A 46,715-nucleotide genomic window follows, 5' to 3' on the forward strand; every position below is an offset into this window, starting at 1 on the left:
CCGCGACCTCCACCGCACTCGCCGTCCGCGACGACAACGCCTACCGCCGCAGGCTCTCCCGCCTCGCCGACCGGCGCCGCCGTCGCAGCGGCGGTGACGGCGGCCGCAGCGGACCGCCGGGCACGGTCTTCATCCAGCTCGACGGCGTCGGCCACGATGTCCTCGCGCGGGCCGCCGCGGGCGGTCTGATGCCCACCGTCGCGCACTGGCTCGCCGATGGGTCGGGCCACCGGCTCACCCCGTGGCGCACCGACTGGTCCAGCCAGACCGGCGCCAGCCAGCTGGGCATCCTGCACGGCAGCAACTTCGACATCCCCGCCTTCCGCTGGTACGAGAAGGAGACCGGCGACGTCATGGTCTCCAGCAGACCCGCGAGCGCCCTCGAACTGCAGCGCCGCGCCATCGTGCGCACCCGTGACGGCGGGCTGCTCACCCTCGACGGCGCCAGCCGCGGAAACCTCTTCAGCGGTGGCGCCGACCAGCTCGCCCTCGTCCTGTCGATGGCTGCCCGGCGTGGCAAGGGGCGCCGCTCCCGGGCCGGTTACTTCGCGTACTTCTCCGACCCGGCCAACGCCGTCCGTACCGCCCTGTCGTTCGTCGCCGAGGTCGGCCGGGAGATCGGCCAGTCGACCCGGGCGTGGATCCGGAAGGACGGACCCCGGATCAAGCGCGGCGGGCTCTACCCCTTCATCCGTGCCTTCGCGACCGTCGTCGAGCGTGACGTGGTGGTCGCGGCGCTCATGGGGGACATGTTCGCCGGACGCACCGCCGTCTACGCCGACCTCGTCGCGTACGACGAAGTGGCGCACCACTCCGGGCCCCACAGCCGCGACGCGGACAAGGTCCTCGCGCGCCTGGACCGTTCCCTCGCCCTGATCGTCAAGGTCGCCGAACACACCCCTCGCCGTTACCGGATCGTGCTGCTCTCCGACCACGGACAGAGCCCGGGGGAGACCTTCGCCGGGGCGTACGGGCTGACGCTCAAGGACCTGGTGCGGGCGGGCTGCGGGCTGCCCGTGCCCCGGCGGGCGCAGCGTACGAAGAGCGGCTCGGAGGCGCGGGACGCGGTACGGATCGCCCTGCACCGGCCCGTCGAGGAAGGCGAGGCGGAACTCGCCGCGACCCCGTCCGACCCGGTCGTCCTCGCCTCCGGCAATCTCGGCCTGATCTCCTTCCCCGACATCGACGGGCGCGCGAGCCGCGAACAGCTCGACCGCCGCCATCCCGCGCTGCTGAGCACCCTCGCCAACCACCCCGGCATCGGCTTCCTGCTGGTCCGCAGCGAACTGCACGGATCGGTGGTGCTGGGGCGTGGCGGCGCACAGACACCGGTGTCGGAACTGGCGGACGGGGAAGGCGTGCTGGAGCCGTTCGGCCCGGGCGCGGCGGACGCGGTGCGGCGCACCGACACCTTCCCGCATGTCGCCGATGTGATGGTCAACTCGATGTACGACCCCACCACGGGCTGTGTGCACGCCTTCGAGGAACAGATCGGCTCCCACGGCGGGCTGGGAGGTGAGCAGTCCCGGCCGTTCCTGCTCCACCCGCGCACCATGTCGGAGCCGGTGACCTCCCGCATATCGGCGGGGCCGGGTGCGGACGGTGCGGAGCTGGTGGGGGCCGAGCAGGTGCACGAGGTGCTGCGGCGCTGGCTGCAGGAGTGTTCCGGACCGCAGGTACCACTGACTCCGGACGACGCCGCTGATTCCGGCGGGGCGGACGGGACGGCGGCGGCCGGCTGAGGAGCATTGTCAGTGGTGGGCGGCAGGATGGTGCCCATGACGAACTCAGCTGTTGTGCTCGCCGATGCCGCCTCCTACGCCGCCGCGGTCGAAGAAGCGTCGGCGGCCGCCGCCGCGTACTACGCCGCGGGCGAGAGCACGCTCGACGACGACGCGTACGACCGGCTGGTGCGCGGGATCGCCGTATATGAGGAGGAGCACCCGCAGGACGTGCTGGCCGCCTCGCCGACCGGCAAGGTGGCCGGCGGCGCCGCGGGCGGGGACGTGCCGCACACGGTGCCGATGCTCTCCCTGGACAACGTGTTCTCCGCCGAGCAGTTCGCCACCTGGACGGCGTCCCTGGAGCGCCGGATCGGCAGACCGGTCGCCGCGTGGAGCGTGGAGCCCAAGCTCGACGGGCTCGCGGTCGCCGCCCGCTACCGGTCGGGCCGCCTGGAGCGCCTGATCACCCGGGGTGACGGCACGGCGGGCGAGGACGTGTCGCATGCGGTCGGCACCGTCGTCGGGCTCCCGGAGCAGCTCGGCGAGCCGGTGACGATAGAGGTCCGCGGCGAGATCCTGATGACGAACGAACAGTTCGAGCAGGCCAACACGGCCCGCACCGAGCACGGCGGCGACCCTTTCGCCAACCCGAGGAACGGCGCGGCGGGCACCCTCCGCGCCAAGGACCGCCCCTACACGGTCGAGATGACGTTCTTCGCGTACGGCGCCCTGCCGCTGCCCGAGTCCGGCGAGCTGACCGACACGCTGGCCGGACTCCCGCACAGCGAAGTCCTCAGGTACGTCGCCGGGCTCGGCGTGCACACCGCGGCCGACTCGGACGTGGCGCCGCGCACCGTCACCACGGCCTGGGAGGTGCAGGCCCGGGTCGAGGAAATCGCCGCGCTGCGCGCCTCGTTGCCGTTCGGTATCGACGGCATCGTGATCAAGGCCGATCTCGCGGCCGACCAGCGCGAGGCCGGTTCGGGCACCCGGGCGCCGCGCTGGGCCATCGCGTACAAGCTCCCGGCCGTCGAGAAGGTCACCCGGCTCCTCGGCGTCGAGTGGAACGTCGGCAGGACCGGCATCATCGCCCCGCGCGCCGTGCTGGAACCCGTCGAGATCGACGGATCGACGGTCAGTTACGCCACACTGCACAACCCCGCCGACATCACCCGCCGCGATCTGCGCCTGGGCGACCGGGTGATGGTCTACAAGGCCGGCGACATCATCCCCCGCATCGAGGCGCCGGTCGCCCATCTGCGGACCGGCGACGAGCAGCCCATCGTCTTCCCCGCGACATGTCCGCAGTGCGGTTCCGAGATCGACACGAGCGAGCAGCGCTGGCGCTGTGTCCGGGGCCGCGACTGCCGCCTCGTCGCCTCCATCTCGTATGCGGCGGGCCGCGACCAGCTCGACATCGAGGGCCTCGGCTCGACCCGAGTCGTCCAGCTCGTCGATGCCGGGCTGGTCACCGACTTCGCCGATCTCTTCACGCTCGAACGCGAGCAGCTGCTCGGCCTGGAGCGGATGGGCGAGACGAGCACCGACAACCTCCTGGCCGCCATCGAGACGGCGCGTACCCGCCCGCTCTCCCGGGTCTTCTGCGCCCTGGGCGTACGGGGCACGGGGCGTTCCATGTCGCGGCGGATCGCCCGTTACTTCGCCAGCATGGACCGGATCCGCGCCGCCGACGTCGACACGCTGCAGCAGGTCGACGGCATCGGCAAGGAGAAGGCCGCCGGGGTGGTCGCGGAGCTGGTCGAGCTCGCCCCGCTGATCGAGAAGCTGGTCGCCGCCCGGGTCACCATGGTGGAGCCCGGCGCGACGCCGCCGCCGGAGCCGGGCGAGGAGCGCCCGGACGCTGCTGCCGCCGTCGCGGACGGCGAGACGGCTGCCGAACGGCCGCTGGACGGAATGACCGTGGTCGTCACCGGGGCCATGACCGGCGCGCTGGAGAAGCTCTCCCGGAATCAGATGAACGAGCTGATCGAGCGGGCCGGCGGGAAGTCCTCGTCCAGCGTCTCCAAGCGCACCACGCTGCTCGTCGCCGGCGAGAAGGCCGGGTCCAAGCGCACGAAGGCGGAGGACCTCGGCGTGCGGATCGCCGCGCCGGACGAGTTCGCCGAACTGATCGCCGAGTTCCTGCCGTCGGAGGTGTGAGGGGCGCCCCGAGCCCTTGGATTTTGCCTAAGAGTGGCTTTCTTTGCCTTCTTATTGCATAGTGAGGGCTCGGTCCTGCCTCGCTATCGGCGAGCCGATGAATGTGTGAACGGCTGCTGCGGCAGGCCGGGGGATGAGGGACGATGCATTCTCCGCACGACGGACGGCGACACGGCCGGTCCGTCCGCAACGGATACCGCGGTGTCACCCGCGGACTCGCCCTCGACCTCGGCAGTTCCCGCACCCGCGCCTGGATTCCCGGACTCGGCATCGTCACCGACGCCGCGACCACCGACGATACCGACGGTGGGCGCGGTCACGGCCGTCCGGTCCGGCGCGGGCGCATCGTCGACCCCGAGTCCTGCGGCCGGATGCTCAGCCGCATCGCCGACACGGCACTGGGCGCCGACCGCAGCGAGACCCTGATCGTCCTCAGCCACCCGGTCCTCGCCGGGCCCGAACACCGCGCCGAGGCGCGGGAGCTCCTCGCCGCACTCGGGCCGACGAGCATCATCGTGCTGAACAGCGCCAGGGCCGCCGCCGCATACGCCGGGCCGCAGGACGGCGGCCCGCTGCTCGTCGTCGACATCGGCGCCGAGCTGACCGAGGTCACCCTCCTGGTCGACGGAATGGTCCGGGACGCCCGTGAGGCCGAGACCGGACTCAGCGACCTCGGACCCGCCGAGCCGCCCACCGCCGTCGTCCGCACCGCACTGGACATGATCATGGAGATGTGGCAGCAGGACCGGCACGGCGCGGTCCTCGGAGCCCTGCGCAAGGGCCCGTTGCTCGCCGGAGGCGGTGCCCTGCGCCCCGACATCACCAACCGGATCGCGGTCCGCCTCGGGGTTCCGGTGCGGCTCGCCGATGACCCGGCCACCACGGTGGTCCGCGGCGCGGGGCTGATCCTCAGCTCCGCGCTCCGGCACGCCGCCGCGGCACCGGCCCTGCCCGGCCCGGCGAGGTGACCCCCTTCCCGGGGCCGCCCCCGGGGAACACACCCCCGAGAGGGCGCCCGGACAGCCCGGCACACCGTACGGCGCGCCGAGGGCGCGCGACAGCGGCCCGTCAGACCCTGGTCGTGTTTCTCCTCGTCGTGCTCACCGTCGTCGGCGGCGCGTCCGCGGCCGTCGCGGCCGCCGGAGCCGTAACCCCGCCACGCTCCCTGTCCGGTCCGTCGCCCGCCGCCGCGCACACGGCCGTCGTTCCGCCGTCCGCCCAGCACACCGATCGGACCGCCCGCCCCGGCCACCCGCACGACACCCGGCGGACCCGCACGGCGACCGGCCACGTCCGCACAGTTCTCCCGGCCGTTCCCCGCCCCTGGGTCGCCACCGACCACATCCGCATCCAGCACCAGCTCCCGCCGCCCGGCCCCGGCGGCGCCCTGCTGCCGGGGACTCCCGGCATCCTCGTACCGCTTCCGGCTCGGCAACGGGCCCCGGACACCCCCTCCTTCGCAGCCGATTCCCTCCGCGTGGCGCTCCCCGGCGTACGCGGCCCTCCGAGGACGGACCGTTCCCCCGGCCACCGTTCTGCTCGACAGACCTGACGCCGCGCCCTCGCCGAGGCGAGTGCGGCCGGCGTCCCTCTCGGAGGATTTCCATGACTCGCGCCACCACGGTGCGAGCGGTTCTGGCTGCGGCCGTGCTGCTCGTCTCCGTGCTCATCACGCTGACCATGTCGCCCAGACTCGGCCTCGATCTTCAGGGCGGCACCAGGATGGTGCTCCAGGCCAAGGACTCCGCCACCACGAAGGCGGACCGGGAGAGCACCGACCGAACCCTTGAGGTGCTCCGCCAGCGCATCGACTCGCTCGGCGTCGCCGAACCGACCCTGACCCGGTCCGGAGAGGACCGGATCATCGTCGAACTGCCCGACGTCCAGGACCCGCGAAAGGCCGCCGAAGTCATCGGCAGGACCGCCCAGCTCAGCTTCCACGCCGTCCAGGGCCCCGGCACGGAACAGGAGAACGGGAAGTCCGCCGGGCTGACGCTGCCCGACGAGAAGGGCCGCCCTCTCGCCCTCGGCCCGGCCCGGCTGACCGGCGCGGGTGTCAAGGACGCCGGGGCCTCCTTCGACGCCCAGCAGGGCGCCGGCTGGACCGTTGCTCTCGACTTCCACAAGGGTGCGGGCCGGGACTGGACCCGGCTGACCGGCGAAGCCGCCTGTCATCCCGTTCAGGACGATCGGCGGCGGGTCGCGATCGTCCTCGACGACCAGGTGATCTCCTCGCCCCAGGTCGCCCCGTCCGTCGGCTGCAACATCGGCCTTCCGTCCGGCTCCACACAGATCACCGGCTCCTTCGGCGCCGACGAGGCCCGCGATCTCGCGCTGCTCATCAAGGGCGGCGCGCTGCCCCTTCCCGTCGAGATCGTCGAACAGCGGACCGTCGGTCCGACGCTCGGCGCCGCCGCCATCGACGCCAGCGCCCAAGCCGCCCTCATCGGCGCCGCCGCCACCGCCCTCTTCATCACGTTCGTCTACCGGCTCTTCGGCGCCCTCGCCGCGGTGGCCCTGGCCGCGTACGGAGTCATCTCGTACGCCGCGCTGGTCGCTCTCGGCGTCACCCTCACCCTCCCCGGACTCGCCGGATTCGTCCTCGCCATCGGGATGGCGGTCGACGCGAACGTGCTGGTCTTCGAACGCGCCAGGGAGGAGTACGCGGAACGTCCCGGCCGCTCCCTGCGCTCCGCGATGACCGCCGGCTTCCGTAACGCCTGGAGCGCGGTCGCCGACTCCAACGTGACCACCCTGATCGCGGCCGGTCTGCTCTTCTTCCTCGGCTCGGGACCGGTCAAGGGCTTCGGAGTCACGCTCGCCATCGGTGTTCTCGCGTCGATGTTCTCGGCGCTCGTCATCGCTCGCGCCCTCACCGAGATCGCGTCCCGCTCGCGGTTCGTCAGCGACTACCGGGGCGTCAACGGCATCGCCCGCCCCGGCCGTGTACGGACCTGGCTGACCCGCCGTGATCCGCAGCTGTTCCGGTCCCCCCGCCGCTGGCTGCTGATCTCCACGGCGCTGATCGCCGTCGCGGTCCTCGGTATCGTCGTACGGGGTGTCAATCTGGGCGTGGAGTTCACCGGAGGCCGGCTCGTCGAGTACTCCACCAGCCGGCCCGTCGACGTGGAGACCGCCCGCACTGCCCTGGCCGGCGCGGGGTTCGGCGACGCCGAGGTCACCACAGCAGGCGCGGGCGACCTCTCCGTACGTACCGGGGACCTCAGCAACGACGAGGAGCACACCCTGCGTGCCGCCCTTGCCGAAGAGGGCGGCGACACCACCAAGGTCCGCGACGAACTCATCGGCCCCAGCCTCGGCGACGAACTGCGGCGCAACGCGCTGATCGCGCTCGCCATCGCCGTCCTCGTGCAACTCGCGTATCTGGCGGTCCGGTTCCGCTGGACGTTCGCCCTGGCATCGGTCGCCGCGCTCGTCCACGACGTCATCGTTCTGGTCGGCGCGTTCGCCTGGCTCGGCCGCACCGTCGACGGCATCTTCCTGGCCGCACTCCTCACCGTCATCGGCTACTCCGTCAATGACTCGGTGGTCGTCTTCGACCGGGTTCGCGAACTGTGGGCGAAGGCGCGCCGGGTACCCGTGGCGACCGTCGCCAACCGCGCCGTCCTGCAGACCGTTCCCAGAACCGTCAACACCGGCATGGGCGCCCTCTTCATCCTGGCCGCCCTCGCCGTGCTGGGCGGCGACTCCCTCGCGGACTTCGCGCTCGCCCTGCTCATCGGTATCTGCGTCGGCACGTACTCCTCGGTCATGACCGCCGTACCGGTCGCACTCACCCTGGAGAAGAGCAGCAAGGCCCCGCCGCCCGCCCGCAAGCGGGCCCCGGGGCGCACGTCCGACGCGAGGACGAAACGCCGGGACCCGCTCGACAACGGGGCGCGCGTGTAACCGCTTCGCGCTCCCGCAGCATGTGCCGCCCCCGCCCCGCCCACCGGGGCGGGGGCGGCACATGTCGCGGCTCCCTCGCCAAGGGGTGACGCACCGGACGCGGGCCGTCAGGACGGGAGCGACCTCAGATACGCGGCGGTCTCCTGATCGGCGGGCAGAAACGTCTCGATCGCCAATTCGGCGACCGTCACATCCATCGGCGTATTGAATGTCGCGATGGAGGCGACGAACGAGAGCACCCGCCCGTCGTGCTCGATCACCATCGGCAGCGCGAACGACAGTGCCGACGGCGGTTCCGCCGGCTCGTCCTGCCCATCGGCGCTCTCCGGCAGGGGGTAGGCGGCGACCTCCTCGTACAGCTCACGCAGCTCCGCCGAACGGGCCAGCGCGATCTGACGTTCCATCTGCGCCAGTAGGTCGGCCCGCCACTCCCGAAGATTACGGATCCTCGGAGCCAGACCCTCCGGGTGGAGGGTGAGCCGCATGGCGTTGAGCGGAGGTGCGAGCAGGTGCTCCGCCACCCCCTCCAGCATCATGGCGATACCCCGATTGGCGGCCACCACGTTATACGTCCCGTCGACGACGAGCGCCGGATACGGGTCGTAGCCCCGCAACAGCTGTTCCATGCCCTCGCGCAGCGCGCCCATCGCGGGATCGTCGAGAGCGGTCTCCGCGTAACGGGGCGCATAACCGGCCACCACCAGCAGGGCATTGCGTTCCCTGACCGGCACATCGAGATGCTCGGCCAGCCGAAGGATCATCTCCTCGCTGGGACGGGAACGGCCCGTCTCGATGAAGGAGATGTGGCGGGCCGAGGAGTCCGCGCGCAGCGCCAGCTCCAGCTGGCTCAGTCGGCGCTGCTCCCGCCAGCTGCGCAGCAGTGGCCCTACCCCCGTGTCAAGCGCGACAGTTGTCATACGGAGACCGTAACGTCACCGGCACCGCCCATCGACAACCGACCTTGTGAGGGAGCCGCACCATGGCCGCCGAACCGCTGTCGCAGAAAGAGATCGAGGACCGGCTGCGCGAGCTGCCCGGCTGGGCGCTGGAGGGAGACCGGATCACCCGCAGTTACCGGTTCCGCTCGCACTTCGCCGCCGCCGGACTCACCATCCATGTCGCGCAGATCCAGGAGGAGCTGAACCACCACTCCGATCTGACGCTCGGCTACAACACCGTCTCCCTGTCGGTGAACACGCACGACGCGGGCGGGGTGGTCACCGAGAACGACATGGAACTTGCCGCGCGCGTGGAGGCGATCGCCGCGGGGCACGGCGCGGCGTGACGGAGCGGGGGCGCCGCGGCGGGCTGGGCGACCCCGACGCGGCGGCCGCCTTGGTGAGGCTACCGGTGTCGGCGATGGCACGTACGGTCCGCAGCCGACGTAACTCCAGCTTCATGAAGGCAAGTTATGTGGCCTGGGCGAACCGGCAATACACCGCTGTCCTCATCTGTTCAGCGGGGCGGTTGCCCTACGATCGCCCTCATGCTGGATTACAACGCTGAGGCAGCTGCATACGACGCGACGCGCGGCGGCGTGCCCCGGGCCGAGGCCGCGGCCCGCGCGCTGCTCGGGCTGGTCCCGGAGTCCGCCCGCACGCTGCTGGACATCGGCTGCGGTACGGGACTGGTCACCGAGCGGATGGCGCTGGCCCGGCCCGCACTGCGGGTGCTGGGCACCGATGCCTCGTACGGCATGGCGCGGTTCGCGCGGCGACGGATCGGCGCCGTGGCGCTGGCCGACGCACGGCGGCTGCCGCTGCCCGCCGCCGCGGTCGACGCCGTGGGCACCGTCTGGCTGCTGCATCTGCTGCGGGGGGCGGGTGACGTGCGGGCGGTGGTGTCCGAGGCGGCACGGGTGCTGCGGCCCGGCGGTGTGTTCGTCACCACGGTCGACAAGGACGCGGCGCACGACGTGGGCAGCGACATCGACGAGCTGTTCGTCCCGTACCTGCGCCCGAGCCCATCCGACCCCGAGGAACTGGTCGTCGCGTACGGCGCGGAGGCCGGGCTCGATGTGGTGGGGGAGAACCGATTCCTCGGACACGGACAGGGGCGGACGCCGCGGAGTGCCGCGCGTGCTGTGCGTGCCGGCTACTTCGTCTCGCGTCTGGAGCTGCCGGGGGCGGCGGCGGACGAGCTGGCGGCGGCGCTCCTGGCGCTGCCCGAGCCGGACCGGCCGCGCCCCGAGCCGGAGTACCGGCTGCTGGCGTTCCGGCGCAGGGGTTGGGGAGTAATTGCCCAACTTTAACAGGTTCAGGCAACCCTCTGCGGGCGGGCTGCCTGAACCTGCCCGACAGGGGTTCGCCCGTATCCCGCGCGTCATCGGGGCGCGCAGGCCGCATCGGGTCGCCCGCGTCAGCCGGGGATCCAGCAGATGACCTCCTTACGTCGCCGTCCAGGACCCGTCCTCCGCGGCCTCCCGCGCGAACGTGCCGAAGTCCTTCGGAGCCCGTCCCAGCACGCGCTCCACCCCATCCGTCGTCCTCGCGTTGTGACCGTCCAGCAGTGTCGTGAACAGCTCGGCCAGGAAGCCCGCTTCAGGGGCCGGCATGCCGAACTCCTCCAGAGCCGCCGCGTACTGAGGCTCCGTCACCGAGACGTACCGCACCTCGCGCCCCACGGCCAGCGTGATCTCCGACGCCACCTCGTCGAAGGTCAGCAGCCGAGGTCCGGTCAGTTCGTGCACCAGGCCCCCATGACCCTCCTCGGTGAGCGCGGCGACCACCACATCGGCCAGATCGTCGGCGTCGACGAACGGCTCAGCGGTCCCGCCCGCCGGGAACACCACCTCACCGCCGAACACCCCGTCCAGCAGCACGCCCTCGCTGAAGTTCTGCGCGAAGAACGCCGACCGTACGACGGTGAGCGTTGCCCCGGCCGCCGCCCCCCGCAGCTTCTCCTCCGCCACCACCGCCTGTGGTTCACCCCGCCCGGAGAGCAGCACCAGCCGGTGCACCCCGTTCTCCACCGCGATCCGCCCGAAGGCCGCCATCGCCTCCGGGGCACCGGGCGCCGCCAGATCGGGGTAGTACGCGACGTACGCGGCATCCACGCCCCGCAGGGCGGGCGCCCAGCTCGACTCGTCCGCCCAGTCGAAGCGGACCTCGCCACCGCGCGAGCCGGCCCGTACCGGCACTCCGCGGGCGGCGAGCCGCTCCACCACCCGGCGGCCCGTCTTTCCCGTACCGCTCGTCACCAACACTGTCTCGCGCTTCACGTTCTCCGTGTTCCGTGTCATGACTCAATCGTCGCGGGGAGGCTCCGCCCGGACCATGCGCGAACCGCTCAACCCCCTACGCGTACGTCTACGCTGCTGACCATGGACGCACTCGCCGGACTGCTCGACGGACCACGTGCCAGGGGCGCCTTCCTGCTGCGCATGGTGATGGAACCGCCCTGGTCCGTACGGATCGAGGACCGGGCACCGCTCTGTCTGATGTCCATGACCCACGGCGAGGCCTGGATCGTCCCCGCAGGCGCGACGGACCCGGTGCTGCTGCGGCCCGGTGACATCGCCATCGCCCGCGGCCCGGAGCCGTACACCGTCGCCGACATCCCCGGCACCGCGCCGCACGCCCGGATCGGCCCCGGCGGCGCCTGTAGCACCCTGCGCGGCGAGCCGCTCTCGGAGTCCATGCAGCTGGGGGTACGCACCTGGGGCAACGCGGCCGACGGCGCGGCGAACATGCTCATTGGCACCTACCTGCTGGAGGGCGAGATCAGCAGGCGGCTCCTCGACGCCCTTCCCCCGCTGCTCCTCCTGCCCTCCGACACCCGAAGCGACCCCCTGCTGACGCTGCTCGACGCCGAGATATCCCGGGACGAGCCGGGCCAGAGCGTGGTCCTCGACCGGCTGCTCGATCTGCTGCTCATCGCCGTACTGCGCAGCTGGTTCTCCCGGCCCGGGGCCGAGGGACCGGCCTGGTACCGGGCGATGGGCGACCCGGTCGTCGGACAGGCGCTACGGCTGCTGCAGAACGAACCGGCGCACCCCTGGACAGTCGCCGCACTGGCCGCCCGGACCGGAGTCTCGCGGGCCGGACTCGCCCGCCGCTTCACCGAACTGGTGGGGGAGCCACCGATGGCGTACCTGACCGGCTGGCGCCTGGCCGTCGCCGCGGATCTGCTGCGGGAGACGGACGCCACCGTGGAGGCGGTGGCCCGGAAGGTCGGCTACAGCGGGTCGTTCGCCTTCAGCACCGCCTTCAAACGCGGCCGCGGCGTCAGCCCCCAGGAGTACCGGAGAGGCCACGGCTTGCCGAACCGGCAACAAAGTTCGCCACCTGCGTGAGGTCCGGCGAGGCTTGGCCGCATGACGAAGCACGCCGATCACGGCCCTCATCACGGCAGCACCCACGGCCGGCACGACCGTACCGGGCACGGCCACCACGACGACATCACCGACCCCGACTGGGACGTCATGGGTCCGCAGCTGGAGCGGAACGGCGAGCTCAGCAGCCCCCAGTACGCGGCGGCGGCCCACTGGATCGCCGGACTGTCCACCGCCCCGCAGGTACGCAGGGTCCTCGACATCGGCAGCGGACCCGGCGTGATCTCCTGCCTGCTCGCCGAGGAGTTCCCCGAGGCCGAAGTCGTCGCCGTGGACGGCACTCCGGCGCTCCTGGAGCGCACCCGGGCCCGCGCCCAACGCCTCGGACTCGGCGATCGCGTCCGTACCCTGCACGCCGAAATCCCCGACGAGCTGGCCAAGTTGGGAGAGGCTGACCTGATCTGGGCGGGCAACGCCCTGCATCACATGGGAGACCAGCGCGCCGTCCTCGCCGGCTTCGCCGGACTGCTGCGCCCCGGCGGAACCGTCGCCCTCGTCGAGGGCGGACTGGCGCCCCGTCAGCTTCCGCGCGACATCGGCATCGGCCGGCCCGGCCTGGAGGCCAGGCTTGACGCGATCACCGCGGAGTGGTTCGAGGAGATGCGGGCGGCACTCCCGGACACCACGCGGGAGATCGAGGACTGGAGCGCCCTGTTCACCGCGGTGGGGCTGGCCCCACAGGGTACTCGCAGTTTCCTGCTCGACCTGCCCGCACCTGTCTCCGGCCAGGCGCGTGACCATGTCATCGCCGAATTCGCCCGCCGCCGCGAGATGTTCGCCGGGGAGCTCGCCGCCGACGACCTCGCCACACTCGACCGGCTGCTCGACCCCGAGGACCCGGCCGGACTGCACCACCGCCCCGACGTCTTCCTGCTGACTGCGCGCACGGTCCACCTGGCCCGACGCGCCTAGCCTCCGCGTTCACCGGCGGCGGCGTCCGGATCTTGAGCGGAAAGGTGAAGGTGCCTTCTGAGCTGGGACGACAGGGCTTGCCCAAGGCTTCTGTCGTTCCAGCAGGAAGGCACTTTCTGCGTGCACACTGCCGGGTGGCGTCCCAAGCTCGTCGTTTCGGCCGATGGTCGCGGGGTGGTCAGTCAGGCCGCGTTGCGCGCAGCCCGGGCCACGGCCCCGGATGCCGCTCGGCTTCAGGCTGTCAGGACCCGGACGGGGATACCGGCCTCGCGGGCCGGCGGGCGCGATCTGCCTGACCAGGTCCTGGACATCGACGCCAGACGGGGCTACTTCTGGACGCTGAGTCTCAGCCCCTGCTGATACGGCACACCGGCTTCCGGGCCCTTCTCGTCGGGCCGGAAGCCCTGTCGTCAGAACAAGGAACTCCATTGATCAGCGCGTCTGTCCGGGCACTGCCAGGTGTCGTGTCCCTTTTCCTGGTATTCGCAGTGCTGCTCACCACGCCTGCCGTGCTCATGGCGCGGGCGAAAAAAGCCCCTGTGTTGCACAGCGTGGCAGCAGCAGTCCTCTTCGCGGGTGCGTTCGCAGTGACGTTGACGCCGGGCAGCGTCGGGGACGCGGCCACGAGCATGACGTGCGTCACGGGAACATCCCTGCGCGATGCCTTGCACACCACGCCCGGGCAGCTCAACCTGTTGCTGTTCGCCCCGGGCTGCTTCTTCCTCGTGACAGCGACCCGTCGGCCGATGTCCTCGTTGGCGATCGCCAGTGTCGCCGTCCCCGGAGTGGAGCTCGCGCAGGCGGCTTTCCCGCTGGGCAGGACCTGCACCTACTCCGACATCACTCTCAACTGCACGGGAGCCGCGCTCGGTTTCTCTGCGGGGTTGGTCGTATGGGGGTTCATGGCACGCAGGCCCCCCTTCTCATGGCGTGACTTCGTCCGTGGTGGCAGCGCCGTGGCGGGCTGCCTTCTCGCCATGTTCGCCCTCTTCGGCGCGGTCGCCCCCGTCGAGGGCGCCTCCGAGGGGCTGGGAGTCTCCGTCGCTCAGGACCGCTGGGCGCGCTCAGCTGCCGCCGGCGTGTTCGGGGACCAGGCAAAGGTAGTGCAGGTCCAGCTGCGCCCAAGTGCCCCCAGCGAACCGGCGAAGATCGACGTCACTACCGACCAAGGCGTCCTCAACCTCTCGTGGACCGACCGGAAGATACTCGCCGCAGAGGCGGACGACCACCAGGACGACGGTGGGACTCTGAGCTCTGCGCAGGCCAAGGCCGTTGGCCAGCGCTTCGCATCGCGTTGGTTTCCCGAAGAGGTGAAGGACAGTGTGGTTACCTGGGACCTCCTCGGTGAGGGTATCGGCCCATATACGCTCAGCTACCGCCGGTATCACGACCATGTCCTCATGCCCATGCGGCTGGATATCACTGTTGCCTCTTCGGGCCGGATCATGGCGATCACGGTAAGACCGGCAGAAGACCCCACCGTGCCGAAGCCGGTACTGGACCGTGCTGAGGCCCAGCATCGCGCAGAGGGCTTGACGAACATGGAGAGTGTTGGGGAAACCTTCCTGCTGGCCGAACAGGTCAACGGGACCTGGCGACCCCTCTGGCTGGTGAACGTCGGCAGGAACGGTGAGGCGCACGCAGCTCTCCGAATCGATGCGATCACCGGCCAGCAGGTGCAGCCCGACCCCATCCCTGGCCAGGAAGCTCCCGCTGAGTCGTAAGCACCGACGCCATGCAAACCCTACTGGGGGGTGCCCGGCACCGGCTCCAACTGCCACCACTGGCCGGGGGAGTCGGTGTCCTCCCACTGCTGCACATTGGCGCCGTCCGCCGTGGAGCCGTCGGCCACTTCCAGGACGAGTCCGCTGATGAAACTGACCAGCGTCACGGTGCCCGGCGCATCCAGATGCTGTTCGATCAGCCACTCCTGGGCGCCGTAGTTGTTGGCCTTCCACTGCTGGACGTTGGCGCCGTTCTCCGTGGAGGCGTTGGCGACGTCCAGCCGCTTGCCGCTGTGCGCATTGGTCAGGTGGTACAGCGCGGCACCCTCGTGCACGGGGGAGAGCTGCCAGTGCCGCCCGCCCGCCCCGTCCTGCTTGTCCGCGCCCTGCTGCACATTGGCGCCGCTGCCCTTGGCGGAGCCGTCAACCTCCAGCAGCAGTCCGCTGCCCACATTGCGCAGCCGGTACAGACCCGGTGCGACAACGGGTGCGGTGTCCGCGCTCATGATGGTGTCTCCTCCGGGTTCACCCGCATGCAGACCGCCGCCCGGCGGGGGAGCCGGACGGCGGTCGTGCGTGATTCGGTCGTGCAACGGTCGGGCTCAGGCACCCAGGTTGAACTCGCCCGGGTTCGGGCCGAGGCGCTTGCCCTCGTCGAGCGCGGCGAACGCGGCCAGGTCGTCGGCGTCCAGCTCGAAGCCGAACACATCGATGTTCTCCGCGATCCGCGACGGCGTCACGGACTTCGGGATCACCACGTTGCCCGTCTGGAGGTGCCAGCGGAGCACCGCCTGCGCGGGTGTGCGGCCGTGCTTCCGGGCGATCGCGACGACCGTCGGGACCTCCAGGAGGCCCTTGCCCTGACCCAGCGGGGACCAGGCCTCGGTGGCGATGCCGTGCCGCGCGTGGAAGGCGCGCGACTCGGCCTGCTGGAGCTGCGGGTGCAGCTCGATCTGGTTGATCACCGGGACCACGGAGGTCTCGCCGAGCAGGCGCTCCAGGTGCTCCGGAAGGAAGTTGGAGACACCGATGGCCTTCGCGCGACCGTCGGCGTAGATCTTCTCGAACGCCTTGTACGTGTCGATGTACGCGTCCTTGGCAGGCGTCGGCCAGTGGATCAGGTACAGGTCGACGTGGTCGAGGCCCAGCTTGTCCAGTGACGCGTCGAAGGCACGCATCGTCGACTCGTAGCCCTGGTCGACGTTCCACAGCTTGGTGGTGACGAAGAGCTCCTCGCGGGGGACACCGGAGGCGGCGACGGCCTTGCCGGTGCCCTCCTCGTTCCCGTAGATCGCGGCGGTGTCGATGCTCCGGTACCCGGACTCGATGGCCGTCGCGACCGCCTTCGCGGCCTCGTCGTCCGGCACCTGCCAGACACCGAAACCGAGCTGCGGCATCTCGACGCCGTTGTTGAGGGTGAGGGAGGGGACCTGGCTCACGAGCGGTCGATCCTTTACGTCGTCGGTTGGTTTTCCCAGTGGTCAACGATCAGGAGGCGCCATGCATTCCCTGCCGACCGGCCGTTCAGCACCGCTGAAGGGTGGCTGCTCTCGCGGTCATGCTCACCGGCGTCTCGACCATGTAGCGGGTTTTGTTTCATGTGCCGTCCTGCCGGGGCGAGTGCACCTCCGGCGGGGCGGCACGGCCCTGTCTCAGCGGTACAGCGCGTCCACCTCGACCGCGTACGCCGTCTCGATCGCCTTCCGCTTCAGCTTCAGCGACGGGGTCAGCAGACCGTGCTCCTCGGTGAACTGATGCGCAAGGATCCGGAAGGTACGGATCGACTCGGCCTGCGACACCGCCGTGTTGGCGGCCACCACCGCCCGCCTGACCTCCATCTCCAGATCCGGGTCCCGCACCAGGTCCGCCGCGTTCATCGGCGGCCGCCCCTGCATGGTGAGCCAGTGGTCCACGGACTCCTGGTCCACGGTCACCAGCGCCGCGATGTACGGCCGGTCGTTGCCGACCACGATGCACTGCGCCACCAGCGGATGGGCCCGCACCCGCTCCTCCAGACCGGCCGGCGACACGCTCTTGCCGCCCGATGTCACCAGGATCTCCTTCTTCCGCCCGGTGATCGTCAGATAGCCGTCCTCGTCGAGCGCACCCAGGTCGCCGGTGGCCAGCCAGCCGTCGTGCAGCACCGCGGCGGTGGCCTTCGGGTTGCCCAGATAGCTGCCGAAGACGTTGGCGCCGTGCACCCACACCTCGCCGTCGTCGGCGATGTGCACGGTGGTGCCGGGGATAGGCTGCCCGACCGTGCCGTACCGGGTGCGCTCCGGCGGATTGGCGGTGGCCGCCGCCGTGGACTCGGTCAGTCCGTACCCCTCGTACACCGTGACGCCCGCGCCCTCGAAGAACAGACCGAGCCGCCGGTCCATCCCCGAACCGCCGGACATGGCGTGCCGGATCCGGCCGCCCATCGCGTCGCGGACCTTCCTGTACACGACCTTGTCGAAGAACTGGTGCTGCATCCGCAGCCCCGCGGAAGGGCCGGGGCCGGTCCCGAACGCCCGGTGCTCCATCGCCTCCGCGTACTTCACCGCTACGTCCACGGCCTTGTCGAAGGGCCCGATCCTTCCCTCCGCCTCGGCCTTGCGCCGGGCGCCGTTGAAGACCTTCTCGAAGATGTACGGAACCGCCAGGATGAATGTCGGCCGGAACGACACCAGGTCCGGCATGAGCGCCTTCGCCGACAGCTCCGGCTGATGGCCCAGCTTCGCCCGGCCGCGGACCGCCGTGATCTCGATGATCCGGCCGAAGACGTGCGCCAGCGGCAGGAAGAGGAGCGTGGCGGCCTCGTCGCCCGGCTTGGAGTGGAAGACCGATTCCCAGCGCGACGCCATCGTGTCCGCCTCGAACATGAAGTTGGCGTGCGTGATCACGCAGCCCTTGGGGCGGCCCGTGGTGCCGGACGTGTAGATGACGGTCGCCACCGTATCGGGCGTCACCGCCCGCCGGTGCCGGTGCACCACCTCGTCCTCGACACCCACGCCCGCCTCGACCAGCTCGGTCACCGCGTCCGAGTCCAACTGCCAGAGCCGCTTCAGCAGGGGCAGCCGGTCGATCACCGAGGCGATCGTCATCGCGTGGTCCTCGTGCTCGACCATGATCGCGGACACCTCGGCGTCGTGCAGCATCCAGAGGACCTGCTCGGCGGAGGACGTCGGATAGACCGGCACGGACAGGGCGCCGACCGTCCACAGCGCGAAGTCGAAGAGCGTCCACTCGTAACGGGTACGCGCCATCAGGGCGACCCGGTCGCCGAATCGGACACCGTGGGCGATCAACCCCTTGGCGAGCGCGAGCACTTCGTCGCGGAACGTCGCCGCGGTGACATCACGCCAGCGTCCGTCCGGGTCCTTCCGGCCCAGCGAGACGCGGTGCGGATCCTCCTCCGCATAGTCGAAGACGGCATCGGCCAGCCCGCCTACCTGGGGCGCGACCGCCATGGGGGGGACAGTGAACTCGCGCAATGACCTGCTCCTTGTGGCGCTCGGCACAGCGCCGTGACGCTACCCCACCGGGTGGCGCGGCGGGAGGGCCCGGAACGACCGGAGAGCGTGCCACCTGCACAGATCAGCCACAGATATCCGGCCAGATGGGCAAGGCTCGGGCGCGCTTCTGACGGTGGAGTAAGTAGCTCGCGCCGCAATCTCCACCGAATCTGTACGTCTCGGCCACTCCCGTCATGACGGCCAGGGGTATTCCGTACCTGCTGCCCCCTCTCTCCCCGCGCACGCGTGCGGTCATGCGCCGTCGCGGCCGCTGATCGCGTTGATCCCGCCGACGCCACGGATCAGCCGGTCCCCGCCCGCCAGGATCGCCGCCGCGAGCGCGTCCGCCGCCTCCTGCGCCGCGTCCCGGCGGCGGCCGTGCAGCAGGACGAAATCCACGTCGCCGAGTTCCGGCAGCCCCGCCCTGGCCGGTACGGGAGTCAGTCCCGGCGGGATGAGACCGCGGGTGTGCGCCATCACGCCGAGACCGGCGTGGGCCGCCGCGACGAGTCCGCTGAGGCTCGTACTCGTACAGGCGATCCGCCAGGACCGGCCGTGCTCCTCCAGCACCTCCAGGGCGCGGGCCCGGGTGAGACCCGGCGGCGGGAAGAGGATCAGTGGCACCGGGCGGTCCGGGTCGATCCGCAGGTGCGGTGCGCCGATCCAGGCCAGTGCGTCCCGCCAGACCAGTTCGCCGTGCGTGTCACCGGTCCGCCGCTTGGCGAGGACGAGATCGAGCCGTCCCGCCGCCAGCTGCCGGTGCAGCGTCCCGGACAGCTCCACCGTCAGCTCCAGCTCGACCTCCGGATGGTCGCGGCGGAACGACTCCAGGATCTCCGGCAGCCGGGTCTGCACGAAGTCCTCGGACGCCCCGAACCGCAGCCGCCCGCGCAGCCGCGTTCCGGTGAAGAACGCCGCGGCCCGCTCGTGGGCCTGCAGGATCGTCCGCGCGAAGCCGAGCATCGCCTCACCGTCCACGGTGAGATCGACCCGGTGCGTGTCCCGGGTGAACAGCGGGCGCCCCGTCGCGTCCTCCAGCCGCCGCACATGCTGACTCACCGTGGACTGCCGCACGCCCAGCCGGCGGGCGGCCTGGGTGAAGCTCAGCGTCTGGGCGACGGCAAGAAAGGTACGGAGCTGTGCAGGATCGTACACAGCGCCCAGGCTATCGCGAACCATGATGACAGTGAGAGTGGTATGCCGGATTCCCGTTCGCTGTGACCAAGAGCAGGATGGTGAGGGCACGACCTGAACGAGAGACGCGTGGAGCACATGAGCCGCCGCACCATCAAGCTGCCGTCCTGGCTGCCGATCGACCCGTACATCCTGGCGTTGATCGGCACGGTCGCGCTCGCGGCGCTGTTGCCCGCATCGGGGACCGCCGCGGAGGTCGCCGACGGTGCGTCGACCGGAGCGGTCGCCCTCCTCTTCTTCCTGTACGGTGCCCGCCTCTCGACCTCCGAGGCGCTCGACGGCCTCAGGCACTGGCGGCTCCACCTCACCGTCCTGATCTGTACCTTCGTCGCGTTCCCGCTGCTGGGACTGGCGGGCAAGGGGCTGGTTCCGTACGCCCTGACCCCGCAGCTCTACACCGGCTTCCTCTTCCTCTGCCTCGTCCCGTCGACCGTCCAGTCGTCGATCGCCTTCACCTCGATCGCCCGCGGCAACGTGCCGGCGGCGATCTGCGCCGGCTCCTTCTCCTCGATCGCCGGGATCTTCCTCACCCCGCTGCTCGCCGCAGCGCTGCTCGGCAACAGCGGCGGCGGATTCTCGGCCGACGCGCTGCTGAGGATCGGGGTCCAGCTGCTGCTCCCGTTCGTCACCGGCCAGCTGTTGCGCCGCTGGATCGGCGGCTTCCTCACCCGCCACAAGAGGGTCCTCGGCCATGTCGACCGGGGCTCGATCCTGCTGGTCGTCTATGCGGCGTTCAGCGAGGGCATGGTCGCCGGCATCTGGCACCAGGTCACCCCGGCGAGGCTCGGTGCGCTGCTGGCCGCCGAAGCGGTGCTGCTCGCGCTGATGCTCACGCTGACCTGGTACGGGGCGAAGCGGCTCGGCTTCGACCGAGGAGACCGGATCGCCATCCAGTTCGCCGGTTCGAAGAAGAGCCTGGCCTCCGGGCTTCCGATGGCCAGCGTGCTCTTCGGAGCACACACCGGCCTCGCCGTGCTGCCCCTGATGCTCTTCCACCAGATGCAGCTGATGGTGTGCGCGGTGATCGCGAAGCGGCGCTCGCGCGATCCGCAGGACGGACTCCGGGAGCGCCCGGGGATTTTGGCGAGCGGTGCGGTGGCGGAGGAGCCCCTTTCGGTGGGCTGACGCGCTCGCCCGAACCCGAAGGCGCCGATGACGGACGCCACGGGGGCCGGACCCGCCTGCGCCGGGGGCGCTCCCCGTCGGCCGGACCCCTGACCCGTGTCACGGGCCGGGCACCTCAGCCCTGGCCGACCGTCGCCTCCAGGGCGATGCGGTGCTCACCCGCGTACACGTTCATGGACGGACCCCGCAGGAATCCGACCAGGGTCAGTCCGGTCTCCGCCGCCAGATCCACGGCGAGCGACGACGGCGCCGAGACCGCAGCGAGCACCGGGATCCCGGCCATCACCGCCTTCTGCGCCAGCTCGAAGGAGGCCCGCCCCGACACCAGCAGAATCGCCCGGGACAGCGGCAGCCGGTCGTCGGTCAGGGCCCGGCCGACAAGCTTGTCGACCGCGTTGTGCCGACCGACGTCCTCCCGGATGTCGAGCAGTTCCCCGGTCTCGGAGAACAGCGCCGCCGCATGCAGGCCCCCGGTCCGGTCGAAGACCCGCTGCGACTCGCGGAGCCGGTCGGGGAGGGCCGAGAGCAGCGCGGGCTCGACCCGGACCGGGGGAGTGTCGGCGACCGGGTGCCGGGTGGTGGTGCGGACCGCGTCGAGGCTCGCCTTGCCGCACAGCCCGCAGGAGGAGGTCGTGTAGACGTTGCGTTCGAGTGTGATGACGGGGACCTGCACGCCGGGTGCGAGCTTCACATCCACCACGTTGTAGGTGTTCACACCGTCGGCCGTCGCTCCCGCGCAGTACACGATCGACTGCACCTCGGAGCCGTCACCGATCACGCCCTCGCTGACCAGGAAGCCCGCCGCCAGCGCGAAGTCGTCGCCCGGCGTGCGCATCGTGATGGCGAGCGGTCTGCCGTTCAGCCGGATCTCCAGGGGCTCCTCGGCGACGAGGGTGTCGGGGCGCGTGGAGACCGCCCCGTCCCGGATGCGGATGGTGCGGCGGCGCTCGGTGACCCGTCCCATGGCGGTTGAACCCGATTCTGTACGTGTTGGAAGCCGAAGCGGCCCTTGATGCTGAGGTTGCCGTGGGTCACCCGGTTGTCCTGCGGAGAGGTGACCTTGACGAGCTCATTGTCCTGCACATGGAGGGTGACGTACACGACACCCGATGGCGCGCTCGGGCGACAGTATGGCGCTGACCGCGCCCGCCGGGTCGACGCTGTCCGGCCGGTCGCACCGGCGCCCACAACTGCGACTTTCGCGGGGCTCTCCGTTCGGCACGGGACCGGGCGAGGGAACAGGAGATGATGTCAAGTCGACAGAATATTGTCTACAGTACGCGTTCGGGCGGGTCATGGGTGTTGTCAAGCCTCCAAGCCTCGGCCGGTAATCCTGTGGGAACACGTGCCCCCGTACCGGGCGGTAGCCACCAAGACTGGATAGTTCCTGCCATACGTAGCGAGGGGAACCTCTACATGACCGGCTCACGTGTCGTGGCGCTCGGCCACTATCAGCCCGCCAAGGTGCTCACCAATGACGACCTGGCGGCCATGGTCGACACCAGCGACGAGTGGATCACCAGTCGCGTCGGGATCAAGACCCGCCATGTGGGAGGCCCTGACGAGCCGGTGGACGAGATGGCCGGGCACGCGGCGGCCAAGGCGCTCGCCACGGCCGGACTCGACCCCGCCGACATCGATCTGGTCCTTGTCGCGACCTCCACCGCGATCGACCGTTCGCCCAGCATGTCCGCGCGCGTGGCCGCCCGCCTCGGCATGGCTTCGCCGGCCGTCATGGACATCAACGTGGTCTGCTCCGGCTTCACCCACGCCCTCGCCACCGCCGACCATGCGATCCGGGCGGGCGCCGCGACCCGTGCGCTGGTGATCGGCGCCGACAAAATGGCCGACATCGCCGACTGGACCGACCGCTCCACCTGCGTCCTGCTCGGCGACGGTGCGGGCGCCGCGGTCGTGGTCGCGGACCCGCAGGCCGGTGCGGAAGCTGCACCCGGAATCGGCCCCGTGCTCTGGGGTTCGGTGCCGGAGATGGGCCGCGCGGTCCGGATCGAGGGGACGCCGCCGCGCTTCGCCCAGGAGGGGCAGTCCGTCTACCGCTGGGCCACCACCCAACTGCCGCCCATCGCGCGCAAAGTGTGCGAAAAGGCAGGGGTCGCCCCCGAGGATCTCGCCGCGGTGGTACTGCATCAGGCCAATCTGCGGATCATCGAACCGGTCGCCAGGAAGATCGGTGCGGTCAACGCGGTCATCGCCCGGGATGTCGTGGATTCCGGCAATACGTCCGCCGCTTCGATCCCCATGGCCCTGTCGAAACTGGTGGAACGCGGCGAGGTCGACAGCGGCGCTCCGGCACTGCTTTTCGGGTTCGGCGGGAACCTCTCGTACGCGGGTCAGGTGATCCGTTGCCCCTGACTCCCATGGCGCTCGTAGACTGTAGACGATAAGCAATTGCTGTCGCCCGGAGAGGGACCGCGACGTTGTCCACAGGACTGCCGCAGGGGGCCCTGCCGAAGCTGGAACGGCCCGGTCCGCTGCGCGAGCGCGTCTATGAGGCGCTGCTCGAACTGATCACCACGCGTGCGCTCCGCCCCGGCCGGCATCTGGTCGAGAGTGAGCTGGCGGGGCACCTCGGTGTGTCCCGGCAGCCGGTGCGCGAGGCCTTGCAGCGACTGAACACCGAGGGCTGGGTCGATCTGCGTCCCGCCCAGGGCGCGTTCGTCCATGAACCCACCGAGGAGGAGGCGGACCAGTTGCTCTCGGTCCGCACCCTGCTGGAGGCCGAGGCCGCCCGGCTGGCCGCGGCCAACTCCGGCACGGCCGGCATCGCCGCCCTCGAAGAGCTCTGCGCCAAGGGCGAGCAGGCGGTTGCCGACGACGATGTGGATCTCGCCGTCGCCACCAACGCCGCCTTCCATGCCAAGGTCATGGAGCTGGCGGGCAATGTGGTGCTCGCCCAGCTCGCCGGACAGGTCGACCGCCGGGTCCGCTGGTACTACACACCGGTGGCCCGCCGGCGCGGCACCCGGTCCTGGATCGAACACCGCTCGCTGACCGCGGCGATCTCCTCGCGGGACGAGCAGCGTGCCACCGAGATCATGCGGGCGCACACGGAGCAGACGCGCAAGACGTATCACCAGCGCGAAGAGAGCTGATGCCCGTCGGTGTTCAGCGCGGCGGCGTGGGCTGTACGAGGCCGGACTGGTAGGCGATGACGACCAGTTGGGCGCGGTCCCGGGCATGGAGCTTGGCCATGGCGCGCTGGACATGGGTGCGTACGGTCAGCGGGCTGAGGACGAGCATGCCGGCGATCTCGGCGTTGGACTTTCCCTCGGCGGCCAGAGCCATCACCTCTCGCTCGCGGGCCGTGAGAACGGCGAGGCGTTCGGGCGGCACCAGGTGGCTTCCGGGTTCGGGCGTGGCGAGGAAGCGGGTGATGAGGGAGCGCGTGGCCAGCGGGGAGAGCAGGGAGTCGCCGGAGGCCACGGTGCGGATGCCGCTGCAACACCACGGCGGCGATGGCGATGCCAATCCCCTCGGCCCCTCCGCCTGCCGCCGGCTGGGTCGCCAGCGCGGTTCCGCCGACCTCGACGGTCAGGCCCGCGTCCCGGGTCTCCTGTACGGCGTCCTTCAGCGTCTGCTTGCTCGCGTCGGTGAGGTCGTCGGCCTTCACCTTGTAGGTGACGGTCGCGTACGCCGTGGAGGCGTCCTTGCTCACCGAATGCGCTTGGAAGGGGCTCACCGCACTGGCGACCTGAGCCCCGTCGGCCGTCTCGACCACGGTCTTCTCGATGGCCGACCGGTTCCCGGCCGCGGTGACCTTCTGCCCGTCGGGAGCGACGAAGACGATCCGGGTGCTCGCCCCGTCGGCCATGGACCCGGGGAAGCGCTGTTCCATCAGGTCGAATGCCTTCTGGGACTCGATGCCGGGCATGGAGGACCCCTCATCGGGGGCGGCGGGAGCTGTGACGGCGCTGAAGCCGACAGCGCCCAGCACCGCCGCCCACGGCAGGGCGACGTACCAGCGCCGCCGGAAGGCCAGACGGCCCAGTCGATATCCTGGCGACGCGGCATTCCAGGAGATCTTCCACCCCATCGCCGAACTGCTGCTGGCGCGCTGCGACGCGGTGTTGCGCATCGGCGGCCCCTCGGACGGCGCGGACCGGATGGTCGCGAGGGCCCGGGATCAGGGGCTGGACGTCTACACCCGTATCGACGACGTCCCATCCGCCCGGTGACGGCCGGCCTGGACACCCCCGACCGCCGTGGCCGTACCGGCCTGGACCGGCACGGCCGCGACCTGACCGGCAACCCGCGGTGCGAATCGAAGACGTGGAAGTGCTTTCCTGCGACTGGTACGTCCTGCGCCGGACGACCTTCGACTACCGGCACAGCGACGGCCACTGGAGCCGGGAGCAGCGGGAGACCTACGACCGGGGCGACGGCGCCACGATCTTGCTCTGCAACACCGATCACCGCACTGTTCTGCTGACTCGCCAGTTCCGTCTGCCCGCCTATGTCAACGGGCACCCCGACGGCATGCTGATCGAGACCGCCGCCGGGCTCCTCGACGGCGACAGCCCCGAGGAAGCCATCCGCAGGGAAGCCGTCGAGGAGACCGGACATATCATCGGCACCCCCGAGCGTGTCTTCGGGGTGTACATGAGCCCCGGCTCGGTCACCGAACGCCTGCACTTCTTCGCTGCCCCCTGCCGTCCGCGGGCCTCCGCCGCCGACGGGCACGGGATCGCGGCCGAGGGTGAGGACATCGCGACGGTGGAACTCCCCTTCGCAGAGGCGCTCGCGATGGTCCGCACCGGCGCCATCGCCAATGCCAAGACCATCATGCTGCTGCGATGGGCGGCCCTGGACGGCCCGTACCGGCACTCCTGATTGCCCGCCCGGCCACGGCGCGGGCCTCGAAATGCCTCCGCGCCGACGGCAGACCCACGACTCGACCGCACGGCTTTGTCCTCAGTGTGGAGAAAGTTGTGGCGGATTCCTGCGCAACTTCTTCCCAGTACCGGCAACCGCTGCTACGTTCCACTCGAAAGCCCGACGGACAGGCCGATGTGGCGGGGAGGGGCGCGTGAGACGTATGACGGCACGACCCGCGAATGCGCATCAGGCGCGACTGCTCCGGCTGTTGCGTGACGGAGGGCCCAACTCCCGGGCACAGCTGGGGGATCAGGTCGAGCTCTCCCGCTCCAAGCTCGCCGTAGAGGTGGACCGGCTGCTGGAGACCGGACTCGTCGTGGCCGACGGACTCGCCGCCTCCCGCGGCGGGCGTCGCTCGCACAACATCCGGCTCGCTCCCGCACTGCGCTTCCTCGGCGTCGACATCGGTGCCACATCGATCGATGTGGCGGTCACCAACGCGGAGTTGGAGGTTCTGGGCCACCTCAACCACCCCATGGACGTACGCGAAGGACCTGTCGCGATCTTCGAACAGGTGCTGTCCATGGCGGCCAAGCTCCGGGCCTCCGGACTCGCCGAAGGCTTCGACGGCGCGGGCATCGGCGTACCCGGACCGGTCCGCTTCCCCGAAGGCGTACCGGTCGCACCCCCGATCATGCCCGGCTGGGACGGCTTCCCGGTCCGCGAGGCACTCAGCCAGGACCTGGGCTGCCCCGTCATGGTCGACAACGACGTGAATCTGATGGCGATGGGGGAACAGCACGCGGGCGTCGCACGCTCCGTGGGCGACTTCCTCTGCGTCAAGATCGGTACCGGTATCGGCTGCGGCATCGTCGTCGGCGGCGACGTCTACCGCGGAACGACGGGCAGCGCCGGCGACATCGGCCACATCCAGGTCGAACCCGACGGCCGCGCCTGCGCCTGCGGCAACCGGGGCTGCCTGGAAGCCCACTTCAGCGGCGCCGCGCTGGCCCGCGACGCCGAGGACGCGGCGCGCGCGGGACAGTCGCAGGAGCTCGCCGCCCGACTGGAGGCGGCCGGGAAACTCACCGCCGCCGATGTGGCCGCCGCCGCGGCCGCCGGTGACGCCACCTCGCTCGACCTGATCCGCGAAGGCGGAAACCGGGTCGGCCAGGTCATCGCCGGACTCGTCAGCTTCTTCAACCCCGGACTGGTGGTGATCGGCGGCGGTGTGACCGGCCTCGGCCACACACTCCTCGCCAGCGTCCGGACCCAGGTCTACCGGCAGTCCCTGCCGCTGGCCACCGGCAATCTCCCCATCGTGCTGGGTGAGTTGGGGCCGGCCGCCGGAGTGATCGGCGCCGCCCGGCTCATCAGCGACCACCTGTTCTCACCGGCCTGATCCTCGACCGGTACGCACCACCGAACCGCCTCCCGCCCCTTGTGGCCGGGGGTCCGGGGGGTGACCCCCGGAACAGTACTGCGCCCTGCCCGCTCACCGGCCCCGCACCCGCCGAGGGGATTTGTCATGGCTCCAGAACCACCCCTGCTCACCATGTCCGGCATCACCAAGTCGTTCCCCGGTGTGCGCGCCCTCGACGGCGTGGACCTGGAGGTCCAGGCCGGTGAAGTCCACTGTCTGCTCGGGCAGAACGGCGCCGGCAAGTCCACCCTCATCAAGGTGCTCGCCGGGGCCCACCAGCCCGACGGCGGCGAGATCACCTGGCGCGGCGCACCCGTCTCGCTCAAGTCGCCGATCGCCGCCATGCGTCTCGGCATCGCCACCATCTACCAGGAACTCGACCTGGTCGAAGGCCTCTCGGTCGCCGAGAACATCTTCCTCGGCCACGAACCCACCGCCGCCCGCTTCGTCGTCCGCACCCGCGAAGGACGCGCGGCCGCCGCCGCACTGCTGAAGCGCCTCGGCCACCCCGAGATCGATCCCGCCCGTCCCGTCGGCGCGCTCTCCGCCGCCCAGCAGCAGATCGTCTCCATGGCGCGGGCGCTCTCCCATGACGTACGGCTCATCGTCATGGACGAGCCGTCCGCCGCCCTCGACCCCGACGAGGTCGCCAACCTGTTCCGTATCGTCGCCGGGCTCACCGCCGACGGGGTCGCCGTCGTCTACATCTCCCACCGCCTGGAGGAGATCCGCCGGATCGGCGACCGGGTGACCGTGCTCAAGGACGGGCGGGCCGTCGCCGTCGGGCTGCCCGCCGAGTCCACCCCTACGCGCGACATCGTTGCCATGATGACCGGCCGCAATGTCGAGTACGTCTTCCCGCAGCGCCCCGGGGCGCCCGCGGAGGACACCCGGCAGGACCCCGTGCTCACCATTGAAGGACTCGCCAGAGAAGGCGAGTTCGCCCCCGTCGACCTGGAACTGCGGCCCGGCGAGATCGTCGGGCTCGCCGGACTCGTCGGATCCGGGCGCTCCGAGATCCTGGAGACGATCTACGGAGCCCGCCGGCCGAGCACGGGCCGGGTCCTGGTCGGCGGGCGGCCGCTGCGCCCCGGCAGCGTCCGCGCCGCCGTCGCCGCGGGCATCGGACTCGCCCCCGAGGAACGCAAGGCGCAGGCCCTGCTGATGCTCGAATCCGTCACCCGTAACGTGTCGGTCTCCTCCATGTCCCGTTTCTCCCGGGCCGGTTGGCTCGACCGCGGAGCCGAGCGCCGGGCGGCCCGCGCCGCCACCCGCGAACTCTCGCTGCGCCCCGACAACCCGGACACCCCCGTCCGCACACTCTCCGGCGGCAATCAGCAGAAGGCCGTCCTGGCCCGCTGGCTGCTGCGCGGCTGCCGGGTGCTGCTGCTCGACGAACCGACCCGCGGTGTCGACGTCGGCGCCCGCGCCGAACTCTACGCCGTGATCCGCCGGCTGGCCGACGAAGGCCTCGCCGTTCTGCTGGTCTCCAGCGAAGTGCCCGAAGTGCTGGGCCTCGCCGACCGGGTGCTGGTGCTCCGCGAGGGCCGCGTCGTGCATGCGGCGGACGCCCGGGAGCTCGACGAGCACCGCGTACTCGACCTCGTGATGGAAGGGAGCCCGACGTCATGACTCAGCCCGTCTCCTCGGCGCAGCACGGTGGGCCGGACAAGGCGGCCCCGCCCGCCCCCGCCGCGCTGCCGCCCTCGAAGGGCGGCGGACTGCGCGCCCTCGGGGTGCGTGCGGACGTCCGTAACCTGTCGCTGCTCGGCGTCCTCGCCGTACTGATCGCCGTCGGCGGGTTCACCGAACCCGACGCGTTCCTGGACACCGGGAACCTGCAGCTGATCCTGACCCAGTCGTCCGTCATCGGCGTCGTCACCGTCGGCATGACGTTCGTCATCACCAGCGGCGGCATCGATCTGTCGGTCGGCGCGATGGTTGCGCTCGCATCGGTCTGGGCGACCACGCTCGCCACCCAGGAGTTCGGCTTCGCGGGGATCCTCTTCACCGCCGTGCTCGTCGGCCTCGGCGCCGGACTCGTCAACGGGCTGCTCATCGCGTACGGGAGGCTGGTGCCGTTCATCGCGACGCTGGCCATGCTCGCCTCGGCCCGCGGTCTCGCCCTGCAGATCACCGACGGCAAGACACAGATCGTCACCGTCCAGTCCGTCCTCGACCTGGGGCTGCCCGACTCTTACGTCCTCGGCATCCCGCCGCTGGTCATGGTCTTCGCCGCGGTCACCGTCATCGGCTGGCTGGTGCTGAACCGGACGACGTTCGGACGCCGCACGGTCGCGGTCGGCGGCAACGCGGAAGCGGCCCGCCTCGCCGGCATCGATGTACGGCGGCAGCGGCTCTATCTGTATCTGCTCTCCGGGCTCTGCTGCGGCATTGCCGCCTTCATGCTGATCATCCTGTCCGGCTCGGGACAGAACACCAACGGCAACCTGTACGAGCTCGACGCCATCGCCGCCGCGATCATCGGCGGCACCCTGCTCAGCGGCGGACGCGGCACGATCGTCGGCTCCGTCCTCGGTGTCCTCGTCTTCACCACCATCACCAATATCTTCGCGCTCAACAATCTGCAGACCGATGTCCAGCAGATCGCCAAGGGCGCGATCATCGTTGCCGCCGTCCTGGTCCAGCGCCGAACCTCGGCCCACGGGGAGACCTAGGAGCTGCCCGGCGGATCACGGCCGGGCCCTGATCCGCCGCACACCCCCAGCCCCCGGGCTCTCCCCACTCCACCTCACGCCATCTCACCCCATCTCCCCCGCAGTTCCGCATGCCACCCACGCACCGGATGAAGGGTTCGACAGCCATGCCAGAAACCAGCCGCAGAGGACTGCTCTTCGGCACCGCGGCCGTCTCCGCGGGCGCTCTCCTCACCGCTTGCACCAGCAATGAGCCCAAGAAGTCGCAGACCGCGCAGAGCAATCAGCCGGCTGCCGACGACAAGCCGGGCAAGCCCGTCACCATCGGCTTCGCCGGACCACAGGCCGACCACGGATGGCTCAACGCCATCAACGAGAACGCCAAGTCGCGGGCGGAGAAGTACTCCGAGGTGACCCTGGAGATCACCGAGGGTTCCAACGACACCGCCGCCCAGATCGGCCAGGTCAAGACCCTCATCAACAAGAAGGTCGACGTCCTCGTCATCCTCCCTGCCGACGGCAAGGCGCTCACCCAGGTCGGTCTGGAGGCGATGAAGGCGGGCATCCCCGTCATCAACCTGGACCGCATCTTCGCCTCACCGCAGGCCTACCGCTGCTGGGTCGGCGGCGACAACTACGGCATGGGTCTCAATGCCGGCACGTACATCGGCGAACAGCTCAAGGACAAGCCGAACGCCAAGGTGGTCGAGCTCGCGGGCATCGACAACCTGGAGCTCACCAAGCAGCGCAGCCAGGGCTTCGCCGACGCCCTCAAGAATTACTCCAACATCAAGCTGGTGGCCCGTCAGTCCGCGGATTTCACCGTCGAGTCGGGCCAGGCGAAAATGGCTCAACTCCTGCAGGCGCAGAAGAAGTTCGACGCGCTGTGGAACCACGACGACGACCAGGGAGTCGGCGCGCTGCGCGCCATCCAGCAGGCCGGCCGGGACGAGTTCCTGATGGTCGGAGGCGCGGGCGCGAAGTCCGCGATGGACGCCATCAAGGCCGACAACAGCGTCCTGAAGGCCACGGTTCTCTACCCGCCGACGATGGCCGCGTCCGCCATCGACCTGGCGCGTGCCCTGGGGCAGGGCAAGGGCATCGGCGGGCTCTCCGAACTGGAGATCCCGACCAGCCTCACCCTCTACTCGGCCGTCGTCACCAAGGACAACGTCGACCAGTACCTGCCGACGGGCTTCAGCTGATCCGCCGTCCAGGAGGGTGCTGACCCTCCTGCTGTGCGCCCACCGAACGACTGACGAGGAGGAAGTCCGTATGGCCCGTAGGGAAGAGACGGAGCAGGAGGCCGCAGCGCCGCCGACGACCGTGCCGAAGGCGACGCTCGGGGTCGGCATGGTCGGATACGCGTTCATGGGCGCCGCCCACTCACAGGGGTGGCGCACCGCCGGACACGCTTTCGACCTGCCGATGCAGCCGGCTCTCGCCGCGATCTGCGGACGCGACCGTACGGCGGTCTCCGCCGCCGCCGAACGGCACGGCTGGGCGGCGGCGGAGACCGACTGGCGTGCCCTGATCGCCCGGGACGACGTCCAGCTCGTCGACATCTGCACGCCCGGAGACAGCCATGCGGAGATCGCCATCGCCGCCCTGGAGGCCGGCAAGCACGTGCTGTGCGAGAAGCCGCTCGCCAACACGGTCGCCGAGGCGGAGGCCATGACGGAGGCCGCGGAACGGGCCAGGGTTCGCGGCCAGGTGGCGATGGTCGGCTTCAACTACCGCAAGGTGCCGGCGATCGCGTACGCACGGAAGCTGATCGCCGACGGCAGGCTCGGCACCCTGCGGCACGTACGGGCCACCTACCTCCAGGACTGGCTGGTCGACCCCGACTCACCGCTCACCTGGCGGCTCAAGCGCGAGCACGCGGGATCCGGTGCGCTCGGCGACCTCGGGGCGCACATCGTCGACCTTGCCCAGTATCTGGCGGGGGAGCTCCTGGTGGGGGTGTCGGCGGTCGCCGAGACCTTCGTACGGGAACGACCGCTGCTCGCCGGAGCGTCGGCCGGGCTCTCGGGCACCGCGGACAGCGGAGCACGCGGGGCGGTCACCGTCGACGACGCCGCCCTGTTCACCGGCAGGCTCGCCTCCGGAGCACTGGCCTCGTTCGAGGCGACCCGGATGGCGGCGGGCCGCAAGAACGCCTTAGGGCTGGAGATCAACGGCGAACGCGGCTCGCTCGCCTTCGATCTGGAACGCCTCAACGAACTGTCCTTCCACGACCACACCGAGCAGGCCACCACCGCCGGGTTCCGCCGCATCCTCGTCACCGAGCCCGCGCACCCGTACCTGGAGGCGTGGTGGCCGCCGGGCCACGCACTCGGCTACGAGCACACCTTCATCCACCAGGCCCGCGACCTGGTCCTGACGATCGCCGAAGGGGCGGACCCCGTTCCCTCGTTCGCCGACGGACTTCAGGTGCAACGGGTGCTCGCGGCGGTGGAGGAAAGCGCCGAGAAGAGCTCCGTACACACCCCCGTACCGTCCTAGGAGGTTCCGCGCATGCCCCGTCCCTTCACGCTCTTCACCGGTCAGTGGGCCGACCTGCCGCTGGAGGAGGTCTGCCGGCTTGCCCGGGACTTCGGTTATGACGGGCTCGAACTCGCCTGCTGGGGTGATCACTTCGGGGTCGACAAGGCTCTCGCCGACCCCGGCTATCTCGACGGGCGGCGGCAGCTGCTCGACAAGTACGGCCTGAAGTGCTGGGCGATCTCCAACCACCTCGTCGGCCAGGCGGTCTGCGACAACCCGATCGACGAACGGCATCAGGGCATCCTGCCCGCCCGGATCTGGGGCGACGGCGAGCCCGAAGGGGTACGGCAACGCGCCGCCGAGGAGATCAAGAACACCGCCCGCGCGGCCGCCGCCTTCGGGGTCCGTACCGTCATCGGCTTCACCGGCTCGTCGATCTGGCACCTGGTGGCGATGTTCCCGCCGGTGCCGCCGCGGATGATCGAGCGCGGTTACGAGGACTTCGCCGAGCGCTGGAACCCGATCCTCGACGTGTTCGACGCGGAGGGCGTGCGGTTCGCCCACGAGGTGCACCCCAGTGAGATCGCGTACGACTACTGGACCACGCACCGGGCCCTGGAGGCCGTCGGCCACCGGGCCGCGTTCGGGCTGAACTTCGACCCGAGCCATTTCGTCTGGCAGGACCTCGATCCGGTGGGCTTCCTCTACGACTTCCGGGACCGGATCTACCACGTGGACTGCAAGGAGGCCCGCAAGCGTCTCGACGGGCGCAACGGCCGTCTCGGCTCGCACCTGCCCTGGGGCGATCCGCGGCGCGGCTGGGACTTCGTCTCCGCCGGGCACGGTGACGTGCCGTGGGAGGACGTGTTCCGGATGCTCCGCTCGATCGACTACGAAGGTCCGATCTCGGTGGAGTGGGAGGACGCCGGGATGGACCGGCTGGCGGGCGCACCGGAAGCGCTTGCCAGGCTGAAGCGGTACGACTTCGACCCGCCGGCTGCGTCGTTCGACGCGGCATTCGGGGGCGGCGACTGACGGCTTCCCCCCGGGGCTCCATCCCCGGACTTCCGCTCCTCGATCGCGCCCTTTGAGCACGTCCGGCGTGTGAGGGCCGGGGTCCGGGGCCGGAGCCCCGGCGGGGCGGGGCGGGTGGCGGACAGGTCTGCGCTGCCCGGCGGCACGCGCGCCGCCGGGACGGTCCAGGCTGCCCAAAACCTCCTTTGTCCTGATCCAGGAAAAAGTTCAACTTATCTCCTGCGCAAGGGCTTTCCACCTCGGACGAACCCGTCTACCGTCCCCTTGGTGTACACGACATGACTCGCGTCACCGGAGCCCCGCCAGGCCCTCGGTGACCTGCGCGGCAGTCCCCGCGCGGAACGGCACGGCAGCACTCGCCCGTACAACCGGCACTCTCCGGAGGACAACTCGTGCACAGAACCAGAACCCGGCCCCGATTCCGTACATCCCTCGCCCTGCTCACCGGCGGCCTGCTTACCGCGGCCACCCTCGCCCTGGGCGCCCCGCCCGGTGCGGCCGCGTCGGGCCCGACCTCGCCGGCCGCGTCCGATGCGGCGGCGACCGAGGACTTCCAGCAGGTCACCCTCGCCAAGGGCGCCGCCGAGACCGGCGAACCCATGTCCCTGGCCGTGCTCCCCGACCGCAGTGTCCTGCACACCTCGCGCAACGGCGAGCTGCGGATCACCGACAGCGCGGGCAACACCAAGATCTCCGGCGTCATCCCCGTCTACTCGCACGACGAGGAAGGCCTCCAGGGCGTCGGCATCGACCCGGACTTCGACAGGAACCGGGCGATCTACCTCTACTACGCGCCCCCGCTGGACACCCCCGCGGGCGACGCCCCGGAGAACGGAACCGCCGCCGACTTCGCCAAGTTCGACGGCGTCAACCGGCTCTCCCGCTTCGTCCTCAAGGAGGACGGCACCCTCGACCTGAGCAGCGAGAAGAAGGTTCTCGACGTCAAGACGTCCCGCGGCATCTGCTGCCACGTCGGCGGCGACATCGACTTCGACGCACAGGGCAACCTGTATCTGTCGACCGGCGACGACTCCAACCCGTTCGCCTCCGACGGCTACACGCCCATCGACGAACGCCCGGACCGCAACCCGGCGTTCGACGCCCGGCGCACCTCGGGCAACACCAACGACCTGCGCGGCAAGATCCTGCGGATCAAGGTCGCCGACGACGGCTCGTACACCATTCCGGACGGCAACCTCTTCGCGCCGGGCACCGACAAGACGCGCCCTGAGATCTACGCGATGGGCTTCCGCAACCCGTTCCGCTTCAGCGTCGACAAGGCCACCGGCATTGTCTACGTCGGCGACTACGGGCCCGACGCGGGCGCGGCCGACCCCAAGCGCGGACCGGCCGGAACGGTCGAGTTCGCCCGGGTGACCGAGCCGGGCAACTTCGGCTGGCCGTTCTGCACCGGGAAGAACGACGCGTTCGTCGACTACGACTTCGCGACGAAGACGTCCGGCGCCGCCTTCGACTGCGACGCCCCGAAGAACACCTCGCCGCACAACACCGGTCTGGTCGACCTGCCCCCGGCGCAGCCCGCCTGGATCCCGTACGACGGCGGTTCCGTGCCCGAGTTCGGCACCGGCTCCGAGTCGCCGATGGGCGGCCCCGTCTACCACTACGACCCGAACCTCGACTCGCCCGTGAAGTTCCCCGAGGCGTACGACGGTGACTTCTTCGCCGGCGAGTTCGGCCGGCGCTGGATCAAGCGCATCGAGCAGGACGGCGACGGCAACGTCCAGTCCATCAACAACTTCCCGTGGTCCGGGACCCAGGTGATGGACATGGCCTTCGGCCCGGACGGGGCGCTGTACGTCCTGGACTACGGCCTGTCCTGGTTCGGCGGCGATGAGCACTCCGCGCTCTACCGCATCGAGAACGCCACCGGCGGCCACTCGCCCGTAGCCGAAGCCGCCTCCAACAAGACGTCCGGCGCCGCACCGCTGAAGGTGCAGTTCTCCTCGGCCGGCACCACGGACTCCGACGGCGACGCACTCACGTACGCCTGGGACTTCGGCGACGGCGGCACGTCGACCGCCGCGAACCCCACGTACACGTACCGGAAGAACGGCACCTACACCGCGACCGTCACCGCCAAGGACCCCACGGGACGCACCGGACTGGCGAGCGTCCATGTGACCGTCGGCAACACGGCACCCACGGTGAAGCTGGAACTCCCCGGTGACGGGCAGCTGTTCAGCTTCGGGGACAAGATCCCGTTCAAGGTGACCGTCACCGACCCCGAGGACGGCACGATCGACTGCTCTAAGGTCGAGGTCCGCTTCGTGCTCGGCCATGACAGCCACGGCCACCCGATCACCACGACCAACGGCTGCACCGGCACCATCAGCACCCAGGTCGACGGCGGACACGACCCGAACGCCAACATCTTCGGAGTCATCGACGCCTCGTACACCGACGGCGGGGGCGGCGGCCAGGCCGCGCTCTCCGGCCACGCCCAGTCGCAGCTTCAGCCCCGCCACCGGCAGGCCGAGCACTTCACCGCGTCGTCCGGCATCAGGACGTACGACAAGGCGGCCGCGCACGGCGGCAAGACGGTCGGCGACATCGACAACGGCGACTGGATCGCCTTCAAGCCGTACATCCTCGGTGACTCCACCAAGCTCACCGCCCGGATCTCGTCCGGCGGCGCGGGAGGCTTCCTCGAAGTACGGTCCGGCTCCGCGACCGGTAAGCTCCTCGGCTCCGCACCGGTGCCGGTGACCGGTGGCTGGGAGAACTTCCAGGACATCGACGTACCGCTGCGCGGCGTTCCGGGGAAGGCCACCGAACTCTTCCTGGTCTTCAAGGGCGGCGCCGGGGCGCTCTTCGACGTCGACGACTTCGAGCTCTCCAACAGCGCCCCCGACCGGACCGCCAGGCGGGTCCTGGTCTTCTCGAAGACGGCCGGCTTCCGCCACGACGCGATTCCCGAAGGCATCGCGGCGCTGAAGGAACTCGGCGCGACCAGCAACATCACCGTCGACTCCACGGAGGAGGCGGGCCAGTTCACCACCAGCAACCTGGCCCGCTACGACGCCGTCGTCTTCCTCTCCACGACCGGTGACGTGCTCAATGCCGACCAGCAGAAGGCGTTCGAGAACTACATCGCCACCGGCGGCGGCTACATGGGCGTGCACGCCGCCGCGGACACCGAGTACGACTGGTCGTTCTACGGCGGACTCGTCGGCGCGTACTTCGCCGGACACCCCGCGATCCAGCCCGTCACCGTCCGCGTCGAGGACCACAAGCACCCGGCGACCGCCCACCTCGACGACGCCTGGAACCGGACCGACGAGCTGTACAACTACCGCACCAACCCGCGCGACAAGGTGAAGGTCCTCGCCACGCTCGACGAGACGACCTACACCGGCGGCACCATGAAGGGCGACCACCCGATCACCTGGTGCCAGACCTACCAGGGCGGCCGCTCCTTCTACACGGGCCTCGGCCACACCAAGGAGTCGTACGCCGAACCTGCCTTCCGCCAGCTCCTCCTCGGCGGAGTCCGCTACGCGGCCGGACAGGTGAAGGCCGACTGCAAGCCGGACACCGGCTACCGGTCGATCTTCAACGGCAAGACGATCGAGGGCTGGAAGCAGGCGGGCCCCGGGAAGTTCAACGTCGTCGACGGTGAACTCCGCTCCGAGGGCGGCATGGGTCTCCTCACCTACCAGGCCAAGGAGCTGGGGGGGTACTCGCTGAAGCTCGACTGGAAGCTGGCGGGCGACGACAACTCCGGTGTCTTCGTCGGATTCCCGGAGTCCGACGACCCCTGGTCCGCGGTGAACAACGGCTACGAGGTCCAGATCGACGCCACCGACGCCCCCGACCGCACCACGGGCTCCATCTACGGCTTCAAGGCGGCGGACATCAAGGCCCGTGACCAGGTCCTGCGGCCGCCCGGCCAGTGGAACAGCTACGAGATCAAGGTCCAGGGCGAACGGCTCCAGGTCTTCCTCAACGGAGTCAAGATCAACGACTTCACCAACACCGATCCCGTCCGCAGCCTGAAGAGCGGCTACATCGGCCTCCAGAACCACGGAGCCGACGACCATGTGTCCTTCCGCAACATCGAGTTGAAGGAGCTGCCCGCCGCCTAGGCGACAGCCGCAGTCCGACGGCGGGCGGGGCAAAGGCCCTACCTCGCCCGCCGTCACCCTCCACCCTTGTCCGCCTCGATTCGATCAGCGCCCCGCTCTGTGCACTGCCCAGCGAGGATCCCCAGCCAGGGAGGCAGCCCGTGTCAGCACATGCCGTTCGTACCGGAGTCTGGTTCATCGGAGCACGCGGCTCCGTCGCCACCACCGCCATGGCGGGCTGCGCGGCCGTCGCGGCGGGGCTCCACCCGGCGGCAGGCATGGTCACCGAGACCGCGCCGTTCGCCGGCAGCGGGCTGCCGGCGCTGACCTCCCTGGTCTTCGGTGGACACGACACCGTCGGCTGTCCGCTCCCCAAACGGGCGGAGGCCCTGGCCGCCGGGGGAGTGCTCCCGCACGGGCTGCCCTCCGCCGTACGGACCGAACTCGCGGCCGCCGACGCCGAGATACGCCCGGGTGGCCCGCTGCCCGGCGACACCCGCACCGACGAGGAACTCATCGCCGCGTTCGCCGCGGACCTCACCGACTTCGGCCGCCGGGGCGACCTGACCCGCACGGTCGTCGTCAACGTCGCGTCGACGGAACCCGTCCCGGAGCCCGGTGAGAACCGGCTCCCCGCCAGCTCGCTCTATGCCGCAGCCGCGCTCCGGGCCGGCTGCCCCTACATCAACTTCACCCCCTCCACCGGACTGCGCGCTCCCGCGCTCCAGGACGCCGTCGCGGCCTGCGGACTTCCTCACGCGGGCCGCGACGGCAAGACGGGCCAGACGCTGCTCCGCTCCGTACTCGCCCCGATGTTCGTGCAACGCGCCCTGCCCGTACGGGCCTGGTCCGGCACGAACCTGCTGGGTGGCGGGGACGGAGCGGCGCTGGCCGACCCCGGCGCGGCAGCGGCCAAGAACGCGGGCAAGGAGCGCGTCCTCGCCGACACGCTCGGCGCGACGCCCGAGGGGGAGGTGCACATCGATGACGTGCCTGCGCTCGGCGACTGGAAGACGGCCTGGGACCACATCGCGTTCGACGGGTTCCTCGGCGCCCGCATGGTCCTCCAGACGACCTGGCAGGGCTGCGACTCGGCGCTGGCCGCCCCCCTGGTCCTCGACCTGGCGCGGCTGCTCGCCCGCGCCCAGGAGGTGGGCCTGACCGGCCCGCGGCCCGAACTCGGCTTCTACTTCAAGGACCCGGACGGCGGCCCCGCCGCACTGTCCGAGCAGTACATCGCGCTGCTGGCCTTCGCCGAACGGCTGCGGGGGGAGAAGTGACAGCTACCGTACGGGCCTGGGCCGAGCTGCTGCGGATCTCGGCGCTGTTCACCGTCCCCGGGGACGCACTCGCCGGGGCGGCGGCCATCGGACTGCGTCCCGGCCGCGGCACCGCGCTGGCCGTCGGCGCCTCCCTCTGCCTCTACGAGGCGGGCATGGCCCTCAACGACTGGGCCGACCGCGACGAGGACGCCGTCGACCGTCCGCACCGCCCGATCCCCTCGGGCCGGATCACCCCGGGCGCGGCCCTCACGGCAGCGGGCGCGCTGACGGCCGCGGGTCTGACCCTCGCCGCCCGCGCCGGACGCCCGGCCCTGACGGTGGCAACCGGCCTGGCCGCAACGGTCTGGGCCTACGACCTCCACCTGAAACACACCCAGGCGGGCCCGGCCGCGATGGCCACGGCGCGCGCCCTCGACCTCCTGCTGGGCGCCACCGCGACATGCGGGGCAGGCGCGAATCCGGAGCACTCCGGCACGCGCACGGTCACCGCGCCCGGCCCGGCGACAGGCCTCGTCCGGGCACCCGCGCCCACCCCGGGACCCGCAGGGAAGCCGCGCCGCGGACCGATCGCCCGGCTCGTCGGCAGGGGCGGCCGCGCCATGGCGAAAGCAGCCGCGGATGCGCAGCCGCGCCAAGGGGAGCGGTCCCGGCAAGCAGCCCTCCCGCTGCGCGCCGCACTCCCCGCCGCCGCCCTGCTCGGAGCGCACACCTACGCCGTCACCGCCGTCTCGCGCCACGAGGCGCAGGGCGGTTCCACCGTCGCACCCCTCTCCGCGCTCGCGGCGGTCATCGCGCTCGGCGCCACCGCGGCGCGCGAGCAGCGGGGGTACCGGGACGTGCCCCCGGCCCTGGGAGGCGGCGCGGCGGGGGACAACCACCGCCTCGTACCCGGAGCACCCGCACCCGCGAACACCCCCACCGGCCCCTCGCCCCGCCTCCTCGTCACCGCACTCACCGGTGCCTACCTCCGGACCGTCACCGAGCCGCTCCTCCACGCCACCTTGAACCCGTCCCCGCCGCTGACCCAGCGCGCTGTCGGCAGCGGCATCCGGGCGATGATCCCGCTCCAGGCCGCGCTCGCCGCCCGTGCCGGAGCGGCCGGCACCGGGCTCGCCGTCATGGGGCTCGTCCCTCTCGCCCGCACACTCGCCCGGAAGGTGAGCCCCACATGACCATCCGCCTCGGCTACGGCACCAACGGGCTCACCGACCTCCGCCTCGACGACGCCCTCGCGCTCCTCGCGGGCCTCGGGTACGACGGCGTCGGCCTCACCCTCGACCACATGCACCTCGACCCCCTCGCCCCGGACCTCGCCGCCCGCACCCGCCGCGTGGCGCACAGACTCGAACAGCTCGGGCTGGGTGTCACCGTCGAGACCGGTGCCCGCTATGTCCTCGACCCGCGCCGCAAGCACGGCCCGTCCCTCCTCGACGCGGACCCGGAGGCCCGCGCCGCCCGCACCCGGCTCCTGGTCCGGGCCGTCGAAGTCGCCGCCGACCTGGGCGCCCACGCCGTGCACTGCTTCAGCGGCATCACCCCACCCCACACCACACCCGATACGGCCTGGCAGCGGCTGACCGACGCCCTGGCCCCGGTGCTCGAAGCCGCCGACCGCACCGGCATCCCGCTCGCCATCGAGCCCGAACCCGGACATCTCCTCGCCGATCTCTCCGACTTCCACCACCTGCGCATCCTCAGCGGCGACCCCGAAGCACTCGGGCTCACCCTCGACATCGGCCACTGCCAGTGCCTGGAGTCCTCCTCACCGGCGGACTGCGTCCGGGACGCCGCACCCTGGCTGCGCCACGTCCAGATCGAGGACATGCGCCGGGGCATCCACGAGCATCTGCCGTTCGGCGACGGCGAGATCGACTTCCCGCCCGTACTCGAAGCGCTCGACACACTCGGCGACACCGGATACCGCGGCCTCACCGTGGTCGAACTGCCCCGCCACTCCCACGCCGGCCCCGAACTCGCTCGCACGTCCCTCGACTTCCTTCGCTCCCGCATCCCGTCGAAAGTCCCGAACGACTCCCCGAAGGGAGCAACGTCATGCCGATGACCCCGCAGACGCCCCCGCTGCAGACCCGCGGGCAACTCGACGGCCGGCTGAGCGGCGCCGCACGTGCCTGGCTCGACGAGGCGCTCGCCGAGGCTGCGGACGCCGCCGTCCACGAGGACACCGCACCCCGCGGCCCGTACGCCGCACCCCCGTGGGAGCTGCGGTTCGCCGCCGCGGGCCGGCACTGCGGACCGGAGCACGCCGACTCCGTACGCGCCCTGCTGCTCCTCGAAGCCCGAGCCACCCTCCCCGCCGTGACCAGGCTCTACGAACAGGGCACCGCCGCCGAGCGGCGCGCCGTCCTCCTCACCCTCCACCGGCTGGACCTCGGCCCCACCGCCCTCCACCTCGTCGAGGACGCCCTGCGCACCAACGACACCCGGCTGGTCGCCGCCGCCGTCGGTCCGTACGCCGCCGCCCACCTCGACACGCACCAATGGCGCCACGCCATCCTCAAGTGCCTCTTCACCGGAGTCCCCGTCGCGGCTGTCGACGCACTGGCCCACCGCGCCCACGGAGACGCGGAACTCGCCCGCATGCTGGGCGACTTCGCAGCCGAACGCACCGCCGCCGGCCGCACCGTTCCCGGCGACCTGCGCCGCGTCCTCACCCTCACGGCCGCCGCCCCCACGGAGGAGTCCTGATGCGCATCTTCGACCCCCACATCCACATGACCTCCCGCACCACGGACGACTACCAGGCGATGTACGACGCAGGCGTCCGCGCCCTCGTCGAACCCTCCTTCTGGCTCGGCCAGCCCCGCACCTCGCCCGCGAGCTTCTTCGACTACTTCGACGCCCTGCTCGGCTGGGAACCCTTCCGGGCGGCCCAATACGGCATCGCCCACCACTGCACGCTCGCCCTCAACCCCAAAGAGGCGAACGACCCCCGCTGTACCCCCGTCCTGGACGCCCTGCCCCGCTATCTCGTCAAGGACTCCGTCGTCGCCGTCGGCGAGATCGGCTACGACTCCATGACCCCCGCCGAGGACATCGCCCTCGCCGCCCAGCTGCAGCTCGCCGCCGACCACGGGCTGCCCGCCCTCGTCCACACCCCGCACCGGGACAAGCTCGCCGGTCTGCGCCGCACCATCGACGTGATCCGCGAATCCCACCTCCCCCCGGAGCGGGTCCTGCTCGATCACCTCAACGAGACGACCGTGAAGGACGCCGCGGACAGCGGCTGCTGGGCCGGTTTCTCCGTCTACCCGGACACCAAGATGGACGAGGACCGCATGATCGCGATCCTCAAGACCCACGGCACCGAGAAGATCCTGGTCAACTCGGCCGCCGACTGGGGCAGGAGCGACCCCCTCAAGACCCGGAAGGTCGGCGATGCCATGCTCGCCGCCGGGTTCAGCGACGACGACGTCGACCAGGTGCTCTGGCGCAACCCCGTCGCCTTCTACGGCCAGAGCGGCCGCCTGCAACTCGATCTCGCCACCCCCGATCCACTCCACGAGGGGAACTCCATCCTCCGTGGCGGGGAGTGACCCGATGCGCTTCCGCCACCCCGACGGATCCACCGTTCACCTCGCCTACTGCACCAACGTCCACCCCGCCGAGACCCTGGACGGTGTCCGCGCCCAACTGCGCGACCACTGCGAACCCGTCCGCAAACGCCTCGGCCGCGACCGCCTCGGTATTGGCCTCTGGCTCGCCGGGGACGCCGCGAAATCCCTGATCAACGACCCCGCCCAGCTGCGCTCCCTGCGCGCCGAGCTCGACCGCCGCGGCCTCGAAGTCGTCACCCTGAACGGCTTCCCGTACGAAGGGTTCGGCGCCGAAGAGGTCAAGTACCGGGTGTACAAGCCGGACTGGACGGACCCCGAACGCCTCGCCCACACCACGGACCTCGCCCGGCTGCTCGCCACCCTGCTCCCCGACGACGTCACCGAAGGCACCATCTCCACGCTCCCGATCGCCTGGCGCACCCCGTACACCGGCGACCCGGAAGCCGCCCGCACCGCACACACCGCCCTCAGCACCCTCGCCGAACGGCTCGACGCCCTCGCCGAGCTGACCGGCAAGTCCATCCGGATCGGTCTCGAACCCGAACCAGGCTGCACGGTCGAGACCACCGCCGACGCCGTCGCACCGCTCACCGCCGTCGGACACGACCGCATCGGCATCTGTATCGACACCTGCCATCTCGCCACCTCCTTCGAGGATCCGGACACCGCCCTCGACGCACTTGCCGCAGCCGGCATCCAGGTCGCCAAGTGCCAGCTCTCCGCCGCACTCCACGCCGAACAGCCGCACCTGGCCGAGGTACGCACCGCGCTCGCCGCCTTCGCCGAACCCCGCTTCCTCCACCAGACCCGCACCCGGACCACGCACGGACTGCGCGGCACCGACGACCTCGACGAGGCGGTCACCGGCCAGGCACTGCCCGACGGCACCCCGTGGCGCGCCCACTTCCACGTCCCGCTGCACGCACCCCCCGCCCCACCGCTCACCTCGACCCTCCCGGTGCTCCAGTCCACGCTGACCCGACTGGTCGGCGGAGCCCGGCCGCTGACCCGTCACCTGGAGGTCGAGACGTACACCTGGCAGGCGCTCCCCGCCGAGCTGCGCCCCCGCAGCCGGCCGCAGCTCGTCGACGGCATCGCCGCCGAACTCACCCTCGCCCGCGACCTCCTGGTCGACCTCGGCCTCAAGGAGCTCCCGTGACACCGGTCGAAACGGGCACGTCCCCTACCGGCGCCCCCACCCCCCTCCTCGTCCTCGACGTCGTCGGCCTCACCCCCCGGCTCCTCGACCACATGCCGCATCTCGCGTCCCTCGGCCGGTCCGGCACCCACGCCCCCCTCGGCACCGTGCTGCCCGCCGTCACCTGCGCCGCCCAGTCCACCTTCCTCACCGGCACCACCCCCGCCGAACACGGCATCGTCGCCAACGGCTGGTACTTCCGCGAGCTCGGCGACGTCCTCCTCTGGCGCCAGCACAACGGACTCGTCGCCGGGGACAAGCTCTGGGACGCCGCCCGCCGCGCCCACCCCGGCTACACCGTCGCCAACATCTGCTGGTGGTACGCGATGGGCGCCGACACCGACATCACCGTGACCCCGCGCCCCGTCTACTACGCCGACGGCCGCAAGGAACCCGACTGCTACACCCGCCCGCCCGCCCTTCACGACGAGCTCACCGAAAAGCTCGGCACCTTCCCCCTCTTCCACTTCTGGGGACCCGGCGCCGACCTCGTCTCCTCGCAGTGGATCATCGACGCGACCCGGCACATCCTGGACACCCGCCACCCCGACCTGGCCCTGTGCTACCTGCCGCACCTGGACTACGACCTGCAGCGCTACGGGCCCGACGACCCCCGCGCGTACCGGGCGGCGGCCGAACTCGACCGGGCCATGGCCCCGCTGCTCGACGACGCCCGCCGCGAGGGGCGCACCGTCGTCGCGCTCTCCGAGTACGGCATCACCCGCGTCGACCGCCCGGTCGACATCAACCGGGCACTGCGCCGCGCCGGCCTGCTGGAGGTCCACACCCAGGACGGCATGGAGTACCTGGACCCGATGGCCTCCCGCGCCTTCGCCGTCGCCGACCACCAGCTCGCCCACATCTACGTACGCCGTCCCGAGGATCTCGATGCGACCCGTGAAGCTCTCCAGGACGTCCAAGGCATCGAACAGCTCCTCGACGACGAGGGCAAGAAGGCTCACGGCCTCGACCACCCGCGCTCCGGCGAGCTCGTCGCCGTCGCCGACCCGGATGCCTGGTTCACGTACTACTACTGGCTCGACGACGCGCGCGCCCCCGACTTCGCGCAGCTCGTCGAGATCCATCGCAAACCCGGTTACGACCCGGTCGAACTCTTCCTGGACCCCCAGGACCCGTACGTCCGGGTCAAGGCGGCCACCGCCGTGGCCCGCAAGAAGCTCGGCATGCGCTACCGCATGGCGGTCGTTCCCCTCGACCCGTCACCCATTCGCGGCAGCCACGGCCGCCTCCCCATGAGCGACGAAGAAGGTCCGCTCATCCTCTGCTCCACCCCCCACGCGTTCACCGGCCCCGTCCGGGCCACCGAAGTGAAGTCCCTGCTCCTCAAGCTTGCCGGCCTCGCATGAGCCCGGTCCGCGCCCAGCGTTTCGAGCAATCTTCGAGAAAGAGAGAGACCGTGACCGCGTACAACGACGAATCCGGAACCGACGGCGCCCTGCGCCGCAGCCTCGGCGTCAGTCGCCGCCGCTTCCTGAGCACCTGCACGGCCGCTGCGGCAGCGGCGATCGCCGCGCCCGCCTTCGGCGCGTCGCCGGCCCTCGCCCAGACCGCATCCAGCAATGGGCAGGGCGTCGGCCAGGCTCTCGTCCCGGCGGCGAGACGAGGAATCATCCTGTACACCGTGCGCGACGCCACGGGCCGGGATCCGCTCACCACCGACCTTCCCTCGGGCTTCCGTGAGGTCTTCAAGGAGCTGGCCCGCTACGGCTACCAGCAGGTCGAGTTCGCCGGGTACGGCCAGCACGCCAACGCACCCGGCGGAAACAACCTCGAATCGGTGCAAGGCGCGAAGCTGCTGCGCTCGTGGCTGGACGAGTACGGGCTGCGCGCCCAGGGCAACCACGGCTTCATCCCGTCGTCCTGGCCGCTGAACCAGAGCGACCTGGACCAGTTCAAGCGCCACCTCGAGATAGCGAACATCCTCGGCATGGAACACATGGGCACCGGTGGCGACCCCACCGGCAGCGCCTACCGTGCCGACTGGGACGTGGCCGCCGACAAGTGGAACACACTGGGACAGATCGCTCAGGGTGCGGGCATCAAGCTGTACACCCACAACCACGACGCGGCCTACGGCTTCCTGCTCGACGGCGGTCCGCTGGACGCGCAGGGCCGCCCCACCCGCAGCTCCGGCATCCGCAAGCTCGAGTACTTCCTTCAGGTCACCGACCCGAAGTCCGTATGGCTGGAGATGGACATCTTCTGGGCGCACGTCGCTCAGTACAAGTTCCACACCTATACCGCGCACGACGGATCGCAGCAGGAGAACATCTTCGACCCGGCGGAACTGGTCCGCGGCAACACCAAGCGCTACCCGCTGTTCCACGCCAAGGACGGCATCGTCAACACAAGCAGCGGCAACGGTTACGACATGGTCCCCTTCGGTACCGGGGCCATCGACTACCGGACGTTCTTCCGTCGCGTCGGGGCGAAGAACTACCACAACCCGATGGTCGAGCAGGACAACGCACCGAGCTCGACCGTCCCCGCGCAGTCCCTGAACCATGCGCGGATCGGCTACGACAACTTGGCGGCGCTGCGGAAGTAGGACCATCGGCGGCACCGGACGGGCGGTCCGCGCCTCACCCCGAATTCCTGACATCGGGGAACAGCGCAAACGCCCGCCCGGTGACGTCAGGCACCGTGCGCTCCCCGGCCGTACTGCACGTGCACGAGCGACGACAGACCGTACACGCGCCGGGCCAACCGCTTCCGTATGCCCGCCATCCCCCCACTGACCCGGCAGCTGTAGTTCTTGATCGTTGACGGATTCGTGCTGGTGAGAGGTCCGATGGGGTGCCCGCAGGAACGAGTACGGCCACCGCGATGATGATCGTCTGTGACAACAGATCAGGACGCGGTGGCCGTGGGCGCCACGATAGCCGGTGGGGTGTGGAGCGAGTGTTTCAGGGCGGCGATGGCGGCGGTGGCCGCCTGCTTCCCGCGACGGGAGTCGCGGCTGCTGGCCAGGGACATGGCCGAGGCGATGCTGACGGGGCTCGAGACCCGCAACTGCTGGACGCTCGCTGAGGCGTTGGGGCACGCGTCGCCGTCCCGGCTGCAGCACTTCTTGTCCCGCGGCGTGTGGGATCACGACGCTGTGCGCGACCGGACGGCCATCTGGGCGGCCGGTGAACTCGCGGAGGAAGACGCCGTGTTGATCGTGGACGAGACGGGGGACGAGAAGTCGTCCACCGACGCCGTCGGGGCGGCCAGGCAATACTCCGGTGCGCTGGGCGGGATCGGTCTGTGCCAGGTCGCCGTCCATCTCACCTACGCCTCAGCACGTGGCCATGCCCCGATCGACCGGGCCCTGTACCTGGGCGCCGACTGGGCCGCCGACGAAGAACGCCGTCTGCTCACCCACGTCCCCGACGACGTGGGCTTCGCCACCAAGCCCGAACTTGCTGCCGCCATGCTCACCCGGGCCCGGCAGCTGGGCCTGCGTGCACGCTGGTTCGCCGGCGACGAGGTCTACGGCGGGCGCGAACTGCGCCGCAGTGCTCGCCGGCTCGGCTTCGACTACGCCCTGTCGGT

General features: G+C 70.7%; 37 protein-coding genes and 5 pseudogenes (1 of these 42 cut by a window edge). 31 read left to right on the forward strand and 11 right to left on the reverse strand.

Features of this window, described 5'->3' with window-relative positions:
- The 5 genes from ACGFSA_RS18475 to secD all read left to right on the forward strand — a co-directional run.
- A protein-coding gene (locus ACGFSA_RS18475) for an alkaline phosphatase family protein (RefSeq protein WP_393305486.1) crosses the window boundary here: on the forward strand, window positions 1–1,742 show its 3' portion. Its footprint begins 340 nt before the window's first position; only the last 1,742 of its 2,082 coding nucleotides appear in the window; its start codon lies off the left edge, out of view; it ends in the stop codon at window positions 1,740–1,742.
- A 27-nt stretch (window positions 1,743–1,769) separates the two neighbouring features.
- Window positions 1,770–3,884 carry an NAD-dependent DNA ligase LigA gene (gene ligA / locus ACGFSA_RS18480; RefSeq protein WP_393305488.1) on the forward strand — a complete coding sequence of 705 codons (2,115 nt, stop codon included), beginning with the start codon at window positions 1,770–1,772 and terminating at the stop codon, window positions 3,882–3,884.
- 143 nt (window positions 3,885–4,027) lie between these two features.
- On the forward strand, window positions 4,028–4,852 hold the full coding sequence (locus tag ACGFSA_RS18485) for a rod shape-determining protein (protein WP_393305412.1): 825 nt from the start codon (window positions 4,028–4,030) through the stop codon (window positions 4,850–4,852).
- A gap of 113 nt (window positions 4,853–4,965) precedes the next feature.
- Complete coding sequence (locus ACGFSA_RS18490) at window positions 4,966–5,436, forward strand: hypothetical protein (RefSeq protein WP_393305414.1); 471 nt, start codon at window positions 4,966–4,968, stop codon at window positions 5,434–5,436.
- A 53-nt stretch (window positions 5,437–5,489) separates the two neighbouring features.
- Window positions 5,490–7,793: a protein translocase subunit SecD gene (secD, locus tag ACGFSA_RS18495; RefSeq protein WP_393305416.1), complete on the forward strand. Its 2,304-nt coding sequence runs from the start codon at window positions 5,490–5,492 to the stop codon at window positions 7,791–7,793.
- Between the two features lie 107 nt (window positions 7,794–7,900).
- On the opposite strand, the gene ACGFSA_RS18500 is transcribed toward secD, so the two are convergent.
- A complete protein-coding gene (locus ACGFSA_RS18500; protein WP_393305418.1) occupies window positions 7,901–8,710 on the reverse strand; it encodes a helix-turn-helix domain-containing protein in 810 nt (269 codons plus the stop codon).
- 62 nt (window positions 8,711–8,772) lie between these two features.
- On the opposite strand from ACGFSA_RS18500, the gene ACGFSA_RS18505 reads away from it, so the two are divergent.
- Entirely contained in the window at window positions 8,773–9,078 is a 306-nt protein-coding gene (locus tag ACGFSA_RS18505; RefSeq protein ID WP_393305420.1) for a 4a-hydroxytetrahydrobiopterin dehydratase, read from the forward strand.
- On the opposite strand, the pseudogene ACGFSA_RS18510 reads toward ACGFSA_RS18505, so the two are convergent.
- Window positions 9,078–9,193, reverse strand: a pseudogene (locus ACGFSA_RS18510) (LysR family transcriptional regulator); the annotation flags it as partial. The gene ACGFSA_RS18505 and the pseudogene ACGFSA_RS18510 sit on opposite strands and share 1 nt — an antisense overlap.
- Before the next feature lie 86 nt (window positions 9,194–9,279).
- Here ACGFSA_RS18510 and ACGFSA_RS18515 point away from each other — a divergent pair.
- Window positions 9,280–10,044 carry a class I SAM-dependent methyltransferase gene (locus tag ACGFSA_RS18515; RefSeq protein ID WP_393305422.1) on the forward strand — a complete coding sequence of 255 codons (765 nt, stop codon included), beginning with the start codon at window positions 9,280–9,282 and terminating at the stop codon, window positions 10,042–10,044.
- Window positions 10,045–10,179: 135 nt separating this feature from the next.
- Here ACGFSA_RS18515 and ACGFSA_RS18520 read toward each other — a convergent pair whose 3' ends face one another.
- Entirely contained in the window at window positions 10,180–11,034 is an 855-nt protein-coding gene (locus ACGFSA_RS18520) for an NmrA family transcriptional regulator (RefSeq protein ID WP_393305425.1), read from the reverse strand.
- 81 nt (window positions 11,035–11,115) lie between these two features.
- Here ACGFSA_RS18520 and ACGFSA_RS18525 point away from each other — a divergent pair, with 81 nt between their 5' ends.
- The 3 genes from ACGFSA_RS18525 to ACGFSA_RS18535 all read left to right on the forward strand — a co-directional run bounded on the left by ACGFSA_RS18525 (window position 11,116) and on the right by ACGFSA_RS18535 (window position 14,762).
- Window positions 11,116–12,087, forward strand: a complete 972-nt coding sequence (locus ACGFSA_RS18525; protein WP_393305428.1) for a cupin domain-containing protein — start codon at window positions 11,116–11,118, stop codon at window positions 12,085–12,087.
- A gap of 21 nt (window positions 12,088–12,108) precedes the next feature.
- The gene (locus tag ACGFSA_RS18530; RefSeq protein WP_393305430.1) at window positions 12,109–13,038 is read left to right on the forward strand and encodes a class I SAM-dependent methyltransferase; all 930 of its coding nucleotides are present in this window, start codon (window positions 12,109–12,111) and stop codon (window positions 13,036–13,038) included.
- 464 nt (window positions 13,039–13,502) lie between these two features.
- A complete protein-coding gene (locus ACGFSA_RS18535; protein ID WP_393305432.1) occupies window positions 13,503–14,762 on the forward strand; it encodes a VanZ family protein in 1,260 nt (419 codons plus the stop codon).
- Between the two features lie 20 nt (window positions 14,763–14,782).
- On the opposite strand, the gene ACGFSA_RS18540 is transcribed toward ACGFSA_RS18535, so the two are convergent.
- The 4 genes from ACGFSA_RS18540 to ACGFSA_RS18555 all read right to left on the reverse strand — a co-directional run bounded on the left by ACGFSA_RS18540 (window position 14,783) and on the right by ACGFSA_RS18555 (window position 19,423).
- On the reverse strand, window positions 14,783–15,268 hold the full coding sequence (locus ACGFSA_RS18540) for an RICIN domain-containing protein (RefSeq protein ID WP_393305434.1): 486 nt from the start codon (window positions 15,266–15,268) through the stop codon (window positions 14,783–14,785).
- Window positions 15,269–15,364: 96 nt separating this feature from the next.
- Window positions 15,365–16,201, reverse strand: a complete 837-nt coding sequence (locus ACGFSA_RS18545) for an aldo/keto reductase (protein ID WP_393305436.1) — start codon at window positions 16,199–16,201, stop codon at window positions 15,365–15,367.
- A gap of 213 nt (window positions 16,202–16,414) precedes the next feature.
- On the reverse strand, window positions 16,415–18,214 hold the full coding sequence (locus ACGFSA_RS18550; protein WP_393305438.1) for an AMP-dependent synthetase/ligase: 1,800 nt from the start codon (window positions 18,212–18,214) through the stop codon (window positions 16,415–16,417).
- A gap of 297 nt (window positions 18,215–18,511) precedes the next feature.
- Window positions 18,512–19,423 (reverse strand): LysR substrate-binding domain-containing protein, encoded by a 912-nt coding sequence (locus tag ACGFSA_RS18555; RefSeq protein WP_393305490.1) that lies wholly within the window; start codon window positions 19,421–19,423, stop codon window positions 18,512–18,514.
- Window positions 19,424–19,531: 108 nt separating this feature from the next.
- Here ACGFSA_RS18555 and ACGFSA_RS18560 point away from each other — a divergent pair, with 108 nt between their 5' ends.
- On the forward strand, window positions 19,532–20,578 hold the full coding sequence (locus tag ACGFSA_RS18560; protein WP_393305492.1) for a bile acid:sodium symporter family protein: 1,047 nt from the start codon (window positions 19,532–19,534) through the stop codon (window positions 20,576–20,578).
- A gap of 115 nt (window positions 20,579–20,693) precedes the next feature.
- Here ACGFSA_RS18560 and fdhD read toward each other — a convergent pair whose 3' ends face one another.
- Window positions 20,694–21,542: a formate dehydrogenase accessory sulfurtransferase FdhD gene (fdhD, locus tag ACGFSA_RS18565; RefSeq protein ID WP_393305440.1), complete on the reverse strand. Its 849-nt coding sequence runs from the start codon at window positions 21,540–21,542 to the stop codon at window positions 20,694–20,696.
- A gap of 11 nt (window positions 21,543–21,553) precedes the next feature.
- A pseudogene (locus tag ACGFSA_RS18570) lies at window positions 21,554–21,760 on the reverse strand (Fe-S-binding domain-containing protein); the annotation flags it as partial.
- A 234-nt stretch (window positions 21,761–21,994) separates the two neighbouring features.
- Here ACGFSA_RS18570 and ACGFSA_RS18575 point away from each other — a divergent pair.
- Entirely contained in the window at window positions 21,995–22,951 is a 957-nt protein-coding gene (locus tag ACGFSA_RS18575; protein ID WP_393305442.1) for a beta-ketoacyl-ACP synthase III, read from the forward strand.
- Window positions 22,952–23,016: 65 nt separating this feature from the next.
- Window positions 23,017–23,691 (forward strand): GntR family transcriptional regulator, encoded by a 675-nt coding sequence (locus tag ACGFSA_RS18580; RefSeq protein WP_393305444.1) that lies wholly within the window; start codon window positions 23,017–23,019, stop codon window positions 23,689–23,691.
- Between the two features lie 13 nt (window positions 23,692–23,704).
- Here the strand turns inward: ACGFSA_RS18580 and ACGFSA_RS18585 are convergent.
- Both ACGFSA_RS18585 and ACGFSA_RS18590 read right to left on the reverse strand, forming a co-directional pair.
- A pseudogene (locus ACGFSA_RS18585) lies at window positions 23,705–24,037 on the reverse strand (response regulator transcription factor); the annotation flags it as partial.
- A 1-nt stretch (window position 24,038) separates the two neighbouring features.
- A pseudogene (locus tag ACGFSA_RS18590) lies at window positions 24,039–24,587 on the reverse strand (MMPL family transporter); the annotation flags it as partial.
- Between ACGFSA_RS18590 and ACGFSA_RS18595 the strand changes: the two are divergent.
- The 18 genes and pseudogenes from ACGFSA_RS18595 to ACGFSA_RS18680 all read left to right on the forward strand — a co-directional run.
- Window positions 24,469–24,774 carry a hypothetical protein gene (locus tag ACGFSA_RS18595; protein WP_393305494.1) on the forward strand — a complete coding sequence of 102 codons (306 nt, stop codon included), beginning with the start codon at window positions 24,469–24,471 and terminating at the stop codon, window positions 24,772–24,774. The pseudogene ACGFSA_RS18590 and the gene ACGFSA_RS18595 overlap by 119 nt on opposite strands.
- Window positions 24,771–25,429: pseudogene (locus tag ACGFSA_RS18600) on the forward strand (NUDIX domain-containing protein). Before ACGFSA_RS18595 ends, ACGFSA_RS18600 begins: the two are co-directional and overlap by 4 nt.
- A gap of 205 nt (window positions 25,430–25,634) precedes the next feature.
- Window positions 25,635–26,816: an ROK family protein gene (locus tag ACGFSA_RS18605; protein WP_393305446.1), complete on the forward strand. Its 1,182-nt coding sequence runs from the start codon at window positions 25,635–25,637 to the stop codon at window positions 26,814–26,816.
- 126 nt (window positions 26,817–26,942) lie between these two features.
- Window positions 26,943–28,469: a sugar ABC transporter ATP-binding protein gene (locus tag ACGFSA_RS18610; protein ID WP_393305448.1), complete on the forward strand. Its 1,527-nt coding sequence runs from the start codon at window positions 26,943–26,945 to the stop codon at window positions 28,467–28,469.
- Window positions 28,466–29,515 (forward strand): ABC transporter permease, encoded by a 1,050-nt coding sequence (locus ACGFSA_RS18615; RefSeq protein ID WP_393305450.1) that lies wholly within the window; start codon window positions 28,466–28,468, stop codon window positions 29,513–29,515. Before ACGFSA_RS18610 ends, ACGFSA_RS18615 begins: the two co-directional genes overlap by 4 nt.
- Before the next feature lie 146 nt (window positions 29,516–29,661).
- Window positions 29,662–30,699 (forward strand): substrate-binding domain-containing protein, encoded by a 1,038-nt coding sequence (locus tag ACGFSA_RS18620; protein WP_393305452.1) that lies wholly within the window; start codon window positions 29,662–29,664, stop codon window positions 30,697–30,699.
- A 70-nt stretch (window positions 30,700–30,769) separates the two neighbouring features.
- Complete coding sequence (locus ACGFSA_RS18625; protein WP_393305454.1) at window positions 30,770–31,999, forward strand: Gfo/Idh/MocA family protein; 1,230 nt, start codon at window positions 30,770–30,772, stop codon at window positions 31,997–31,999.
- A 12-nt stretch (window positions 32,000–32,011) separates the two neighbouring features.
- Complete coding sequence (locus ACGFSA_RS18630) at window positions 32,012–33,016, forward strand: sugar phosphate isomerase/epimerase family protein (protein ID WP_393305456.1); 1,005 nt, start codon at window positions 32,012–32,014, stop codon at window positions 33,014–33,016.
- Between the two features lie 392 nt (window positions 33,017–33,408).
- Window positions 33,409–37,122 carry a ThuA domain-containing protein gene (locus ACGFSA_RS18635; RefSeq protein WP_393305458.1) on the forward strand — a complete coding sequence of 1,238 codons (3,714 nt, stop codon included), beginning with the start codon at window positions 33,409–33,411 and terminating at the stop codon, window positions 37,120–37,122.
- Between the two features lie 140 nt (window positions 37,123–37,262).
- Complete coding sequence (locus ACGFSA_RS18640) at window positions 37,263–38,381, forward strand: inositol-3-phosphate synthase (RefSeq protein WP_393305460.1); 1,119 nt, start codon at window positions 37,263–37,265, stop codon at window positions 38,379–38,381.
- Entirely contained in the window at window positions 38,378–39,556 is a 1,179-nt protein-coding gene (locus ACGFSA_RS18645; protein WP_393305462.1) for an SCO3242 family prenyltransferase, read from the forward strand. The genes ACGFSA_RS18640 and ACGFSA_RS18645 overlap by 4 nt, the downstream gene beginning before the upstream one ends.
- The gene (locus tag ACGFSA_RS18650; RefSeq protein ID WP_393305464.1) at window positions 39,553–40,446 is read left to right on the forward strand and encodes a sugar phosphate isomerase/epimerase family protein; all 894 of its coding nucleotides are present in this window, start codon (window positions 39,553–39,555) and stop codon (window positions 40,444–40,446) included. The genes ACGFSA_RS18645 and ACGFSA_RS18650 overlap by 4 nt, the downstream gene beginning before the upstream one ends.
- Complete coding sequence (locus tag ACGFSA_RS18655) at window positions 40,437–41,090, forward strand: EboA domain-containing protein (RefSeq protein WP_393305466.1); 654 nt, start codon at window positions 40,437–40,439, stop codon at window positions 41,088–41,090. Before ACGFSA_RS18650 ends, ACGFSA_RS18655 begins: the two co-directional genes overlap by 10 nt.
- Entirely contained in the window at window positions 41,090–41,938 is an 849-nt protein-coding gene (locus ACGFSA_RS18660) for a TatD family hydrolase (RefSeq protein ID WP_393305468.1), read from the forward strand. The genes ACGFSA_RS18655 and ACGFSA_RS18660 overlap by 1 nt, the downstream gene beginning before the upstream one ends.
- Window positions 41,939–41,942: 4 nt before the next feature.
- Window positions 41,943–43,118: a metabolite traffic protein EboE gene (gene eboE / locus ACGFSA_RS18665; protein WP_393305470.1), complete on the forward strand. Its 1,176-nt coding sequence runs from the start codon at window positions 41,943–41,945 to the stop codon at window positions 43,116–43,118.
- Window positions 43,115–44,524 carry an alkaline phosphatase family protein gene (locus ACGFSA_RS18670; protein ID WP_393305472.1) on the forward strand — a complete coding sequence of 470 codons (1,410 nt, stop codon included), beginning with the start codon at window positions 43,115–43,117 and terminating at the stop codon, window positions 44,522–44,524. Before eboE ends, ACGFSA_RS18670 begins: the two co-directional genes overlap by 4 nt.
- A gap of 50 nt (window positions 44,525–44,574) precedes the next feature.
- On the forward strand, window positions 44,575–45,726 hold the full coding sequence (locus ACGFSA_RS18675; protein ID WP_393305474.1) for a sugar phosphate isomerase/epimerase family protein: 1,152 nt from the start codon (window positions 44,575–44,577) through the stop codon (window positions 45,724–45,726).
- A gap of 291 nt (window positions 45,727–46,017) precedes the next feature.
- Window positions 46,018–46,715, forward strand: a 698-nt coding sequence (locus ACGFSA_RS18680) for an IS701 family transposase (protein ID WP_393305476.1), incomplete at its 3' end; no start/stop codon positions are given.

It is taken from the genome of Streptomyces sp. NPDC048496, from assembly GCF_043200055.1.
Taxonomy (GTDB): domain Bacteria; phylum Actinomycetota; class Actinomycetes; order Streptomycetales; family Streptomycetaceae; genus Streptomyces.

What these genes read in the sequence shown, in the direction of transcription:
- ligA (WP_393305488.1), top strand. Translation starts at nt 1,770, where the DNA reads ATGGTGCCCATGACGAACTCAGCTGTTGTGCTCGCCGATGCCGCCTCC.
- ACGFSA_RS18485 (WP_393305412.1), top strand. Translation starts at nt 4,028, where the DNA reads ATGCATTCTCCGCACGACGGACGGCGACACGGCCGGTCCGTCCGCAAC.
- secD (WP_393305416.1), top strand. Translation starts at nt 5,490, where the DNA reads ATGACTCGCGCCACCACGGTGCGAGCGGTTCTGGCTGCGGCCGTGCTG.
- ACGFSA_RS18500 (WP_393305418.1), bottom strand. Translation starts at nt 8,710, where the DNA reads ATGACAACTGTCGCGCTTGACACGGGGGTAGGGCCACTGCTGCGCAGC.
- ACGFSA_RS18505 (WP_393305420.1), top strand. Translation starts at nt 8,773, where the DNA reads ATGGCCGCCGAACCGCTGTCGCAGAAAGAGATCGAGGACCGGCTGCGC.
- ACGFSA_RS18515 (WP_393305422.1), top strand. Translation starts at nt 9,280, where the DNA reads ATGCTGGATTACAACGCTGAGGCAGCTGCATACGACGCGACGCGCGGC.
- ACGFSA_RS18520 (WP_393305425.1), bottom strand. Translation starts at nt 11,034, where the DNA reads ATGACACGGAACACGGAGAACGTGAAGCGCGAGACAGTGTTGGTGACG.
- ACGFSA_RS18525 (WP_393305428.1), top strand. Translation starts at nt 11,116, where the DNA reads ATGGACGCACTCGCCGGACTGCTCGACGGACCACGTGCCAGGGGCGCC.
- ACGFSA_RS18530 (WP_393305430.1), top strand. Translation starts at nt 12,109, where the DNA reads ATGACGAAGCACGCCGATCACGGCCCTCATCACGGCAGCACCCACGGC.
- ACGFSA_RS18540 (WP_393305434.1), bottom strand. Translation starts at nt 15,268, where the DNA reads ATGAGCGCGGACACCGCACCCGTTGTCGCACCGGGTCTGTACCGGCTG.
- ACGFSA_RS18550 (WP_393305438.1), bottom strand. Translation starts at nt 18,214, where the DNA reads ATGGCGGTCGCGCCCCAGGTAGGCGGGCTGGCCGATGCCGTCTTCGAC.
- ACGFSA_RS18560 (WP_393305492.1), top strand. Translation starts at nt 19,532, where the DNA reads ATGAGCCGCCGCACCATCAAGCTGCCGTCCTGGCTGCCGATCGACCCG.
- fdhD (WP_393305440.1), bottom strand. Translation starts at nt 21,542, where the DNA reads ATGGGACGGGTCACCGAGCGCCGCCGCACCATCCGCATCCGGGACGGG.
- ACGFSA_RS18575 (WP_393305442.1), top strand. Translation starts at nt 21,995, where the DNA reads ATGACCGGCTCACGTGTCGTGGCGCTCGGCCACTATCAGCCCGCCAAG.
- ACGFSA_RS18595 (WP_393305494.1), top strand. Translation starts at nt 24,469, where the DNA reads ATGGAGGACCCCTCATCGGGGGCGGCGGGAGCTGTGACGGCGCTGAAG.
- ACGFSA_RS18605 (WP_393305446.1), top strand. Translation starts at nt 25,635, where the DNA reads ATGACGGCACGACCCGCGAATGCGCATCAGGCGCGACTGCTCCGGCTG.
- ACGFSA_RS18610 (WP_393305448.1), top strand. Translation starts at nt 26,943, where the DNA reads ATGGCTCCAGAACCACCCCTGCTCACCATGTCCGGCATCACCAAGTCG.
- ACGFSA_RS18615 (WP_393305450.1), top strand. Translation starts at nt 28,466, where the DNA reads ATGACTCAGCCCGTCTCCTCGGCGCAGCACGGTGGGCCGGACAAGGCG.
- ACGFSA_RS18620 (WP_393305452.1), top strand. Translation starts at nt 29,662, where the DNA reads ATGCCAGAAACCAGCCGCAGAGGACTGCTCTTCGGCACCGCGGCCGTC.
- ACGFSA_RS18625 (WP_393305454.1), top strand. Translation starts at nt 30,770, where the DNA reads ATGGCCCGTAGGGAAGAGACGGAGCAGGAGGCCGCAGCGCCGCCGACG.
- ACGFSA_RS18630 (WP_393305456.1), top strand. Translation starts at nt 32,012, where the DNA reads ATGCCCCGTCCCTTCACGCTCTTCACCGGTCAGTGGGCCGACCTGCCG.
- ACGFSA_RS18650 (WP_393305464.1), top strand. Translation starts at nt 39,553, where the DNA reads ATGACCATCCGCCTCGGCTACGGCACCAACGGGCTCACCGACCTCCGC.
- ACGFSA_RS18655 (WP_393305466.1), top strand. Translation starts at nt 40,437, where the DNA reads ATGCCGATGACCCCGCAGACGCCCCCGCTGCAGACCCGCGGGCAACTC.
- ACGFSA_RS18660 (WP_393305468.1), top strand. Translation starts at nt 41,090, where the DNA reads ATGCGCATCTTCGACCCCCACATCCACATGACCTCCCGCACCACGGAC.
- eboE (WP_393305470.1), top strand. Translation starts at nt 41,943, where the DNA reads ATGCGCTTCCGCCACCCCGACGGATCCACCGTTCACCTCGCCTACTGC.